The organism is Leifsonia sp. 1010, from assembly GCF_031455295.1.
Classification (GTDB): Bacteria; Actinomycetota; Actinomycetes; order Actinomycetales; family Microbacteriaceae; genus Leifsonia.
The window spans coordinates 1,120,066-1,176,676 of record NZ_JAVDSL010000001.1; the positions used below are offsets into that span (position 1 = coordinate 1,120,066).

The window sequence follows — 56,611 nt, forward strand, 5'->3', positions numbered from 1 at the left end:
CATCACCTTCGTGGAGCGGGAACGCGGCGCGTCGAAGATGGGCGGCGGGATCGTGGTGGAGGCGATGATGAGGGTGACGCTGTGGGGCCTGACCGGTCTGCCCCGACGCTTCCGCAGGCATCCGTCTCCCGCCGAGACGGAACCCGCCGCGCGGGCGTAGCGTGGCGATATGGCCAACGATCCTCTGGAGCGCTTCGGCGCTGTCCCCCTTTTCACCGTGACCAGTGACGATGTCGCCGATGGGCGTCCCCTGTCCCGCGCCCAGTGGGGTGCGGGAGGTGGCGGCGACGACATCTCGCCTCAGCTCTCGTGGAGCGGCTTCCCCGCGGAGACCAAGAGTTTCGCGGTGACCATTCACGACCCGGATGCCCCCACGGGTTCGGGCTTCTGGCACTGGGCCGTCTTCAACATCCCAGGGTCCGTCACCGAGTTGCCCACCGGAGCCGGCGCAGAGGGCGGGGCGAACCTGCCCACGGGCGCGTCGATGCTCTCGAACGAGATGCGGTCGAAGAGCTTCACGGGCGCCGGACCTCCTCCCGGGACGGGAACCCACCGCTACGACATCGTGGTCCACGCCTTGGACGTCGAGCACCTGGATCTGGACCCGGAGTCGACTCCGGCCGTCCTCGGCTTCAACGCCCACTTCCACACGCTCGCTCGGGCGGTGATCGCGCCCATCGCCACCGCGGGCGACATCTGATCGGAGCCCCGGTCGCGCCGGCGCCAGCGGTCGAGCCGGCGCCGGCTCTGCGGTGCCAGTGCCCCTCCGCGGTGTCAGTGCTTCACGCCGGTGAAGGCGAGCACACCGCCGAGCCCGATCATGAGGACGCCTCCGGTCGCGCCGAGTCGTTCCACGCGCTTGGGTGAGCGACCGAACCACTGCCGGGCGGTGCCGGCGGCGAGCGCCCACACGCTGTCGAACATCAGCGCGAGCACGAGGAAGATCACCCCGAGCTCGAACAGCTGGAGGGGGATCGCGCCCGCGTGGTAGTCGACGAACTGCGGGAGCACGGCGACGAAGAAGACGAGCGACTTCGGGTTCGTGAGCCCGACGACGAATCCTTCGCCGAGGATGCGCAGCCAGGACCGCCGGGGCGGAGCGGCCTCGTGGGTCACAGCGGTGTGCCGCCGGTGGCGGATCGCCTGGATGCCCAGGTAGACGAGGTAGGCGGCACCCGCGAACTTGATGATCGTGAACAGCACGAGCGACTGCGCGACGACCGCGCCGATCCCCAGGGCGACGGCGATCACCAGCGGGAGCATTCCCAGAGCGTTCCCCAGGACGCTGAGCAGACCGCCCAGCCTGCCGAGGGCCAGGGAGCGCCCGATCACGAACAGCACGCTCGGCCCGGGGATGACGATCAGCGCGATCGACGCGAGGGCGAACGCGAGCAGCGACGGGCCGGGAACCATGAGCCGAGCGTAGGGGAGGTAGGTTCGTTACGTGAAGCTCCACAACGTTCGTGTGCACAGCAGCGAGGAGAACCTCGCCCGTCAGGACCAGCTCGCATGGAAGATCGCGCAGGTCGCGACCGACCCGGTGGAGGTGGACGCGGACGTCACCGAGATGGTGATCAACCGGGTGATCGACAACGCAGCTGTCGCCGCGGCGTCCTTGACCCGACGACCGGTGGTCTCGGCGCGGTCGCAGGCTCTCGCGCACCCGATCCCGTCCCGCCAGCTGGAGGAACTCACCGATTCTGTGGAGCACCCGCAGGACGGCTCCACCGTCTTCGGCGAGCAGCAGGCGGTCCGCGTTTCGCCGGAGTGGGCGGCGTGGGCCAACGGAGTCGCGGTCCGCGAGCTGGACTACCACGACACGTTCCTCGCGGCCGAGTATTCGCATCCCGGCGACAACATCCCTCCGATCACCGCGGTCGCGCAGCACGCGGCGCGCGCTTACGGGTTGACCGGTCGCGACCTCGTCCGCGGCATCGCGACGGGCTACGAGATCCAGATCGACCTCGCGCGAGCGATCAGCCTGCACCGGCACAAGATCGATCACGTCGCCCACCTCGGACCGTCCGCCGCGGCGGGCATCGGCACTCTTCTCCGGCTGCCGGCCGAGACGATCTATCAGGCGATCGGCCAGGCACTGCACACGACCACGGCGACGCGTCAGTCGCGCAAGGGCGAGATCTCGAGCTGGAAGGCCCATGCTCCCGCGTTCGCCGGCAAGATGGCGGTCGAGGCGATCGACAGGGCGCTGCGCGGCGAGACCAGCCCGACCCCGATCTACGAGGGTGAGGATGGCGTGATCGCCTGGCTGCTCGACGGCCCGGACGCGTCGTACGACGTTCCCCTGCCCGACGCGGGCGAGTCGAAGCGCGCGATCCTCGACTCGTACACGAAGGAGCATTCCGCCGAGTACCAGGCCCAGGCCTGGATCGACCTCGCCAGGAAGCTGCACCGCGAGCACCCGGAGGCGGCTGATCCGTCTCGTGTTGAGAGCATCGTCATCCATACGTCGCATCACACGCATTACGTGATCGGGTCGGGCGCGAACGATCCGCAGAAGTACGATCCGACGGCGTCGCGCGAGACGCTCGACCACAGCATCCCGTACATCTTCACGGTCGCTCTTCAAGACGGCGGCTGGCACCACGTGGAGTCGTACCTGCCGTCGCGTGCCGCTCGGCCGGAGACCGTCGAGCTGTGGGGGAAGGTGACGACATCGGAGGATCCCGAGTGGACCCGCCGCTACCACTCGACCGACCCCGCGGAGAAGGCGTTCGGCGGTCGCGTGGTGATCCGTCTGGCCGACGGCCGTGTCATCGAGGACGAAATCGCCGTGGCCGATGCCCACCCGCTGGGTGCTCGGCCCTTCGTCCGAGAGGACTACGTCGCGAAGTTCCGTACCCTCGCGGCCGACGTTCTCGAGCAGGACGAGATCCAGCGATTCCTTGCGCTGGCCGAACGTCTGCCCGAACTGAGCGCCTCCGAGCTCGCCGGCCTCACCATCACTGCGCGTCCCGGACTCCTGGCCGCGACCCCCTCGCCGAAGGGACTCTTCTAGATGCTGTATTCGTCCGTTCCCGCGCACGAGAAGCGCGCAGCCTTCCGAGCCCGGCTGGCGTCGGGTGAGCTGATCCGCATGCCCGGGGCGTTCAATCCGCTGAGCGCGCGCCTGATCGAGCGCAAGGGATTCGAGGGCGTGTACATCTCGGGCGCCGTTCTCTCCGCAGACCTCGGCCTGCCGGATATCGGCCTGACCACGCAGACAGAGGTCGCCGGCCGATCTGCGCAGATCACGCGCATGACGGACCTGCCTGCGCTCGTCGACGCGGACACCGGCTTCGGCGAGCCGATGAATGTCGCGCGCACGGTCCAGGCATTGGAGGATGCCGGCGTCGCCGGCCTGCACATCGAGGACCAGGTCAACCCCAAGCGGTGCGGTCACCTCGACGGCAAGCAGGTGGTGGATGAGGACACCGCTCTGAAGCGCATCCGGGCTGCCGTGGATGCTCGCCGCGATGGCAACCTCCTCATCATGGCGCGGACGGACATTCGTGCGGTCGAGGGCCTTGCCGCGGCGATCGACCGCGCGAAGGCGTTGGTCGATGCCGGCGCCGACGCTCTGTTCCCCGAGGCGATGGCTGATCTTTCCGAGTTTGAGGCCATCCGCGCCGCCGTGGACGTGCCGGTGCTGGCGAACATGACCGAGTTCGGAAAGAGTGACCTGTTCACCGTCGACCAGCTGCGTGACGTCGGCGTGAACATCGTCATCTGGCCGGTGTCCCTTCTGCGCCTGGCGATGGGCGCCGCCGAGCGCGGCCTCGACCAGTTGGTCGGCGAGGGGACGTTGAAGCCGATGCTGGACGACATGCAGCATCGCGCCGATCTGTACGACCTGATTGACTACGAGGGCTACAACGCCTTCGACACGTCGGTGTACAACTTCGACGTGCGGAAGTAGCGCCCTCTCTCGATGCCGCCCACCGGCGGCCATTCCGTCAGCAGCGAAGGAGCTCACATGACCGACCCCGAGATCCACAAGGGCCTCGCCGGCGTCGTCGTGGACACGACGACCATCTCCTCGGTGAACCCGCAGACGAACTCGCTGTTGTATCGCGGCTACCCGGTCCAGGAGCTGGCAGAGCACTGCTCGTTCGAAGAGGTGGCCTACCTGCTGTGGCACGGCGAACTGCCGACGGCCGACGAGCTGGTCGCCTTCGAGTCTCTGGAACGGTCGCTGCGTCGCCTGGACGACCGCACGCGCCGCGCGCTGGATGACATCCCGGTGTCGGCCCACCCGATGGACGCCCTGCGAACCGCGGTCAGCCAGCTGGGCGGCCTCGACGCCACGCTGCAGCAGCCCGACAGCATTCTCGACCCGGAGCTCAACGAGGGCCGTGCCATCTACCTCTTCGCGCAGCTGCCCGCGATCGTGGCGTACATCCAGCGCCGCCGCCGTGGTCTCGATGTGGTGGAGCCGCGCGACGACCTCGATTACTCGCGCAACTTCCTCTGGATGACGTTCGGCGAGGTGCCGGACGACGTGGTCGTGGACGCGTTCCGCGTCTCTCTCATCCTGTATGCGGAGCACTCGTTCAACGCGTCCACGTTCACCGCTCGGGTGATCGCCTCCACGCTGTCGGATGTCTACTCGGCGGTGACCGGTGCAATCGGGGCGTTGAAGGGCCCGCTCCACGGCGGAGCGAACGAGGCCGTCATGCACGCCTTCGACGAGATCCAGAGCGCCGATCGCGCAGGGGCGTGGCTCGACGCGGCTCTGGCCGAGAAGCGCAAGATCATGGGCTTCGGCCACCGCGTGTACAAGAACGGCGACTCCCGCGTCCCCACGATGCGCGCGTCGCTGGTGGTCCTCGCGGAGCACTACGACCGCCGCGACCTCCTCGACCTGTACGACGCTCTGGAGAGCGCGATGGGCGAGCGCAAGAACATCAAGCCGAATCTGGACTACCCGTCCGGTCCGGCTTACAACCTGATGGGCTTCGACACCGAGACGTTCACGCCGCTTTTCGCAGCGGCCCGCGTCACCGGCTGGACGGCGCACATCTTCGAGCAGTACGCCGCCAACTCGTTGATCCGTCCGTTGTCGCAGTACACCGGCCCGGCGGAGCGTCACCTGGAGCGCTGACCTTCGGGCCGGCGCTCCGGGTGCACAAAGCCCTCGCCAGCATTCGATCAGCGATAGAGCAGCAGCGCGTCTCCCTGCCCACCACCGCCGCACAGCGCGACCGCTGCTCGCCCGGAACCACGTCGAGCCAACTCGTGCGCAGCGTGACCGGCGAGCCGGGCGCCCGACGCGCCGATCGGGTGTCCGAGCGCGATCGCGCCGCCGTGCAGGTTCACACGCTCCGGATCGAGCCCCAGGTCGGACATCGACTGCAGTGCCACGGCCGCGAACGCCTCGTTGATCTCGACCAGGTCTAGCTCCGACACGTCCCAGTTCGCCCGCTTGAGGGCTGCATCGATCGCGCGGGACGGCTGCGAGTGCAGCGAGTTGTCCGGTCCGGCGACCTGCCCGCTCGCTCCCACGAGAGCCAGCCACGGCAGTCCGAGGCGCTCGGCGTTCTCGCGGCTCGTCAACACCAGTGCCGCGGCCCCGTCGCTGAGGGGAGAGGAATTGCCGGCGGTGAGAGTCCCACCCTCGGCGAAGCTCGGTCGCAGCCGCGAGAGCGTCTCGGCCGTCGAGTCGGGTCGAACGCCCTCGTCGGTCCGCACGACGAGCGGCTCGCCTTTGCGCTGCGGGATGGTGACGGGCGCGATCTCGTCGTCGAAGACTCCGGCGTCGGCTGCCGCTCCCGCGCGTTGATGCGATCGTGCTGCGAAGTCGTCCTGCGCCTCCCTCGTCAGCCCGAGCTTCTCCGTGTAGCTCTCTGTCGAGGCGCCCATCGAGATACCGTCGAAGGCATCCGTGAGCCCGTCGTGCGCAGCCGAGTCGAGCGCCTGAATGGACCCGTAGTTCCAGCCGAGCCGCGAGCCGGGCAGGATGTGAGGCGCGTTCGTCATCGACTCCTGCCCTCCGGCCACGACCACCGTCGCCTCCCCGGTGCGGATCAGTCGTGCGGCGTCGATCACGGCCGCGAGGCCCGACAGGCACACCTTGTTGATCGTCGTAGCCGGCACCTCCCAACCGATCCCCGCACCGATTGCCGTCTGCCGGGCGGGGTTCTGTCCGGCACCGGCCTGCAGAACCTGGCCGAAGAGCACCGTGTCGACGGCCTCGGCTCCGATCCCCGACCGCTCGAGGGCTTGCTTCACGGCGATCGTTCCCAGCTGCACCGCGGTCAGCGAGGCGAGCGCCCCCTTGATCTTCCCCAGCGGGGTGCGGGCGGCGGACAGGATGACGACGTCGTCGGTACTCATGGGCTACTCCTTCGTGCCTTGTCCTCCCATTGTCACACCGCGCACGACGGGCGCACCGGTAGGCTTGGGGCTCGTGACTGCACGCGTTTTGATCAAGGACCTGGCCGCTCTTCCCGACGGCCCCGTGAGCGTCGCCGGATGGGTCGAGACCGTCCGCGACCAGAAGAAGGTGCAGTTCGTCGTTCTGCGCGACGAGTCGGGAGCCGTCCAGCTGGTCAACCCGCGCACTGTCGGCGACGACGGCGCGGTAATCGCGGACGAGCCTGCCACCACCATCTCCGGCCTCTCGCAGGGCAGCTTCGTTCGAGCCATCGGGGAGCTGAAGCACGACGAGCGCGTCAAACTCGGGGGCATCGAGATCAGGCTGACCTCCCTCGAGGTGGAGACGGCCGCCATCCCGGAGACGCCGATCGCCGCCGATAGTGGCATCGACAAGCGCATGGACTGGCGCTTCCTCGACCTGCGCGACCCGCGCCACAACCTCATCTTCCGCGTGCAGACCACGTTCGAGCACGCACTCCGCCAGTACTGGGTGGAGAACGGATTCGTCGAGATCCACACGCCCAAACTGATGGCCTCGGCTTCCGAGTCGCGCGCCGAGCTGTTCGAGCTGCCCTACTTCGAGACCACGGCCTACCTGGCGCAGAGCCCTCAGATCTTCAAGCAGATGGCACAGGCGGCCGGATTCGGCCGCGTCTTCGAGATCGGCCCGGCGTTCCGCGCTGACCCCAGCTTCACCAGCCGGCATGCCACCGAGTTCACGAGTGTCGACACGGAGATCAGCTGGATCGACAGCCACGAAGACGTCATGAAGGTGCACGAGGACCTCTTGGTCGCCGGTTTCACCGCGGTCAAGGAGAAGCACGGCGAGGAGATCGAGCGTCTCTTCGGCGTCGAGGTCACCGTGCCGTCGACCCCGTTCCCGCGCATCCCGCTGGCCGAGGCGAAGCGCATCGTTGCCGAGCGCGGCTACGAGGTGCAGCGCGAGGACGACGACATGGACCCCGAGGGCGAGCGTCAGATCTCCGCGTACGTCAAGGAGACGTATGGGCACGAGTTCGTCTTCCTGACGGACTACGCGGCAAGCATCCGCCCGTACTATCACATGCGTCATCCCGAGGACCCGTCGATCACGCGCAGCTACGACCTGATCTTCAACGGCGTCGAGATCTCGACGGGGGCTCAGCGAGAGCACCGCGTCGACATCCTCGAGAAGCAGGCCGTCGAGAAGGGCCTCTCGGTCGAGGAGCTCGAGGACGTCCTGGCGTTCTTCCGGTACGGCATCCCGCCGCACGGCGGTTTCGGGATGGGCCTGGCGCGCGTGCTGATGCTCATGCTGCACCTCTCGAACCTGCGCGAGACGACCTATCTCTTCCGCGGGCCGACCCGCCTGACGCCGTAGCGCCGGAGCCGGCGGTGGGCAGAGCCGTCCAGCTGTCGCCCGCCACCAGGACGTGGCCCAGGAAACGAAGGCCGAGCGTCGCGGCGGATTGGTCAAGTCGCCGGGTGAGCATGAGGTCTGCGACGGAGGCGTCGAGCACGCCGGACGGATGGTTGTGTGCGACCGCGAACGATCGGCCGCCGCGCGTGAGGACCGCCTGAAGCACGTCCGCCGGTTGAACACTGGTCTCATCCACGCCGCCGTCGTGCAGGAGCACCAGTTCGAGCGGACGCGAGGCGCGGTCGGCGACGACCACCACGAAGCGCTCCGAGTCGCGATGCAGAAGCTCCGGACGGACCACATCGGCGACCGCCTTGTGGTCGGTGAGTCGGGTCCAGGCCGATGACGCACCGGCCCGACGCCAGATCTCGATGATCGCCACCAGCCGCCCGGCTGTGGCGGGGCCGACGCCCGGTAATTGCTCGAGCCGCGCGAAATCCATCGTCGCCAGCCCCGCGAATCCCCCTGTCCTGCGGAGCACGGATCGCGCAAGCGCGAGAACGCTGCGTCCGGTCTGCCCGGACCCCAGCACCAGGGCGAGTACCTCGTCGTCGGTGAGGGACCCGACGCCCAGTCGCCGCATCCGCTCACGGGGGCGGTCGTGGTTCGGGATGTTCGCAAGAGCCACTTCCTCTTCTTCGTCGGCCATGAGTCGACGCTACGAAGACGGCCCGCGAACCGGACGCGACGCCGGGAATCTGTGGAGAAGTGCGAGTCCTCTCAGCCTGTGGACGGTTCCTGTCACGCGAGCCCCGCGGGCGCTCAGTGAATTCAAGGGAACCCCCTCCGTAGACTGGAGCGGTGGTAGCGAGCCAGGTTCACCTCGTCCGTCATGGCGAGGTGTTCAATCCCGACGGCATCCTGTACGGCAGGCTGCCGGGATTCGGCCTCTCCAAACTCGGTCACCGCATGGCCCAGGCCGCGGCGGACGACCTGCGCGAGCGGTCCCGTCCGATCAGCGCACTCCGCGTCTCACCGCTCCAGCGCACCCGGGAGTCCGCGGCTCCGGTGGCTGCAGCCTTCGGCCTCGATCCGATCATCGATGAGCGGATCATCGAGCCGACCAACCGCTTCGAGGGAACGCGCATGAAGCGCGCCGTCCGCAACCCTAAGTACTGGCCGTATCTCGTGAACCCGCTTCGCCCGAGCTGGGGCGAGGCCTACACGAGCATCGAGCGCCGGATGCTCGCCGCCATCCACGACGCTTTCGACTCCGTCGAGTCGGGTGATGTCGTCCTGGTCAGCCACCAGCTGCCGATCTGGGTCGCTCACCTCTCCGTCACCGGCGAGCGCTACCCCCACGACCCACGCAAGCGCCGCTGCGCCTTGTCGAGCATCACGACGTTCGAGCGCGTGACCGCCGAGCCGCCGATCGCAACCCCGACGCCCGAAGTCGGCGCGGAGTCCACGACCGAGCAGCCCGCACACCCCATCCACCCGGGCCGCACCCCCGAAGCGCAGCGTCTCGTCGAGGTCGGCTACGTCGAACCCGCCGCAAGCCTCCAGGCCGCCGCCACCGATGTGGGGGCGGTGTGAGCACCGTGTCCCGTCTCCGCTCGCGCATCCTGCTGCCCGCCGCCGCCCTCGCTGCGGCGACCGCGCTCGCACTATCCGGCTGTACGGCCAACGACAGCCTCGCGAACCAGTACCGCTCCGGCAACGGCCAGAACTACATCGCGGGAGATGGCACGGTCAGCGAGTTCGCGGCAGGCAACCGCGGTGACGCGGTCTCCTTCACGGGCAAACTGCAGGACGGCAGCACGGTGTCCTCGGCCGACTACGCAGGCAAGGTCCTCGTCGTGAACTTCTGGTACGCCGGCTGCCCGCCGTGCCGGGTCGAGGCCCCCGATCTCGAATCGCTGAGCAACAAGTACAAGGCGCAGGGCGTCGGCTTCCTCGGCGTCAACCTGTACGACTCGGCGCAGACCGCGGAGAGCTTCGAGAAGGAGAAGGGCGTCACGTACCCGTCCGTGCTCGACCGCGACACCGGCTCCGTCCTCCTCGCGTTCAGCAGGACCGTCCCGCCGAAGGCCACCCCGACGACGCTCGTCGTCGACAAGAAGGGACGCGTCGCCGCGCGCATCCTCGGTGCGATCCCCGGCAAGAGCATCCTCGACTCGCTCATCTCCGACGCAGTGGCCGAGAACTGACGTGGGCGACGTCGGTCAGATCGTCTTCAGCGGTCAGCTTCTGCTGGCGCTGCCGATCGCCCTCCTCGCGGGGCTGGTCTCGTTCGCGTCCCCGTGCGTCCTCCCGCTGGTTCCGGGATATCTGGCCTATGTCGGCGGGATGAGCGATCCAGGAGCGAAGCGCGACCGCTCGCGAGTGCTCACCGGTGTTGCGCTGTTCGTCCTGGGGTTCGCCATCGTGTTCGTCGCCTATGGAGCGGCATTCGGTGCGCTCGGCTACTGGCTCGTGCGCTGGCAGGATGTCGTCGTCCGCGTGCTCGGAGCTCTCGTCATCGTCATGGGGCTGGTGTTCATCGGCCAGTTCTCCTTCCTGCAGCGGACCATCAAGCCGTCGTGGCGCCCGGCGACCGGGCTGATCGGCGCTCCGCTTCTCGGAATCGTCTTCGGTCTGGGATGGACGCCGTGCATCGGACCGACGCTCGCCGCCATCAGCGCATTGAGCGTCGGAAGCGGTTCGCCGTGGCGCGGCGCGCTGCTCGGGCTGTTCTACTGCATCGGCCTCGGCATCCCGTTCCTCCTCGTGGCCCTCGGCTTCGACTGGGTGGCGGGATCCGTCGCGTTCGTCAAGCGGCACATCCGTGTCATCAACATCATCGGCGGCGTCCTGCTCGTGGCCATCGGGGTTCTGATGGTCACGGGTCTGTGGAGCGAGCTCATGTCCCAGTTCTTGGCGGTGATCCAAGGTTTTGAGCCGGCCCTCTGATCACATCGACGCGCCTCCCCAGCGGGAGGACCCGGAGGTCGTCCAGCCGAAGCTGGGACCGCTCGGGTGGATCCGCTGGTTCTGGCGGCAGCTCACGAGCATGCGCACGGCGCTGTTCCTGCTGCTCCTGCTGGCGATCGCGGCCGTGCCCGGGTCTCTCGTCCCGCAGCGGAGCTCCGACCCCAACGGCGTCACCAAGTACTTCAGCGAGAACCCGTCTCTCGCTCCCGTGCTCGACAAGCTGCAGTTCTTCGACGTCTACACGTCCGTGTGGTTCTCGGCGATCTACCTGCTGCTGTTCGCCTCCCTGATCGGCTGCATCATCCCGCGCACGCGCCACCACTTCGAGGCGATGCGCGCGAAGCCGCCGCGGACGCCGGTGCGCCTGACGCGCATGTCGGGCTTCCAAGCGCGCATCCTGCCCGCGGCGCTCCGGCCGGACGCGCCGGATCCGATCCTCACCGCCCGTGATGTGCTGAAGGCGAATCGCTATCGGGTCGCCCTGTATCAGGATGCGCGGTCGACGTCGGTCTCGGCGGAGCGCGGCTATCTGCGCGAAACCGGCAACCTGGTCTTCCACATCGCCCTGCTCGGTGTTCTGCTGGCGATCGGCGTGGGCGGCGGCTTCGGCTACACCGGCCAGAAGATCGTGGTCGAGGGACAGAGCTTCGTGAACAGCCTGCCGTCGTACAACTCGTTCAACCCGGGCCGGTTCTTCAACGACGCGTCGCTGGTCCCGTTCTCGATCGCCGTCGACAAGCTGGATGTGGCGTACGAGACCAAGAACCGGGATGCGATCGGCACGCCGCTCGACTACACCGCGCATGTGAAGACGACGGGACCGGGGGATGCGTCCTCCGACACCACGATCAAGGTGAACGACCCGCTCGCGATCGGCGGGACGAACGTGTACCTCCTGGGCAACGGCTACGCACCGACCATCACGGTGAAGGACCCGGCGGGCAAGGTGGTGTTCAACGACTCGGTCCCGTTCATCCCGCAGGCGGACCCCAACCTGACGTCCCTCGGTTTCGTGAAGGTGCCGGACGGATTGAAGCAGCAGGTCGGGATGATCGGGTTCTTCTATCCGACCGTCACCGAGAGCTCGACCGGGGGAGGCGCGTTGGCGTCGAAGTTCCCCGGACTGAACGATCCCGTCTTGAGCCTCAACGTCTACGCGGGCGATCTCGGCGTCGATGACGGCGTCCCGCAGTCCGTCTACAGCCTCAATACCGACACCCTCGAGCAGCTGGCCGGGCCGCCGACCAAGACGAAGGCGCTGCAGCTGAAGCCGGGGCAGACGGTGGAGCTGCCGAACGGGCTCGGCACGATCTCCCTCGACGGCGTCAAGCGGTTCGCGACCCTGGAGGTGCACCACGATCCGGCCCAGATCTGGGTGCTGGTGTTCGCGATCCTGATCCTCGCCGGGCTGCTCACGTCGCTGTTCGTGCCCCGGCGCCGGCTCTGGGTGAAGGCGGTGGAGAACCCGGACGGTTCTCTGACGCTCGAGTACGCCGGGCTCGCCCGTGGCGAGGACCCCAACCTCCTGGCAGCCGTGACCGCGGTCGCCGATCAGCATTCCCGAGCCCTGGCCGGCTCCCCAAAGACTTAGGCTTGCATTGTGACCGAGACACTCGCTCAGCTGTCGACCGTGTTCTTGTATGCGGCGATGGGACTCTACGCGGCGGCGTTCATCGCCTTCGCGCTCGACCTCGCGCGTCGGGGGGCGCGAGCGACCGCCGTCGAAGCCGCCGTTGTTCCGAGCGCGGTAGCGCGCCGAGCTGAGGTCGCCGCACCGGTGGGGGCATCCACGACGACCGTGATCGGCGGGGTCGCGAGCGACGCGCCGCCGGAGCCGTCCTCAGCGCTCGGCCGTCTGTCGTCTCGCATCAGCAGCCGAGTCGAGGACGACCTGGTGAACGGGTCGGCGAACTCCGTCTCGATGCGGTGGGCGTTCGCCCTGACGATCATCGGTTTCGCGTTCCATCTGGTCGCGGTCGTGCTGAGGGGCATCGCGGCTGCTCGCGTGCCGTGGGCCAACATGTGGGAGTTCTCGATGACGGGCACGCTCGTCATCATCGGAGTGTTCCTTGTGGCCAACCTCAAATGGCAGATCAAGTACGTCGGGACGTTCGTGCTCGGGTTGGTGCTGGTGCTGCAGGGGATCGCGCTGTTGCGGTACTACGTGCCGGTGGTCCCGTTGCAGCCGGCGCTCCAGTCGTACTGGCTCGTCATCCACATCATCGTGGCCGTCTTGGGCACCGCGTTCTTCGCGCTCGGGTTCGCGCTGTCGGGGTTGCAGTTGTTGCAGTACCGCCGCGAACGGCAAGTCGCCGAGTCGCGGCCGCAGCAGTTCCGCTTCCTGGCCACCTTGCCGAGTTCGGTGGCTCTCGAGAACCTGGCCTACCGGATCAACATCGTCGGCTTCATCGCCTGGACCTTCACACTCATCGCCGGTGCCATCTGGGCCGAGAAGGCGTGGGGTCGGTACTGGGGTTGGGACACCAAGGAAGTCTGGACGTTCATCATCTGGGTGATCTACGCCGGCTACATCCACGCGCGCGCTACCCGAGGATGGCGCGGGTCGCGGTCCGCGTGGCTTGCGATCATCGGCTTCGCGGCCGTGCTCTTCAACTTCGGGATCGTGAACGTGTTCTTCCACGGACTGCACGCGTACTCGGGACTGTGAGCCCGAAGATCCCGCCGCCCGGACAGAACCCCCTCGGAGCTTCGACTTCGAGGGGGTTCTCCCGTTTCGGGCCTCGACAGAGACGCCGCCGGGCAGATCCGCGGAATTCCGGGGATGTCAAGCGCGACACGCCCGGGCTGCGGGCGGAATTTGCACGTCCACGGAGGCCTGCGTAAAGTACTTACTTGTCACCCCAAAGGTGCGGGAGAGCGGAAGACCTCCCCGGCCTCAAGCGGGACCAAATCCTTAGCCTAGCGGCAAACCTGAACTTGAATTAGTTCGGTTGCTGCGCTTAGGATTAACACCCACTCACTGAGCAGGTCTAACCGGTTCGGATCGTGTGATCGGTTGTGCCCACCACATATCGGGCCAACGAGGAACACGAAACGCCGACTTGACAAACTGACTGAGAGTGGTAAGGTAGAGAAGTTGCCTCGCAGAGAAAGCCGACAGGCTGGAAGGCGAGAGCGTCCGATCCTTGAGAACTCAACAGCGTGCACAATGTCAAATGCCAAACAACCTCGGCATTGACTGTCTAGACCTAGTCTAGTGGTCGATGCGAGATTCCTTTGGATTAGAAACAGAATGTCAGTAGATATTCGAAACTAGTCAAGACAAACTCGCAGTGCGCGGACTTATTTCCTGTCCAAGCCTGCACTATGTTTCCCGGTCGCTTGCGATCGTGGAGCTAAACATTTTACGGAGAGTTTGATCCTGGCTCAGGACGAACGCTGGCGGCGTGCTTAACACATGCAAGTCGAACGATGAACCCGGAGCTTGCTCTGGGGAATTAGTGGCGAACGGGTGAGTAACACGTGAGTAACCTGCCCTTGACTCTGGGATAACCTCCGGAAACGGAAGCTAATACCGGATACGACGTACGGAGGCATCTCCTGTACGTGGAAAGAACTTCGGTCAAGGATGGACTCGCGGCCTATCAGGTAGTTGGTGAGGTAACGGCCCACCAAGCCTACGACGGGTAGCCGGCCTGAGAGGGTGACCGGCCACACTGGGACTGAGACACGGCCCAGACTCCTACGGGAGGCAGCAGTGGGGAATATTGCACAATGGGCGCAAGCCTGATGCAGCAACGCCGCGTGAGGGATGACGGCCTTCGGGTTGTAAACCTCTTTTAGTAGGGAAGAAGCGAAAGTGACGGTACCTGCAGAAAAAGCACCGGCTAACTACGTGCCAGCAGCCGCGGTAATACGTAGGGTGCGAGCGTTGTCCGGAATTATTGGGCGTAAAGAGCTCGTAGGCGGTCTGTCGCGTCTGCTGTGAAAACCCGAGGCTCAACCTCGGGCCTGCAGTGGGTACGGGCAGACTAGAGTGCGGTAGGGGAGAATGGAATTCCTGGTGTAGCGGTGGAATGCGCAGATATCAGGAGGAACACCGATGGCGAAGGCAGTTCTCTGGGCCGTAACTGACGCTGAGGAGCGAAAGCGTGGGGAGCGAACAGGATTAGATACCCTGGTAGTCCACGCCGTAAACGTTGGGCGCTAGATGTGGGGACCATTCCACGGTTTCCGTGTCGCAGCTAACGCATTAAGCGCCCCGCCTGGGGAGTACGGCCGCAAGGCTAAAACTCAAAGGAATTGACGGGGGCCCGCACAAGCGGCGGAGCATGCGGATTAATTCGATGCAACGCGAAGAACCTTACCAAGGCTTGACATATACGAGAACGGGCCAGAAATGGTCAACTCTTTGGACACTCGTAAACAGGTGGTGCATGGTTGTCGTCAGCTCGTGTCGTGAGATGTTGGGTTAAGTCCCGCAACGAGCGCAACCCTCGTTCTATGTTGCCAGCACGTAATGGTGGGAACTCATAGGAGACTGCCGGGGTCAACTCGGAGGAAGGTGGGGATGACGTCAAATCATCATGCCCCTTATGTCTTGGGCTTCACGCATGCTACAATGGCCGGTACAAAGGGCTGCAATACCGTAAGGTGGAGCGAATCCCAAAAAGCCGGTCTCAGTTCGGATTGAGGTCTGCAACTCGACCTCATGAAGTCGGAGTCGCTAGTAATCGCAGATCAGCAACGCTGCGGTGAATACGTTCCCGGGCCTTGTACACACCGCCCGTCAAGTCATGAAAGTCGGTAACACCCGAAGCCGGTGGCCCAACCCTTGTGGAGGGAGCCGTCGAAGGTGGGATCGGTGATTAGGACTAAGTCGTAACAAGGTAGCCGTACCGGAAGGTGCGGCTGGATCACCTCCTTTCTAAGGAGCAACTGGCACCCTCGGGTGTCCAGGCGCCGGATCTGAGCGAACGTCTCAGCCGGTTAGCTCATGGGTGGAACATTGACATTGGTGCGGAGCCGATCGGCTCGAACTCAGTACATCCTTCGGGATAGGAACCGTTCGGACCAGGAAGTCCTGCACATGCACGCTGTTGGGTCCTGAGGGACCGGACCTCATCGGAAAAGATGAGAACCGAATCCTCTGGACCTTTTCTTGTCGGTCATAACTCGGCCGGCGGAGAAGGTACCGCCCGTACTTTGAGAACTACACAGTGGACGCGAGCATCTTAGATTCGAACCTTCGGGTTCGGATCACAAAAGATGATCACAGTACTTTCGAGTACTGATTAGATCATTGGTCAATCTGCGTCAAAGTCTGCTTCGGCAGATGAGACGCCGATCGATTCAAACTCATGTGATTTCAAGTTTCTAAGAGCAAACGGTGGATGCCTTGGCATCTGGAGCCGAAGAAGGACGTAGCAATCTGCGATAAGCCTCGGGGAGTTGATAAGCGAACTTTGATCCGAGGATTTCCGAATGGGGAAACCCCGCTGGGCCCTTTGGGTGACCCAGTGACTCCCGCCTGAATATATAGGGCGGGTAGAGGGAACGTGGGGAAGTGAAACATCTCAGTACCCACAGGAAGAGAAAGCAAAAGCGATTCCGTTAGTAGTGGCGAGCGAACCCGGAAGAGGCTAAACCGATCATGTGTGATAGCCGGCAGGCGTTGCATGGTCGGGGTTGCGGGACTTTTCAGCAGCTTCTGCCGAACTGCAAGCGTTACAAAGGATCATAGGCGAATGGTATTGAAAGGCCAGTCATAGAGGGTGCCAACCCCGTAGCCGAAATGGTCCAATGGCGCGAAGAGTATCCCAAGTAGCACGGGGCCCGAGAAATCCCGTGTGAATCTGTCAGGACCACCTGATAAGCCTAAATACTCCCAGATGACCGATAGCGGACAAGTACCGTGAGGGAAAGGTGAAAAGTACCCCGGGAGGGGAGTGAAATAGTACCTGAAACCGTTTGCTTACAAACCGTTGGAGCCTCCTTGTAGGGGTGACAGCGTGCCTTTTGAAGAATGAGCCTGCGAGTTAGCGATATGTGGCGAGGTTAACCCGTGAGGGGTAGCCGTAGCGAAAGCGAGTCTGAATAGGGCGATTCAGTCGCATGTCCTAGACCCGAAGCGAAGTGATCTATCCATGGCCAGGTTGAAGCGACGGTAAGACGTCGTGGAGGACCGAACCCACTTAGGTTGAAAACTGAGGGGATGAGCTGTGGATAGGGGTGAAAGGCCAATCAAACTTCGTGATAGCTGGTTCTCTCCGAAATGCATTTAGGTGCAGCGTTGCGTGTTTCTTGCCGGAGGTAGAGCTACTGGATGGCCGATGGGCCCCAAAAGGTTACTGACGTCAGCCAAACTCCGAATGCCGGTAAGTGAGAGCGCAGCAGTGAGACGGTGGGGGATAAGCTTCATCGTCGAGAGGGAAACAACCCAGACCACCAACTAAGGTCCCTAAGCGCGTGCTAAGTGGGAAAGGATGTGGAGTTGCACAGACAACCAGGAGGTTGGCTTAGAAGCAGCCACCCTTGAAAGAGTGCGTAATAGCTCACTGGTCAAGTGATTCCGCGCCGACAATGTAACGGGGCTCAAGCACGCCACCGAAGTTGTGGCATTGACATTATTGGTAGGCCTTCGTGGTCCAGCCGTGTTGATGGGTAGGAGAGCGTCGTGTGGCGAGTGAAGCGGCGGTGTAAACCAGCCGTGGACGCCACACGAGTGAGAATGCAGGCATGAGTAGCGAAAGACGGGTGAGAAACCCGTCCTCCGAAAGACCAAGGGTTCCAGGGCCAGGCTAATCCGCCCTGGGTAAGTCGGGACCTAAGGCGAGGCCGACAGGCGTAGTCGATGGACAACGGGTTGATATTCCCGTACCGGCGAAGAACCGCCCAAGCTAATCCAGTGGTGCTAAGAGTCCTAATCCTGGACACGGATCCCTTCGGGGTGAAGGTCCGGGCCTAACGCTCGACCCCATGCTGGTGCGGCTAGCGTATTAACAGGTGTGACGCAGGAAGGTAGCCCAGCCGGGCGATGGTTGTCCCGGTGTAAGTGTGTAAGCCGAGGGATAGGCAAATCCGTCTCTCATATAGGCCCAGGCACGATGCGTAGTCTTCATTGACGAAATGGGTGATCCTATGCTGCCAAGAAAAGCATCGACGCGAGGTTCCAGCCGCCCGTACCCCAAACCGACTCAGGTGGTCAGGTAGAGAATACCAAGGAGATCGAGAGAATCGTGGTTAAGGAACTCGGCAAAATGCCCCCGTAACTTCGGGAGAAGGGGGGCCTGAGGCGTGAAGGGATTTACTCCTGGAGCGTTTGAAGGCCGCAGAGACCAGTGGGAAGCGACTGTTTACTAAAAACACAGGTCCGTGCCAAGTCGCAAGACGATGTATACGGACTGACGCCTGCCCGGTGCTGGAAGGTTAAGAGGAAGGGTTAGCTTCGGCGAAGCTCAGAATTTAAGCCCAAGTAAACGGCGGTGGTAACTATAACCATCCTAAGGTAGCGAAATTCCTTGTCGGGTAAGTTCCGACCTGCACGAATGGCGTAACGACTTCCCAGCTGTCTCAACCGCGAACTCGGCGAAATTGCACTACGAGTAAAGATGCTCGTTACGCGCAGCAGGACGGAAAGACCCCGTGACCTTTACTACAGCTTGGTATTGGTGTTCGGTGTGGCTTGTGTAGGATAGGTGGGAGACTTTGAAGCCGGCACGCCAGTGTCGGTGGAGTCAATGTTGAAATACCACTCTGGTCACTCTGGATATCTAACTTAGAACCGTAATCCGGTTCAGGGACAGTGCCTGGTGGGTAGTTTAACTGGGGCGGTTGCCTCCCAAAAAGTAACGGAGGCGCCCAAAGGTTCCCTCAACCTGGTTGGCAATCAGGTGTCGAGTGTAAGTGCACAAGGGAGCTTGACTGTGAGACTGACAAGTCGAGCAGGGACGAAAGTCGGGACTAGTGATCCGGCAGTGGCTTGTGGAAGCGCTGTCGCTCAACGGATAAAAGGTACCTCGGGGATAACAGGCTGATCTTGCCCAAGAGTCCATATCGACGGCATGGTTTGGCACCTCGATGTCGGCTCGTCGCATCCTGGGGCTGGAGTAGGTCCCAAGGGTTGGGCTGTTCGCCCATTAAAGCGGTACGCGAGCTGGGTTTAGAACGTCGTGAGACAGTTCGGTCCCTATCCGCTGCGCGCGTAGGAAATTTGAGAGGATCTGACCCTAGTACGAGAGGACCGGGTTGGACGAACCTCTGGTGTGCCAGTTGTTCTGCCAAGAGCACCGCTGGTTAGCTACGTTCGGGATGGATAACCGCTGAAAGCATCTAAGCGGGAAGCCGGCCTCAAGATGAGATTTCCATGCCTTCGGGCGAGAGGCTCCCAGCTAGACTACTGGGTTGATAGGCCGGATGTGGAAGTGGGGACTAAAGACCCATGGAGCTGACCGGTACTAATAAGCCGATAACTTGATAATCACCACTCTCATAAACGTTGTAAGGCAGCTATGAGGGGCCAAGATTGTTCGCGTCCACTATGTGGTTCTCGATGTACGGTCGAGAACTGATTCAAGCTAAAGCTTGATCGTTCACTTTGATACATCAATAGTGTTTCGGCGGCCATAGCGAGAGGGAAACGCCCGGTTACATTCCGAACCCGGAAGCTAAGACTCTCTGCGCCGATGGTACTGCAGGGGGGACCCTGTGGGAGAGTAGGACACCGCCGGACTTCTTTGTGAGATGGCCACCCAGTGATGGGTGGCCATTTCGCGTTAACGGGGTCAGTAGCAGCACGAAGCATAGGCTGGGCTCGACCCGCCGACTCGACAGGAGAAGCCGTGAGCGACACACCGGCAGACGAGAACGCCCGGAACGAGCGACCGCGGCGCCAGCAGCCCGACCGATCGAGTCGCGACGGCGCCGGGTACCGGCCGGATCGCGGCGGCTCGGGCCAGAGCCGGCGCCCGCGCGACGACGGCGGGTACCGCTCCTCCCGCGACGGAGACCAGGGCGGCCGCGCACCGCGGAGAGGTGACGGATATCGTCCGCCACGCAGCGGTGACGGCGATCGTCCCCGCGGCGATCGCGCGGACACTGGTCGCTCGCGGACCGGCGGAGACGGGTATCGCCCCAATCGGAACGATGGGGACAACGGCGGTCGACCCCGCACCGGTGGCGGCGCATCCCGCGACCGTTCCGTATCGGGTGGTGGCAACTGGCGTAACAACCGCGACGGCGGGTCCGGCTCCGACGAGCGTCGTTCCGGCGGCTCTCGCTCCGACCGCGGCGGTGCACCTCAGTACCGCGGCGACCGCACGGAGCGCGGTGGATCCGACCGGGACCGCGGACGTTCCCGCGACGACCGTCAGCCGCGATCCAACGACGGGCGTCCCGCTCGCGAGTGGAAGCCTCGATCCAACGAGGGCCCTGCTCGGGAGTGGAAGCCGCGATCCAACGACGGGCGTCCCGCTCGCGAGTGGAAGCCGCGTGGTGACAATGACGGACGCGCCCGCGAGTGGAAGCCGCGTGGTGACAACGATGGACGCACCCGCGAGTGGAAGCCGCGCGGCGACAACGATCTGCAGTCGCGCGAGTGGAAGCCGCGCGGCGACGGCGGCGAACGCTACCGTGCCGGCGGAGATCGCGGCCGGAGCAACGATCGACCGACCCGATCCGGCGATGCGCCGCGTTCCGGCGGGTTCCGTAACGACCGCCAGGGGCGCCCTCCGCAGAAGGACGGGCTCTGGACCCGCGACGGACGTCCGGCGCGAGGCGATCGGGACGCCCGGGATGAGAGCTGGCGCACGGACGAGGAGGCGCAGCTCGCACGAGAGCTCCAGTCCGTCCGCCCGCGTCATGATGACCCGCTTATCCCCGAGGACATCCAAGCCCGGGATCTCCCCGGCGAAGCTCGCGTCGAACTGAAGACGCTCAGCAAGGACAACGCCGATTGGGTTGCCAAGCACTTGGTGATGGCGAGTCGTCTGATCGAGACGGACCCCGAGCTTGCTCACCAGCACGCTCTCTCGGCGGCACGTCGGGCCGGGCGCGTGGCTGTGGTCCGCGAGACACTCGCGATCACCGCGTACGCGATCGGCGACTTCGCCCTCGCGCTGCGGGAGCTGCGCACGTACCGTCGCATCTCCGGATCCAACGACCAGCTGCCGCTGATGGTGGACAGTGAGCGCGGGGTCGATCGTCCCGACCGCGCTCTCGAACTCGGACGCTCCGTCGACCGGGCCACCCTGCCAGCCGATGTGCAGGTGTCGCTCGCGATCGCCATGTCCGGTGCTCGCCTCGACCTCGAACAGCCGGAAGCGGCGTTGGCCGAGCTGGAGATTCCGCAGCTCGACCCCACCCGCGCATTCTCGTACAGCGCCGACCTCTTCCACGCCTATGCCGAAGTGCTCGAGGAACTCGGGCGCGACGCCGACGCAACGCGGTGGCGCGAACTGGCGCAGCGGGCCGAAGAGGCCTTCGACCAGGCACACGCGACCGATGAGCTCGAGACCATCGACGTCATCGAGGAGGAGGTGCTCCTCGACCCCGAGGAAATCTCCGACGAGGCTCCCCTCAGCGAGGACGAGCTCGAGGTGGAAGCCCTCCTCAGCGAGGACGACGACGTCGAGGACGACAGCGCTGAGGCCGACGACAGCGCCAAGGAAGACGACAGCGCTGAGGACGAGGAGAGTGAGCCGACCGATGGCCCTGTTTCGACGGAGCAGTGAGGGCCGGGCGCCGCTCGACGGCGTCGACCTCGTCCTCGCCGACCTGGACGGCGTCGTCTACAAAGGCCCTGACGCCATCCCGCATGCCGTCGAGAGCCTCAACGCTGTGGCTGAAACCACTCGAGTCGGTTACATCACGAACAACGCCTCGCGAACGGATGCGTCCGTCGCCGAGCACCTGAACCAGCTCGGCCTCCACGTTGAGCCGAGCGACGTCGTCACGTCTCCCCAGGCTGCGGTGCGACTGCTCGCGCAGCACGTCCCCGCCGGCTCCAGCATCCTGGTGGTCGGAGGAGACGGACTGGTCGACGAGGTCGAGAAGGGTGGCTTCACGGTCACCCGCTCGGCCGACGAATCGCCGGCGGCCGTCATCCAGGGCTTCTCGCCCGAAGTGGGCTGGGCAGACCTCGCCGAGGCGGCCTTCGCTCTGCAGGGGCGTACAGACGACGAGCGCCCCTGGATCGCCACCAACACAGACTGGACGATCCCCGTCGCCCGAGGCATCGCGCCGGGAAACGGGACCCTGGTGTCGGCCGTCCACACCGCGGTCGGCCGGCTGCCGCTGGTCGCAGGCAAGCCGGAGCGCGCGATCTTCGACGAGGCGGTCGCACGCTTCCAGGCGCAGAGCCCGCTCTTCATCGGTGATCGCCTCGACACGGACATCCTCGGTGCCAACCGGGCGGGTATCGCCTCCGTTCTCGTCCTCACCGGGATCGACGGCGGAAAGCAGCTGCTGGCAGCCGACGCAGACTCGCGGCCCACGTTCATCGTGCGTGACCTGCGCGGACTCAGCGAGCCCTATCCCGAGGTCAAGACGGCGCGGAACGGCGCGGTCAGTGTGCGCGACGCGACCGTCACGATCGACGGAAACGACGTCCGCATCGTGACTGAGGGAAGCGATGAGCTCGACCTCCTCCGCGCGGCATGTGCCGCGATCTGGAACTCGGGTCGGGCGATCTACGGGCTCGAGGTGACGGAGCGCCTGTACAGCTGACGCCGGATCAGAGTGCGATTCCGCGCTCGAGAAGGCGGTGGCAACGTGCGAGCCGCTCGAGCCACCATTCAGTGCGCTCCGGTTCGGCCTGCAGCCGGTCCAACCGGGCGGACGACACGGTCGGACGAATGACCGGGATGCTCCCGTCCACCGGAAGAAGCGGTTCAGCGGCGACGTCCTGCTCGAAGAGGGCGACCGTTCCGAGCCCGCAGTCGAACTCCAGCTCGGGGAGCGCCGCCGCCAGGTGCGCTCCCATGGCGATTCCCACCGAGGTGTCGAGGGCACTGGAGACCACCGCCGGAAGCCCCGCCTCGGCGACGATGCGCTGCGCCGCATGCACTCCGCCCAGGGGTTGCGCCTTCACGATGACGATGTCGGCTGCTCCTGCCCGGGCGACGGCGAGCGGATCGGCGGCCTTCCGCACACTCTCATCCGCCGCGATCGGAATGCCCATGTAGTGGACGCGGCCCCGCAACTCGACGAGCTCGTCGATGGTCGCGCACGGTTGCTCCACGTATTCGAGATCGAAGGGCGCGAGCGCGTGGATGGCGTGCTCCGCCTCGTCGAGGTTCCAGAGCGCGTTGGCGTCGACGCGCACGCGACCCTCGGGGCCGAGCACTTCGCGGACCGCCCGCACCCGCGCGACATCGTCGGCAAGAGTCTGGCCGCGTTCGGCGACCTTGACCTTCGCGGTCCGGGCGCCGGGGAACCGAGCGAGCACCGCCGGCACCTCGTCGGCTGGGACGGCCGGGACCGTGGCGTTCACCGGGATGCGGTTCCGGAGAGGCGTGAGAGTCGCCCTCCAGCCGAAGTCGATCGCCGCACGCAGCCAGGAAGCCGCCTCCTCGTCGTCGTACTCGACGAACGGCGAGAACTCGGTCCACCCGAAGGGGCCCTCGATGAGTACCGCCTCGCGCACCGTGATCCCGCGGAAGCGGGTGGTCATCGGAAGCGAGACCACGCGTGAAGTTGCCAACAGGTCGGCGAGGTCCGGCACCATTCCACAAGTTTTGCACGAGCCGGTCGGCGCGGGACGGCGAACCGTAGGCTGGATCCATGCAAGCGGACGTCTCAGAACTCTTCGACCCGGAGGTATGGCGCGAGGTCACCGGCTTCGATGGCCTCACCGACATCACCTACCATCACGACGTCAGCGGGAGGATCGCACGGGTGGCGTTCGACCGCCCGGAGGTGCGGAACGCCTTCCGGCCGCGCACGGTCGACGAGCTCTACGCCGTGTTGGAAGACGCCCGCACCAACCCCCGGATCGGTGTGGTGCTCCTGACCGGCAACGGTCCGAGCCCGAAGGACGGCGGCTGGGCGTTCTGCTCGGGCGGCGACCAGCGGATCCGGGGGCGCGACGGCTACAAGTACGCGGAGGGGGAGACGGCGTCCTCCATCGATGCCGCGCGCGGCGGTCGTCTGCACATCCTGGAGGTGCAGCGCCTCATCCGCTTCATGCCGAAGGTCGTCATCGCTGTAGTTCCCGGGTGGGCGGCCGGCGGTGGCCACTCGCTGCATGTCGTGTGCGATCTCACGATCGCGAGCGCGGAGCACGGCCGGTTCAAGCAGACGGATGCCGATGTGGGGTCCTTCGACGCGGGATACGGCTCCGCCTACTTCGCGCGGCAGGTCGGCCAGAAGTTCGGCCGGGAGGTGTTCTTCCTGGCGCGGGAGTACTCGGCGCAACGGGCGTATGAACGCGGTGCCGTCAACGCCGTCGTTCCGCACGAGGAGCTGGAGTCCGTAGCGGTCGAATGGGCGAACGAGATCCTGACGAAGTCGCCCACCGCCATCCGGATGCTCAAGTATGCGTTCAATGCAGTCGACGACGGGCTGGTGGGCCAGCAGCTGTTCGCGGGGGAGGCGACACGGCTCGCGTACGGGACGGACGAGGCGGTCGAAGGCCGCGACGCGTTCCTGGAGAAGCGGGAGCCGGACTGGTCCCCGTTCCCCTGGCAGTACTGAGGCCCTGAGATGACCCGAGAGCTCCGCGTCGTCGATGCGTCGCGGCCGGAAGAGGTGTTGGTCGCGTTGCGGGAGGCGCTGACCGCCGGCGGTGCGGCGGTCGTGCCTCGTAGTGCTCCGTCCGGCCCTCGAGCAGCGCCGGACGCTGGGGCAGCAACGGAGTCTGGAGCAGCACTGGAGCCTGGGGCAGCACTGGAGCCGGGGGCAGTGGCGCAGCCGTGGCCGAGTGCGGGAAAGCGCGTCGCGCAGAACGTGGCGCTCGTGATCGAGACGTCAGGATCGACCGGGGTGCCGAAGCGAGTGGCCCTCTCGGCGGATGCTTTGCTGGCGAGCGCGGCTGCATCCGCGGGTGCTCTCGGCGGGCAGGGTCAGTGGCTGCTGGCGCTCCCCGCGCACTACGTGGCAGGCGCGCAGGTGCTGGTGCGATCGCTCGCCGCCGACACCGAGCCCGTTCTCTACGGCGGAGGGCATTTCGATGCGGAGCGGTTCGCATCCCTCGCCCACGAGCTCGATCACGACCTGCGCTTCACGTCCCTCGTGCCGGTCCAATTGGCGCGGCTGGTGGAAGCGGCGGAGGCCGGTTCCCGCACCGTGGCGGACGCGCTGCGACGGTTCGACGGCATCCTGGTCGGCGGACAGGCGCTCTCGACGCAGCTGAGCGAGCGTGCGGAGACGATCGGAGCGCGCATCGTGAGCACGTACGGTTCGAGCGAGACCGCGGGCGGGTGCGTGTACGACGGGATCCCGATCGGGACGGCGACGGTGCGCGCCGTCGACGGACAGCTGGAGATCTCCGGACCGATGCTCGCGGAAGGGTACCTGGACGATCACGGCCGGACGGCGGCCGCATTCCACGAAGCGGACGATGCTCGCTGGTACCGGACGGGTGACTTCGGCTCCGTGGACGAGGCCGGCCGCGTGACGGTGCTGGGTCGAGTGGACAACGTGATCATCTCGGGCGGTGAGAAGGTGTTGCTCGACGCGGTCGAGCGGGCGGTGCGCGAACATCCCGGGCTGCATGAGGCCGTCGTGGTCGCAGCGGAGGATGCGCGCTGGGGACAGGTGCCGGTGGTGGTCGTCGAGGCGAGCGGCGATGCGACATCCACGGCGACGCTCGAGTCGCTGCGCCGTGCCGTGAGAGAGCGTCTGGGGCGTGCGGCCGCGCCGGCTCGGATCGTCGAAGTCGACCGCCTCCCCCGGTTGGACAGCGGCAAGCCGGATCGGGTCGCCCTCGCGCGGCTGGCCGCTGCGCCGGAGGCATAGCCCGTGTCGTTACAATTCGCTCTGTGATGAGTCAGAACAAGCCCCGCATGGAGCGCATGGCGCCGCAGACCTCCCGTGGGCCGCGCGGCGGCCGGAGTCGACGTCCCGGCGCCGCCTCCGCTCCCGCGAAGCCCGCGACGACCGCCGACTGGATCGCCGGCGCTCGCCTCCGCACCCTTCCCCTCGCCATCGCACCGGTCCTGATCGGTGTCGGCGCCGCGAAGGTCGCCGAGGGTCCGGGCGTCTGGCATCCGGTTCGGGCGCTGCTGTGCCTCGCCGTCGCCGTCCTGCTCCAGATCGGCGTCAACTACGCCAACGACTACTCGGATGGCATCCGGGGAACGGACGAGTTCCGGGTCGGGCCGGGGCGCCTCACCGGCTCCGGCAAGGCGACACCGCGCGCCGTGCTGACCGTCGCGCTCACCTTCTTCGGGCTCGCGGCCGTCGCCGGTCTCATCCTCGTCATCCTGACGCAGTACTGGTGGGTGCTGATCGTCGGCGCCGCCGCCATCGCGGCGGCCTGGTTCTACACCGGCGGCAAGCGACCCTACGGGTATTACGGCCTCGGCGAGGTCTTCGTCTTCGTCTTCTTCGGGCTCGTCGCCACAGCGGGTACCACCTACATGCTCGCCGGCCTCGTCAACCAGGAGGCCTGGTACGGCGGCGTGATCGCCGGTCTCATCGCGTGTGCCGTCCTCATGGTGAACAACATCCGCGACATCGAACCGGACAAGCTGGCGGGCAAGCGGACTCTTGCGGTCCTGCTCGGCCGGGTCGCATCCCGCATCGCGTTCTGCGTGCTGCTGTTGGTGCCCTTCGGCATCCTCGCGGTGCTGGCCGTCTTCTACCCGTTCGCCTGGTACGGGATGTTCGCCCTCCTCGCGGCGCTGCCGGCGTGCGTGATCACGCTGTTCAGTCGCACACCGCGCGAACTCATCACGGCTCTGCAGCTGACCAGTCTCACCGGCCTGCTGGTGGCAATCGCGCTCGGCGCTGCCTACGCCTTCTGACGCGCGGCGTCAGTCTCGCTTGCGCTCCCGCGTGTCGGCGGTCGCGTCGTCGACCGCCGCGTCCTCGACGTCGTCGTCCTCCGACCGCGCCGGCTTCTCACGGTGACGGACCGCGTACAGATCGGACGACACCGCGTTGCGCGGACGGCTCAGGAAGATGTACGAGAGGCACAGGCCGATCAGCGCGGCCGCGATGACGGCGAGCCACCAGACGAGGCCCACCAGAAGCAGGATCACGAGCGGCACCGCGAACACCAGGAGGCGCAGCACGGTGTAGGTGATCCAAGAGGGAATCCGCTTCACCCTCCCAGCTTAGAGAGCGTCTCTGAGAGTTACGATTGACCCATGGTTCGCCTCTGGATAGCCCTCGGCGTCGCAGCCGTGGTGTTCTACATCTATTCGGTGGCAGACTGCGCCCTGTTCGACCGTTCTCGAGTGCGTGGCCTTCCGAAGCCCGTGTGGCTGCTCGTCATCATCCTGTTCCCCGTCATCGGCGGCATCCTCTGGTTCCTGATAGGCCGCGGCCGTCGGAAGGCGGACCTCGCGCGTCGCGTGAGCGCACCGGACGACGACCCCGAATTCCTGGGCAAGCTCCGGATGGACCACGACCAGGAGGAGCGCATCCGGCAGCTCGAGAAGGAGCTCGCCGAGCTGGACGACAACGGTCCCGACAACGATCAGACCGGCCGCCGGGATGGCTGACCGCCCGCACGCGGGCGACGTCACCTCGGTCGGCACGGGTCCGGTCGATCCGGGCGCGAGCGCCGACGTCGGCGGAGGGATCACCGGGAATCCGGCGACGGACTTCTCGCTGGCGCTTCTGAGCGCTCTTGTACGAAACGGTGTACGAGACCTGGTCGTGAGCCCGGGTTCCCGGTCGCAGGCGCTCGCGCTCGCCGCAGCCGAACTGGAACGATCCGGCTCCGCCCGCCTGCACGTGCGCATCGACGAGCGCTCCGGCGGATTCCTCGCTCTGGGGCTCGCCCGCGAAACGGGCGCCCCCGCCGTGGTCGTCACGACGAGCGGCACCGCGACCGCGAACCTGCACCCGGCCGTCCTCGAAGCACACGAGGCGGGCATCCCGCTGATCATCGTCACGGGCGACCGCCCGGAAGAGCTCCGCGGCATCCGCTCGAACCAGACCACGCAACAGGACGGTCTCTACGCATCCGCCGTCCATTGGTCGGACGATGTGGACGCGCCGACGGGCGAGCACGGCGAAGCCGACCGTGCGTCCGCCCTCGGTGCAGCGGCGGTCCGTGCAGCGATCGGCGCCGAGACGGCGGATCCCGGGCCCGTCCACCTGAACGTCGCATTCCGTGAACCGCTCTCCGTTGCCGTCCCGCCACTGCCGGAGCCTCTCCACGGCGCGCTTCCCGCGGTCGCCGGACCGGCGGCGCTCGGGCGCGACATCGTTTCCGTCGACGGCGGCCGGAAGACCGTCGTCGTCGCAGGTGCCGACGCGGGACCGGCGGCCGAAGAGTTCGCCCGCGACGCCGGGTTCCCGCTTCTGGCCGAGGTTTCGAGCGGCGCCCACTTCGGGCCGAACCTCGTGGTGTCGTACCGGGAGTTGCTGCACGACGACGCGTTCGGCGGCGCCGTCGAACGGGCGATCGTGTTCGGGCATCCCACGCTCAGCAGGGAAGTGCCGGCGTTGCTCACGCGGGACGACGTGGAGGTCGTCGTCGTCGCTCCCACCGGGGCGCAGGCGTACAACCCCGGGCACCGGGCGCGCATCGTCGGAGGAGTCCGGGGTGCCGAGACGATCGACGTCCGCTCGCCGGAGGTGCGGGGATGGGTCGGCCGGTGGGTGTTCGCCAGCCGGCGCATCGCCGAGCTCGCGGAGCGCGAAGCCGATCCTGCCGCGGTCGCGCCGGACCTGGAGAAGGCCCGCTCGTTCAACCCGGCCGACGCCCTGGCCTTCGCCTCCGCCGAACTCGCGGCCATCCGGGCCCCGATCACGCGTGCCCTGCTCGCGGAGGCGGTCTGGCGCTACACCTGGCCGCACGACAGGCTCGTGCTCGGTGCCTCCCGCCTCATCCGGGACGTGGACCGCATCGTGCCGGGAAAGAAGATCGCCGTGCACGCCAACCGCGGGCTCGCCGGCATCGACGGAACCATCGCCACGGCGACCGGCATCGCTCTCGCCAGTCAGGCGGCGGCACGCGCTGCCGGGACCCCGAGCGGAGTGACCCGCGTCCTGCTCGGTGACCTGGCGCTTCTGCACGATGTCGGCTCGCTACTGATGGGTGCCGGCGAGGCGCGCCCTCACCTGCAGGTCATCGTGGGCAACGACGGCGGCGGCACGATCTTCGACGGACTGGAGGTCGCCGCCACCGCGAGCTCCGACGCCTTCGACCGCGTCCTCTACACACCCCAGACGGTCGACATCTCGTCGCTCGCCCACGCGTACGGCTGGCACCACACGGTCGTCCGCACCAAGGGCGAGCTGGACCAGGCCCTCTCCGCGCCCCCGGCCGGCACGAGCATCGTCGAGGTTCCGCTGCCGCGCTGAACGTGCTGTGATTCTCCTCGGACGCACTGACGACGACAGGAGACAGCCATGGCGCACGACGGACTGCCCGAACCCATCCAGCGGTTCATCGACACAACCAATCAGGGCGATTCTGCCGGATTCGTCGACACCTTCACCGACGATGCATACCTGAACGACTGGGGTCGCGAGTTTCACGGCCGCGCCGGGGTGCGGAGCTGGGACGGCACAGACAACATCGGCGTGAACTCGCACTTCGACCTCGTCGACGCTCGCGAGAGCTCGCAGCCCGGCACCTGGATCGTCACGCTGACGGTGACGGGCGACGGATTCAACGGGACGGGCCCGATGGAGTTCCAGCTGCGCGACGGTCGCATCGCCAGCCTCCGGATCAGCTGATCTCATCCCGTCGATGTGATGCGGAGCGCACAAGCCGCATCCACCTCGGCCGACCGGTGCTTGGAGACATCGCACAACGGATGCGCCGATGCGGTGGCGGATCACTAACATGATCGCCGTGCACATGATCTTCCGGACGATGCTTCACGCGATCATCTCCCGATTCGGAGCGCGGCTCGGCCACTGGGATGTGGCGCGCACGAAGTTCCGCGTCCTGCCGACGGACCTCGACATCCTGAAGCACATGAACAACGGCGTGTACCTGTCCATCGCCGACATCGGACGCTTCGACCTGTTGATGCGCAACGGCGTCTGGGCCATCTTCAAGAAGCGCGGCTGGTACCCGGTCGTGGCGTCGGAGACGATCTCGTTCCGCAAATCGCTGGAACTGTGGCAGCCGTTCGTCGTCGAATCGCGCATCCTCGGCTTCGACGAGAAGGCCGTCTATGTCGAGCAAAGATTCACCGTGGACGGCGAGATCTACACACAGGCGTTCATCCGCGGGCGCTTCCTCAAGCGCGGGGGCGGCATCGTCACGATCGACGAGCTGCTGGAGGCCGTCGGCCCGTCGCCGACCGATGTCACCGTCCCCGAGTGGCTGCGTGCCTGGGGAGCGGATGCAGCCCTCCCGTCGACACGCGTCGAGGCGCCGAGCATCTGGAGCGAGTGACGCCCGGACCGCCGGTCAGGCCGGTCCGAACGCGAAGACGCGGTCCGGATCCCACTGCCGACGCACCGCCTGGAGCCGCTCCGAAATCGCCGGCGGCCACACCCTCTCGAAGGCGGCGCGGTCGGAGAGATCACCGGCGAAGTTGACGTTGGTGATCGCAGAGACCGTGTCGTGCAACGCCTCGGCGATCGCTCGAGCGCGAGCGGGCGCGGCCTCCGCGAAGGTCGACGGATCGCCCGCGATCAGGCTGAGCGTGAAGCCGCTGTCCCGCCCGCCGACCGAGCTGCCGTCCTCCAGGTCGCGAGCGGTCGCGCCGCCCAGCTGGCGGATCTCGGCCGCAACGAAGGGCGACCCGGACCCCGGTCCCGCGAGTTCGAGGATCACGTCGGCCGAGTCCTGATCGAACGAGTCGAGCATGAACCCGCGGATCCAGGTCGGACCACCCTCCTCCGGATCGCTGTGGATGCTCGCAACAGCGGTCGTCGGCATCTCGGCGACGAAGTCGAGAGAGACCGGAGCTGCCGCCCGGATGGGAGCGAAGAGCTGCTCGCCCTCTGCTGGGTCGCCCGGGTAGGCGAACCGGACGCTGAGCAGGGTGCGGCCGCGCAAGAAGGGCGGCGGTCCCTCCACGTCCGGCACGTTGAGGAGGACCACAGACGTGGTCGCCTCGTCGGGCAGCTCGGCGGACCAGTCGACCCAGGCGCGCAATGCGGGCTCGATCGCTCCGCCCTCGAAGAAGACGCTTCCGCCGTAGAGCGAGCGGAGCTCCACCAGCTCCAGTGTCATCTCCGTGACGACGGCCAGGCCGCCCTTGCCGCCGCGCAGAGCCCAGAAGAGGTCGGGATTCGTCTCGCGGTCGGCGGTGACCAGCTCACCGTCTGCGGTGACGACACGGAACCCGCGCACCCAATCGCTGGTGAAGCCGTAGCGGCGGGCGAGTGGCCCCACTCCGCCGCCCAGGGTGTAGCCGACCGCGCCCACGCCGGTGGACGAGCCGGTGACGGGCGCCAGGCCGTGCTCGGCCGCGGCGACGATGACCGGCGCCCAGCGCAGGCCCGCGCCGATGCGGGCCCGGCGGGAAGCGGCATCGATCGAAAGCCCGTCGAGGCCTCGCGTTGAGACGATCATGCCACCGACGATCGGTGCCTCCGCGCCGTGGCCGGTCGCCTGTACGCGCACCGGGACTCCGGCTTCGCGGGCGAAGCGGATGGCCTCCACGACGTCGTCGTCAGATGCGACGGCGACGACGATGTCCGGATCATGGCGGATCGCCGGGTTGAAGCAGGCGACCTCCGCCGCGAGTCCATCGTCGCCTCTGACGTAGACGGTGCCCGTGACGGCGTCGCGCAGGCGCGAAACAGCGTTCGTGTCGAGTTCGATTCCCATGGGGGAAATGTAGGGGAGGCCACCGACATGAGGGAACCCCATTTTTCGTGACGAGTCGGTGTCAGGTGCGTGACGTAGCATTCGAGCATGTCCGCCGTTCTGCCCTCCGCCCCCGCGCCCGCGACCGGCGCGAGGTCGCACACCTCGGCGGCGGCGCCGGACGCCGAGACGGTGTACCGGCCGGCCGGGACGCTCGATCTCTCGGGGACGCTGGCGCCGCTGGGCCGCGGTCCGTATGACCCGACCACGACGTGGGATCTGCGGGGGATGTGGCGCACCTGGCGCACGCCGATGGGCGCGGCGACTCTGCGCATCCATCGGGCATCCGCCGGTGGTCTCTCGGCCGCCGCATGGGGACCGGGAGCGGAGTGGGCGATCGATGCCGTTCCGAGCCTGCTCGGCCGGGACGACGACTGGTCCGAACTCGACGTCGCACGTCATCCCCTGCTCCGCGACAGCCTGCACCGCAATCCGGGCCTGCGGTTGACGCGGACCGGGCGGATGCTGGAAGCGCTGATCCCCGCCATCATCGAGCAGCGGGTGACCAGCCTCGAGGCGTATCGATCGTGGTCGCGCCTGCTCCGCTGGTACGGCGAGCCCGCACCGGGTCCTGCGCCGGAGGGGATGCGCGTGACGCCGACGCTCGAGCAGTGGCGCGGCATCCCGTCGTGGGAGTGGCACCGCGCCGGAGTCGATCCTCGCCGGGCACGAGCGGTGCAGGCGGTGCTCGCGGTCGCGCCGTCCCTCGAACGTGCGACCGACAGTGCTCCGACCCTCGCCGAAGCGGAGTCCGTGCTGCAGACCATCCCGGGCGTCGGTCTCTGGACGGCCGCGGAGACGCTTCAGCGTTCTCATGGCCACCCCGATCTGGTCAGCGTCGGCGACTACCACCTCGCGCACCAGGTCGGCGAAGCGCTCATCGGCCGTCGGGTCGACGACGACGGGATGCTCGAACTGCTCGAGCCCTGGGCCGGCCACCGGCAACGCGTGGTGCGGCTGATCTTCGCGAGCGGCTTCCGCTTCCAGCGGCGCGGCCCGCGCGTCACGCTGCAGGAGCATCGCTGGCACTGAGCCAGATGACCCCGCTGAAGCGCTGGCTTCAGCCGGCAGTCCCCGACCGCGCGGCGGTGTGCTCGGATCGCAGATCGCGGTCGAGCTCCCGGCACAGGGTCCGGTAGTGCTCGGTCATGGCCGGGCTGTAGCTGCTCCATTCGGGGAGCGGTTTGTGATCGTGCACGGCCACCAGACGGTCGAGGTAGTAGTCCCAGCGGGGTCCGGAGTCCGCTTCCTCCACGAGCGACCGCAACCGCCGGCCCACAGTGACCGTGGTGTGGCCGCTCGCCTCGCGGAGATGCACGAACATCCGGTGGGATGCGCCGGCGCCCCCGACGTCGGCGTGGAGGCGATGCGGCGCGGAGCACTCCATCACGGAGACGTCCTGCCAGTCGCTGTCGTCGCCGTCCACGGTCATGCGGAACTTGACCGCCCCGGTCGACCCGGTGCCCTTGTATTCGCCCAGCCATTCGGCAAGCCGCGGGGAGCGGCTGAAGAAGGTCCACACCTCCTCGATGGGCGCTTTGAACATCCGGTCGAGGACGAGGTAGACCCCGTCGTCCTTGCGGACCAGTCTTCCTGTCGGCTGCGGCATCATGATGACCTCCGTCGGCTCAGCCTCTGGTGATCCACACACTAGTCACGCTCGCCCCGAATCGGCAGAGGGCGGCTTGCGAGTGCTCTCAGCCTTCGAGCACCGCCATCGCCGCGTTGTGTCCGCCGAGTCCGCTCACCGCGCCGCCGCGCCGGGCCCCGGAGCCGCACATCAGGATGCGCGGATGCCGCGTCGCCACGCCCCAGCGTTCGGCCGGGGTGTCGAGGGCGTCGTCGTCCTCCGCGAACGGCCAGGAAAGGGGGCCGTGGAAGATGTTGCCGCCCGGCATGTTGAGCGCCTGCTCGAGGTCGCGCGTGGTCTTCGTCTCGATGCACGGGTTGCCGTCCGCGTCGGTCAGCAGGAGGTCTTCGACCGGCTCGGCCAGGACCGAGTTGAGGGAGGCGAGCACCGCATCCTGAAGCCGCTGACGGGTGGCGTCGTTGTTCTCGTCAGTGAGCCAGCGGTCGGGGGTGTGCAGCCCGAACACGGTGATGGTCTGGGCGCCGGTCTCGGCGAGCTCCGGGTCCAGGATGCTCGGGTCAGCCAGGGTGTGGCAGTAGATCTCGCAGGGGAGGAGCTCGGGCATCACACCGCGGGTCATCCCCGAGTAGGCCTCCTCGAGCTGCGTGTAGGTCTCGTTGATGTGGAACGTCCCGCCGAACGCCGCCTTCGGGTCGATCGCCTCGTCGCGCAGCCGCGGGAGGCGCTTCAGGAGCAGGTTGACCTTCACCTGGGCGCCCTCGGCCTTCGGTGCGGCCGGCTCTGCGGTCTCGCCCAGCAGCCGGTCGAGCACGCCGGGGGCGACGTTGGCGAGCACGTGGCGGCCGACCACTCGTCGTTCGTGGCCGTTCCGCCGGTATTCGACGGTCCCGTCCGGGTCGATCCTCGTCACCTCGGCGCCGGTGACGATGCGGGCGCCGGCCTCACGGGCGACGCGGGCGAGCTCGCCGGTGACGGCGCCCATCCCGCCGACCGGGACATCCCACTCACCCGTCCCCTGGCCGATGACGTGATAGAGGAAGCACCGGTTCTGCGCGAGTTCCGGATCGGCGAGGCTGGCGAAGGTGCCGATGAGGGCGTCGGTCGCGACGACGCCGCGCACCAGGTCGCTCTGCAGACGGGATTCGATGAACTCGCCGATCGGGCGCTCGATCATCGCCTGCCAGAGCTCGTCGTCGCCGACCAGCGCCCGGGCCTCCGTCCGCGTCAGAAGCGGCTCGGTCACCGTCGGCCAAAGTGCGCGCGCGAGTTCGCCGGTGCTCTCGTAGACGCCGTCGAAGGCGTCCGCGTCGTCGGCCGCGCCGATCCGGGCGAAGGACGCCGCGGTCGCCGTCGCGTCGGTGTTGTCGATCAGCAGTCCCGCGCCGTCGGGGTCGCCGGGAACCGGCGTGTACGACGAGTAGCGGCGGCGGGCCAGGCGGATGTCGAGTCCCAGGTCGTCGATGATGCGCTGCGGCAGCAGGCTGACCAGGTAGGAGTAGCGCGAGAGGCGCGCTTCGACACCCGCGAACGCCTGTGCGCTGACCGCGGCGCCGCCCACTTCATCCAGCCGTTCGAGCAGGATGACGGACTTGCCGGCGCGTGCGAGGTACGCCGCGGCGGTGAGGCCGTTGTGCCCTCCTCCGACGATCACGATGTCGTGGGTCGTGGCGGCGAGGGAGGAGGCGCGGTCGGTCATGGAATCGACTCTAGCCGCGGTGGATAACCGTCAGTTCTCCACATCTTCAGGTCGGTTCCGGGGCCGCCCAGCGCCGGGTAATAGTGTCGTCATCATGGTCGACACAACGGATGGCGCCGCGGCGCGCCCGGCGGCGATCGCTCACGAGGCGGTCGAGCTGGTGCAGCGCTGGCTCGCCGAGAGCGCGCGCGAGGACGACGGCTCTGCGCCCCGCCAGGATCCCGCCGCCGAGAGACTCGCGGGGGTGCTCGGCGACCCGCACGGTCTCGACTTCGCCGTGAGCTTCGTCGACGGCGTCGCTCGACCGCAAGACCTGTTCGTCGCCGGGTACAACCTGCAGCGGGTGGCCAAGCGCATCCCCGCCTTCCTGCCGTGGTACATGCGGTTCGCGATCTGGCTGGGCGGGGTGTTCGGGCCGGTCCTCCCGTGGGTGGTGATCCCGATCGCGCGCCGCGTGCTGCGGCGGATGGTGGGGCATCTCGTGGTCGATGCGACACCCGAGAAGCTGGGGCCGGCGATCGCGCGGCTCCGGTCGCCCGACGACCCCGACGGCCATGGCGCCCGCCTCAACCTGAACCTGCTCGGGGAGGCGGTGCTCGGCGAGAAGGAGGCGCTTCGGCGGCTCGAGGGGACCCGGACCCTTCTCGCCAGGGAAGACGTCGACTATGTCTCGATCAAGGTGTCCTCGATCGCGTCGCAGCTGTCGATGTGGGCGTTCGACGAGACGGTCGAGCGCGTCGTGGAACGGCTCACCCCTCTGTACGAGCTCGCCGCGGCGTCGCCGACCCCCAAGTTCATCAACCTCGATATGGAGGAGTACCGCGATCTCGACCTGACGATGGCTGTCTTCACCAGCATCCTCAGCAAGCCGCAGTTGCTGGGGCTCGAGGCGGGCATCGTGCTGCAGGCGTATCTGCCGGACGCTCTGGACGCGCTGCAGACGCTGACCGAGTGGTCGACCCAGCGGCGCGCGCAGGGTGGAGCGCCGATCAAGATCAGGGTCGTCAAGGGCGCGAACCTGGCGATGGAGCGCGTGGATGCGACGATCCACGGCTGGCCGCTCGCCACGTACGGCACGAAGCAGTCGACCGACGCGAACTATAAGCGCGTGCTCGACTGGGCTCTGACTCCGGAACATACGGATGCCGTCAAAATCGGCGTCGCGGGGCACAACCTCTTCGACATCGCGTACGCCTGGCTGCTCGCACAGAAGCGGGGAGTCACCGCGCGGATCGACTTCGAGATGCTGCTCGGCATGGCGACCGCCCAGGCGGAGGCGGTCAAGGGCACGGTGGGTGAGCTCCTGCTGTACACCCCGGTCGTGGACCCCCGTGAATTCGACGTGGCGATCTCGTACCTGATCCGCCGACTCGAAGAGAACGCCAGTCCCGAGAACTTCATGTCGGCCGTGTTCCAGCTCGGCTCCGACCCGGAGCTGTTCGAGCGTGAGAAGCAGCGCTTCCTCGCGTCCGTCGCCGAGTTCGAGAGCGACTCCGGACCGCGCGGCACCGCGCCGGTTCCGAACCGGCAGCAGGATCGCGCGCGGGAGTGGGAAGAAGCCTCGGCGCCGTCCTTCACGCGTCCTCCGGCACCGCCCGCGCCCGCCGCGCCCGCGACGCCCGAAGAGCAGGGGCTCACGAGTGTGGTGCTGGGGCTCACCCGTGGATCGGGGGGCATCGAGCTGACTCCGCCGGACGAGGCGTCGCCCAGCTCCGCCGCCCCGGCGGTCGCGTCGGCTGGGGCCGATGACTTCCGGAATGCTCCGGACACCGATCCGTCCCGTGCGGCGAACCGCGCGTGGGGCCGGCGAATCCTCGTCCGCTCCGCCGCGTCGACTCTGGGCGAGGAGACCATCGCCGGTGCGGCCGTCCAAGACGCCGGACGCCTCGATGCCATCCTCGGGATGGTCGCGGAGGCCGGTCGGGAGTGGGGTGCGCGCTCCGGCCACGACCGCGCGGCGATCCTCGACCGCGCGGGGCATGCGCTGGAGGCCAACCGCGATCGACTGATCGAGGTGATGGCCGCCGAGACGGGCAAGACCATCGCAGAAGCGGACCCGGAGGTCAGCGAGGCGGTCGACTTCGCCCACTACTACGCCAGCCGCGCGCGGGAGCTGGACGCAGTACAGGGCGCGCAGTTCGTCCCGAGCGCGCTGACCGTGGTCGCTCCGCCGTGGAACTTCCCCGTCGCCATCCCTGCCGGCTCGGTTCTTGCTGCGCTCGCCGCGGGCAGCGGCGTGATCATCAAGCCGGCTCCTCAGGCCCGGCGCTCCGCGGCGGTGATGGTGGAGGCGCTGTGGGAGTCCGGCATCCCTCGGCACCTCCTCGCCCTGGTCGATGTCGCCGAGAACGAGCTCGGACAGCAGCTGATCGCCGATCGGCGGGTAGACCGGGTCATCCTCACCGGCTCGTACGAGACAGCGAAGCTGTTCCGCTCCTGGCGTCCGGATCTTCCGCTCCTCGCCGAGACCAGCGGCAAGAACGCCATCATCGTGACTCCGAGCGCCGATTACGACCTCGCTGTCTCCGACATCGTCAAGAGCGCCTTCGGCCATGCCGGTCAGAAGTGCTCCGCCGCGAGCCTCGTCATCCTGGTCGGCTCGGTCGCGAAGTCGGAACGCTTCCGCAATCAGCTCGTGGACGCCGTGACCAGCATGCGGGTCGGTTACCCGCAGGACCCGGCCAGCCAGATGGGGCCGCTCATCGAGCCGGCGTCGGGCAAGCTGCTGCACGCCCTCACGACGCTGGGCGCCGAGGAGGAATGGCTCGTCGAGCCGCGCCGCCTCGACGACTCCGGGCGGCTCTGGAGTCCCGGAGTGCGCACCGGCGTCCAGCCCGGCTCGTACTTCCACCTGACGGAGTTCTTCGGGCCGGTGCTCGGCATCATGACCGCGCGTGACCTGGACGAGGCGATCCGCTACCAGAATGCGGTCGAGTACGGACTCACCGCCGGGCTGCACTCGCTCGACCGTGACGAGCTCGTGCACTGGCTCGACACCGTCGAGGCCGGCAATCTGTACGTCAACCGCGGCATCACCGGCGCCATCGTGCGCCGGCAGCCGTTCGGCGGATGGAAGCGGTCGTCCGTCGGAGCCGGAACCAAGGCCGGAGGGCCGAACTACCTGCTCGGACTCGGAAGCTGGATCCCGGAAGCAGGGCACTCGAGCTCGAGCCTGCACCTCCGCGGTCTGGAGACCCGGGTCTCCGACCTCATCGAGTCCGGGCAGTCGTCGATGGACTACCCGTCCTTCGACCTGGTCCGGCGGTCCGCTCTGAGCGACGCCATCGCCGTCGCGACCGAATACCACCGGGTGAAGGACGTCTCGGGGCTCGGCGTCGAACGCAACCTCTTCCGGTATCGGCCGGTGCCCGTGGCGATCCGACTGTCGGAGGGCAGCTCGCTTCCCGAGCTGCTGCGGGTGATGGCGGCTGGAACGGTGGCACGCTCGCCCTTTTCGGTGAGCACTCCGGTGAAGCTGCCACGCGGGATGCACGCGCTGCTACGCGATCGGGAGATCGAGGTCGTTGTCGAGTCCGACGCGCACTGGCTTTCCCGCATCCGGGCGCACCGCGTCCCGGCTCATCGCATCCGGCTCATCGGAGGGGATCCGGTCGCGCTCGCGACGGCCCTGGGAGGCAGCCCGGACGTCGCGGTCTACAGCGGACCGGTCACGCCGTCCGGGAGGGTGGAGGTGCTCACGTTCCTCCACGAACAGGCGATCTCGATCACGAACCACCGCTTCGGCAACCCGACGCACCTGTCGGACGACATCCTCTGAGCCCATCCCGACCCATCCCGACCGCACCCCCGAGTGGAAGGTAACGCGTACTGTGACCGACATGACCCCTTCGATCCCCTCCCTGCCGCTCGCCGGTGGCGGCAGCATCCCGCAACTCGGTCTGGGCACCTGGCCGCTGGACGACGCCGAGATCGAAAAGGCCATCGTCGCGGCTGCCGAGATCGGCTACCGGCATATCGACACGGCGGTCAAATACGGCAACGAGGTCGGCGTCGGCCGTGGCCTCGCGCGGAGTGGCGTCGAGCGCGAGGACTGGTTCGTCACGACCAAGCTCGACGGCACCTATCAGGGCGATGACCGGGCCGTGGCGGGCCTCGACGACAGCCTGGCTCGACTCGGGCTCGACTACGTCGATCTGCTGCTCATCCACTGGCCGCTGCCGCAGCGCGACCAGTACGTCTCCACGTGGGAGACCTTCATCCGCCTGCGCGACGCCGGCAAGGCGCGCGCCATCGGCGTCTCGAACTTCAAGCCGGCGCACATCGACCGCCTGATCTCCGAGACGGGCGTCACCCCGGCGGTCAACCAGATCCAGCTCAGCCCGGCCATTCCCCGCCGCGAACAGCGCGCGTACGACAGCGAGCACGACATCGTCACCGAATCGTGGAGCCCGATCGGCGGAACGGGTGACCTGCTCGCCGACCCGGTGCTCGCCCGGCTCGCCGAGAAGCACGACAGGGCTCCGAGCCAGATCGTGCTCCGCTGGCATGTGCAGAACGGGCTCGTCGCCATCCCGAAGTCCCGCAACCCCGAGCGCATGGCCGAGAACCTGTCCGTCTTCGACTTCGAGCTCGACGCCGACGACCTGAGCGCGCTCGACACCCTCGACGAAGGTCCCGACGCCGGCGTGGACTCGGACCGGTCCGGCCACTGACGGTGGGGGGCTGACGGTCCGAGGACGAACGGTCAGTCCCGGCGCAGGGGCAGAGTCACCGTCACCGTGAGGCCGTTGGGTTCGGCGTTCGCGAGCCGGACACGCCCGCCCGCTGCATCCGCCAACGCGCCAACGATGGCGAGCCCCAGCCCACCACCCGACTGACCCGTGCGCGAGCCATCGGCGCGCGTGAAGCGATCCAGAGCGACCGGGATGAAGTCCTCCGGCATGCCCGAGCCGGAATCCCGGACCGTCAGCACCACCGACTCGCTGCCGTCAGCGCCGTCCCCGGCCTTGATCAGGGACAGCGAGGCGACGACCGTCGCTTCCGGGAGGTCTTCGCCACAGGACCGGATGGCGATGATCGCGTTCGCAAGCAGGTTGTCGAGGATGCGCCCGAAATCGGTGGGGGACAGCGCGACGCGGGCTTCCGGGTCAGGACGCTGCCGGGGGTCGTACTCGAAGTCGACCGAGATACCGGCGGCCTCATCGTCGCTGCTCACCAGCAGCCGCGCACGGTCGATCGCGTCCGTCAGCTCGTCCACGAGGGTGCGCCAGTCGATCCGCCCGCTCGACGGCCCGGCCTCGATGCGCGACAGCTCCAGCAGGTTGTTCGCGAGGGCCGCCAGTCGGATCGCCGTGGCGTGCGATGCCCGGATGTCGGTCAGCAGGGCGTGCGGATCCCCCGCATCCAGCTCGGCCAGCTCCAGCTGTCCACGAAGCACGGCCAGCGGCGTGCGCAGCTCATGGCTGGCGTCGGACACCATCTGACGTTCCCGCTCGGCCGAGGCCCGCAGGCGCAGGATCAGATCGTTGAGCGTGGTCGCGAGCTCCGACAACTCGTCCTGGGCGGGCCCGACGGTCAAGAGAGCCGCCTCCTGCGGGGTCGAGCCGGCGATACGGTCCGCCTGCTCCCGCATCCGGCTCACCGGCCGGAGCGCCGCCCGCGCGAGCAGCCACGACGCCGCACCGAAGGCGAGGATCAGGACGCCCGCGCCGGCGAGCAACGCCGCGGTCAGCCGGTCGAGGATGAGCGCCGTCGTCTCGTCGTTCCGCGCAGCCACGACGTGCATCACGCCGTCCGATGTCGTGACGCTTCGTGAGAGGACGAGATAGTGGTCGTCGCCCACCTGCACCTCGCGCGGCTCACGGCCCTGATCGATCAGGCGCCCGATGCGGTCCTCGAGCGCCTGCGGCATGGTCGACGCGAGGATGGTGCCGTCCTCGGCGACGATGGCGAGCTCCTGGCCGCCGCCGGGGAGATCGAACGGACCCGTCGGCTTCGACGGCAGCGACTCCACCGGCGCGGCGACGTCATTGCTCAGGAGAGTGACGGTCGCGTTGTGGAGGATGGACGACACCCCGACGCGGATGATGAAGACGGCGACCAGACCGAACAGCGCCGCGACGATCAGACTGCCGATCGTGATGCGCGCCGTGATCGAGAGGCGCCGCAGGCGATTCACGACGTGGATGCGGTGTCGTGGCTACTCGGGATATGGTCGCCGCCCGATGTCGTGCGCTTGGTGTCGACCGCATTGCGGGCATCGAGACGGTAGCCGCGGCCCCGCTCGGTGACGATGTTCAGCCCGGCGCCCGCCGCATCCAGCTTCTTCCGGAGGTACGAGACGTACTGGTCGATGACGTTGGTGCCGATGTTCTCGGTGGTGCCCCACACCGACTCGAGGATGTCGGAGCGTGACAGTGTCTTGTCCGGGTTCGTGGCGAAGAGGCGCAGGAGCGTGAACTCGCGGCGGCTCAACGGCATCTCGTGCCCGGCGACCAGCGCCTGGTGCTCGTGCGAGTCGATCGTCAGCCGTCCGACGCTCACCTGCGGCCGCATCCCTGTGGGCTCGCGGCGCAGCAGCGCGCGGACCCGGGCGGCGAGCTCGGCGAACGCGAACGGCTTCGTCAGGTAGTCGTCCGCCCCCGAGTCGAGGCCGTGGACGCGGTCCTCGATCGCGTCGCGCGCCGTGAGAAGGAGGATCGGCATCGGGTTCGACGCCTCACGGATGTGACGGCACAGCTCGAAGCCGCTCATGCCGGGCAGCATCACGTCGATCGCCGCAGCGGAGAACGTATCGCTGCGCAGGGCGATGAGCGCGTCGACGCCATTGGTGACCAGGGTGACGTCGTAGCCCTCGGCCGCCAGACCGCGCTGGACGAGGCCTCCCATGTCGGGATCGTCTTCGACAACGAGCAGTTTCATGCGCCCATCGTGCCACTGTTCCCCGTGCCGGTGCTCGGATCGTGCCCTCGTGCCGGGCCGGCGCGCTGAACGTTCTCGCAGGAGACGGTCAGCCGTGTTCGACGACCGACTTCATGCTGTCGAGCACCATGCGCCAGTTGCCGCTCGATCGCTCTGCCTCCGCGTCGTCGGCGCAGCCGTCCTGCGTGATCGTCACGAGGGTGCCGTCGCCGTCGTCGGCGAGGAGGTACGAGACGGTCTGATAGCTCTCGGGGACGTCCGGCTTGCCGCTCAGCGGGCTGTAGTAGCTGGTGACGAGGCGCTCGCCGGGGACGATCTCCAGGATGGTTCCCTTGTCTTCGTAGGGCTTACCGTCCCACTCGCCGCGATAGACGATCGGGCTACTGGTCTTCCAATCGGTCGAGACGCGGCTGCCGAAAAGGTAGCGGGCGATCGTGTCCGGGTCGGTCAGGGCGGTCCAGACGCGGTCGCGGGACGAGTCGATGCGGATGTCTGCGCGTGCTGTCGTACTCATGCCGCCAGTCTGATCCACTCGTGCGGCGGGGTCTTGAAGTTTCGCGACGCTCAGGCGTTGCCTCGGTTGATGAGGCGCGACAGCACGATGGCGCTCCGCGTGTGGTCGACGTTCGGGGCGAGCCGCACCTTCTCGAGCGCGGCCTCCAGGCTCGGGATGTCGCGCGAGCGGATGTGGACGATGGCGTCGGCGCTTCCGGTCACGGTGCCGGCGTCGACGACTTCGGGCACGGCGGAGAGGATGCGCAGCAGCTCCTCCGGCGACACGGTGCCCCGACAGAACAGCTCGACGTAGGCCTCCGTGCTCATCCCGTCGATCGCGGGATCGACCTGGATGGTGAACCCGCGGATCACGCCATCGGCCACCAGGCGGTCCACGCGGCGCTTGACCGCCGAGGCCGAGAGCCCGACGACCGAACCGATGTCGCCGTATCCCGCCCGGGCGTTCTGACGGAGCAGGTCGAGGATGCTGCGATCGAGATTATCCACGGGCCGAGCATATGGTGAATCGTTGCGTGAAAGCCAGGGAAGTGACCGTTTTGTGCGTCCGTGTGCACAAACGCGGCGTTGCGGAAGTTATCCACCGGTGCGCGAACGGGCGTTCACCGGCGGGATCGACGGTGGGAGCATGGTCGGCATGAGCAGAACGGACACCGCGCCGGCGCGACGCGACGACGACAGCAGCCACGGCTTCTTCGGTCAGCCGCGCGCGCTCGCCAACATCTTCGGGGTGGAGATGTGGGAGAGGTTCTCCTTCTACGGCATGCAGGGCATCCTGCTCATCTACCTGTACTACTCGGCCGAACGCGGCGGCCTCGGCATCGACGAGGCGACGGCCACCGGTGTGGTCGGCGCCTACGGCGGCGCCGTCTACCTCTCCACGATCCTCGGCGCCTGGCTCGCCGATCGCCTGTTCGGGTCGGAACGCGTGCTGTTCTGGAGCGCCGTCGTCATCATGGCCGGCCACATCTCGCTCGCCGTGATCCCGGGCGTCGCGGGTGTGCTCGTCGGCCTGCTGTTCGTCGCCCTGGGAAGCGGCGGGCTGAAGGCGAACGCCACCCGCATCGTCGGGACGCTGTACTCGGAGAAGGACCCGCGGCGCGACGCCGGATTCTCGCTCTTCTATCTCGGCATCAACCTCGGCGCCTTCTTCGGGCCCCTCCTCACCGGACTGCTGCAGTCGACGTTGGGCTTCCACTGGGGCTTCGCGCTCGCCGCGGTCGGCATGGCGATCGGCCTTATCCAGTACTCCCTCGGTCGCAAGCGCCTCCCCGACCAGGCGCGGCAGGTTCCGCATCCCCTCGAGCGCTCGCGCTACCCGTTGATGATCGGCATCGGCGTCGCGGGTCTCGCTGTCATCGTCGTGCTGGTGCTCACCGGGTTGATCAACGCATCCAATCTCGCGCTCTGGGTGATCGCCGTGACGATCGTGGCCGCGATCGCCTACTTCGCCGTCATCCTGACGTCGAAGCTCCTGAACGCCGACGAGCGCAGCCGGCTCTTCGCCTTCATCCCGCTGTTCATCACCAATGCGGCGTTCTGGACGCTCTACCAGCAGCAGTTCACGGTGGTCACCATCTACTCCGACAAGCGCCTGGACCGGAATCTCTTCGGCTGGGAGTTCCCGGTCTCGTGGGTGCAGTCCATCAATCCGATCTTCATCATCGTGCTCTCGGGCGTCTTCGCCGCGATCTGGACCAAGTGGGGTGAGAAGCAGCCGTCGACGCCGATCAAGTTCGCGGCTGGGACGGTCCTCATGGGTCTTGCCTTCTTCCTGTTCCTGTTCTGGGCGGGAGGAGGGGAGAACAGCACTCCGTTGCTCGCCATGATCGGCATCCTCTTCGTCTTCACGGTCGCTGAGCTGCTGATCTCGCCTCCCGGGCTTTCGGTGACGACGAAGCTGGCGCCGCGGTCGTTCCAGGCGCAGATGGTGGCGCTCTACTTCCTCTCCGTGGCCCTCGGGACGGCCATGGCCGGCCAGCTCGGCAAGCTCTTCACCTCTGTGCCGGAAGGTGTCTACTTCAGCATCATCGGCGGCATCGCCATCGCGATCGGGGTGCTGCTGGCGGTGGTCAGCCCGTGGGTGCTCCGCCTCATGCGCGGAGTGCGCTGAGTCAGGGCACGGCTGCTGGGATACTGGGGCGATGGCAGAGATTCTCGCGGTGTGCCGCGTCGAGCAGCTCCTCCACGACAGCGGCACGATCGGTGTCACGGCCATCGACAAGCGCCCCGTGGAGAAGAGGCTGCGGGTGAGACCTCTCGGGCTGCACGGCGACGTCCAGGCCGACCGGAAGCACCACGGCGGGGCGTCCAAGGCGCTGTACGCCTATGCCGACGAGGATGCTCAGGAGTGGGCGGGCGAGCTCGGCCGTCCCATCCCGCCCGGGCTGTTCGGAGAGAACCTGCGGACGGCGGGGATCGACGTGAACGCCGCCGAGATCGGGGAGCGGTGGCGGATCGGCGACGAGGTCGTGGTCGAGGTCACCTGCCCGCGCGAGCCGTGCGCTGTGTTCCAGCGGCGGATGCGGGAGCCGCAGTGGGTCAAGCGCTTCACGGAGAGAGGCCGGCCCGGTGCCTACCTCTCGGTCGTGAAGTCGGGCAGCGTCGGGGCGGGCGACCGGATCGAGGTCCTGTCGCGTCCCGGGCACGGGGTGACGATCGCCTCGTGGTTCACGGGAGCCGACAGCGCCCAGGCCGACGCGCTGGAAGCGGCTGAGGCGGAGGGGTTGGTCACCCTCGTCGACGAGATCCGGGCGGACATCCCCAAGCTGCGCTCGGGACGTTTACTTGTTCTTGACAAGTGAACTTGCAAAGAGCAAGCTAGTGGCACACCGACGACCGGAGGACACCATGACCACGAACATCTTCGTCAACTTCCCGACGAACGACCTCGAGCGCGCAAAGACCTTCTACGAGGCACTCGGGTACACGATCAACCCCATGTTCACCGACGACAACGCGGCCTGCGTCGTGCTCAGCGACACCATCTACTTCATGGTGCAGACGCGCGAGTTCCTCGCCACGTTCACCGACAAGCAGATCATCGACCCGGCCACTCAGACCGGCGCGACCATCGCGCTCAGCCAGGACTCCCGCGAGGACGTCGACGCCATCGTCGCGCGCGGCCTCGAGGCCGGCGGCACGGAGCCGCGGCCGGCGCAGGACTACGGATTCATGTACTCGCGCGACCTGGAGGACCCGGACGGCAACAACCTGTCCTACCTCTACATGGCACCCGAGGCCGTCGAGAAGGGCCCGGAGGCGTACATGGCGGAGCACGCGGCCGAAGCTCCGGCGCAGGCCTGACACGGCCTCCCGGATGGCGGCACGGGCACCCCGCGGCTTCGGCCAGGCCGGAGGCGTTGCGCGCGCGGTGGAGCGGGTCGGCGAACGGTGGGCACTGCTCATCGTTCGCGACCTGCTCGCCGGCGCGCGCCGATACAGCGACCTCAAGGCCGGTCTGCCGCGCATCCCGACCAACATCCTCAGCGACCGGCTCAAAGAACTGCAGCAGGCGGGCATCGTCCGCCGCGTCCCCACGGTTCGCGGCGGGTACGAGCTGACACCGCTCGGCCGCCAGCTGGAGCCGGTCGTCCTCGCGCTCGAACGCTGGGGCTGGGCGGCGCCAGGCGAACCGGCGGAAGGTGAGGTGCTGACTGCCGATGCGCTGGCCGTGACGCTGCGGGCGGCCTTCCGCGGCGACGTCGCGGCAGGGTTCCCGCCGACCGAGTACCTCATCCACGCGGGCGACACCTCGGTGAGCGCCGTGGTCGACGCCGGAACCCTCGATGTGATGGATGTCGGCCCCGACGCGCTTCCGCAACCGCAGCGCCGGGTCGCGATCGCGCCGCCTGCCGATGTGCTCGAGTTCCGCATCGAACGCGAGCGTCTGGGCGAACTCCTCAGCGGGGATAAGCCGCCGCTGGACGTGGAGACCGGCGACCGCAGTCTCGTGGACCGTTTCCGCCGGACCTTCCGCTTCGACGCTGCGCCCGGCGAGGACGCGAAGGTGCAGGCCTCGGTCGCCTGAGGCATCCATCCCCGACCGAAATCGACGCCGCGTATCAGCGGCCCAGGATTCAGCAGTACGATCGCACAATGGAATTGCGGCAGCTGGAGCACTTCGTCACTGTGGCCGAAGAACGGCACTTCACCCGCGCGGCAGAACTGCTGCGCATCTCGCAGTCCGGGTTGTCCGCGTCCATCCGCTCGCTCGAGCAGGAGCTGGGCACCTCACTCTTCATCCGCAGCACCCGGCGCGTGGAGCTGACCGCTGCCGGACAGGCGCTCCTGGCCGACTCGGTGCGCACCCTGGCGAGCGCCGCCGCGGCGCGCGATGCGGTCGCCGCCGTGCGGGGGCTCCTGCGCGGACGCCTGACCATCGGCGCGGAGCCGTGTCTCGGTTCGGTCGACCTCCCCGCCGAGCTTGCGTCCTTCCGCACGGCGAACCCCGGCGTGGAGGTGCGGTTGCGCTACTCGGGATCCGAGGAGCTGGTGGATGACGTGGCCGGCGGTCGCGCCGACGTCGCGCTAGTGGTCGACACCGGTCACACGCCGGCCGGCGTCCACCTGCGGCCGCTCAGCACCCAGCAGATGCTCGTGCTCTGCCACCCGGACCACCCCTTCGCCGCCGAGCAGAGCATTCCGCTCGAGGCGCTGCGCGGGGAGCCGCTCATCGGATTCCAGGAGGGCTGGGGCGCTCAGGCCCTGAGCCGGCGGGCGTTCGCCGCCGCCGGCTTCGACTACCGGGCGGCGATGGAGGTCAACGACGTGCATCCGCTGCTCGACCTCGTCGGGTACAACCTCGGGGTCGCGGTCGTTCCGGAGAGCTTCGCGCGCAAGCGTCCCGAAGCCCTGCGGGCAGTCCGCCTTCAGGACGCTCCGGTCTGGACCGTCGCCGTGGCGGTCGCCGAGCAGCCGAGCCCCGCAGCCTCCGCGTTCCTCACGCAGCTCGACCCGGTCGCCCTGACCCCGACTCCCGCCACCGCGGCCGCCGGCTCCTGAGTTTTTCCGCCTGAGACGGCGCTCGGGGGCGAAAAACTCAGGAGCCGATGATGGGGGAGCCGACGGTGCGGATGCCGCGGGTCAGGCGGCGTTGAGACGGGAGAGCTCCTCGGGCGTCAGCTCGACGTCGACGGCCGTGACGGAGTCGCGGATCGTCTCGGGACGCGAGGAGCCCGGGATGGGGATGACGTGCGGGCTCTGCGCCAGGTGCCACGCGAGCGCGACCACCTGCGGGCTGATGCCGCGGGCATCCGCGACGTCCTTGAACGGCTCGAAGCGGCTGCCCAGGTCGCCTGCCGAGGTGATGCCGCCGAGCGGGCTCCACGGCAGGAAGGCGATGCCGAGCTCGTCGGCGAGGCGCAACTCGGGTTCGCTCGACCGGAAGGCCGGCGAGAACTGGTTCTGCACCGACACCAGACGGCCGCCCAGGATCTCCTGCGCCTCTCGGATCTGGTCGGGGTTCGCGTTCGAGATGCCCGCCATCCGGATCACGCCCTCGTCGAGCAGGTCGCGGATCGCGCCCACCGACTCCGCGTACGGGACCTCGGGGTCGGGTCGGTGGAACTGGTAGAGCCCGATGGCGTCGCCGCCGAGGCGGCGGAGGGACTCCTTCGCGGCCTGCTTGAGGTAGTCCGGGTGCCCGTTCTGCGTCCACGATCCGTCGCCCGGGCGCAGGTGACCGCCCTTGGTGGCGACCAGCACGGCCGACGCGTCGCCGCCGGTCCAGGTGCGCAGCGCCTCGGCGATGAGCTCCTCGTTGTGGCCCACCTCGTCCGCGTTCAGGTGGTACGCGTCGGCCGTGTCGATGAGGGTGATGCCCTCGTCGAGTGCCGCGTGGATGGTCTTGATCGAACGCTCGCGGTCCGGGCGTCCTTCGATCGACATGGGCATACCGCCCAGGCCGATGGCCGAGACCTGGACGTCGCCGATGGTACGTGTCTTCACTCGTTCTCCTTCGTGGTGGTGTGGCCCGGGGTCACCAGGCGTAGTCCTCGGGGGCCGTCTTGTGGCCCGGGAAGATCTCGTCGAGCCGCGCGAGCGCCGCGTCGTCGAGGTGGATGTCGATGGCGCGCAGGCCGCCGTCGAGCTGTTCCTGCGTGCGCGGGCCGATGATGGGGCCGGTCACGCCCGGGCGGGTCAGCAGCCAGGCCAGCGCGAGGTCGCCCGGCTCGTGGCCCAGTTCGGCCGCGAAGTCCTCATAGGCCTCGATCGCGTCGCGGTGCTTCTCGAGCGTCTCGGCGGCGCGGCCTTCAAGCCGGCGCTTGCCTTCGTTCTGCTTGCGGATGACACCGCCGAGGAGTCCGCCGTGGAGCGGCGACCACGCGATCACGCCCACGCCGTTCGCCTGCGCGGCGGGCAGCACCTCCAGCTCGACCTGCCGGGTGAGGAGGTTGTAGATCGACTGCTCGCTGACGAGCCCGAGCAGATTGCGCTTGCGCGCCTCGGCCTGCGCCGTTGCGATGTGCCAGCCGGCGAAGTTGCTCGATCCGGCGTACAGGATCTTGCCCTGCGCGATCGCGGTCTCGATGCCCTGCCAGATCTCGTCCCACGGAGTGTCCCGGTCGACGTGGTGGAACTGGTAGATGTCGATGTAGTCGGTCTGCAGGCGCTTCAGGCTGGCATCGAGGGCGCGGCGGATGTTCAGCGCCGACAGCCGGTTCTCGTTCGGCCAGTCGCCCATGTCGCCGTACAGCTTGGTCGCGATCACGGTGCGCTCGCGGCGGCCGCCGCCCTGCGCGAACCAGTTGCCGACGATCGTCTCGGTGGCTCCGCGTCCCTTGTGCTGGCCGTAGACGTTGGCGGTGTCGAAGTAGTTGATGCCGGCGTCGTGGGCGGCATCCATGATCTGGTGGGAATCCTCTTCGGTGGTCTGCGGACCGAAGTTCATCGTGCCGAGGACGAGGCGCGAGACTTTCAGGCCGGACCGGCCCAGGTGTGTGTACTCCATATCCGCCACTCAACGCCCCGCCGAGTCAGATGTCCAACAGGTGGTGTGGATGGGATTGCGCGGTCGCGGTGATGAATCGCGTCAGGCTCGCGGCCGTTACGCGTCTCCGTCGAGAATGCGCCGGCCGGCCTCGCGGATCACCGCGTCGGCGGTCTCGATGTCCGGCCCGGCCATGAACCCGTGCGACGCACCGGGAACCTCGCGGAGCAGCGCGGGGACACCGGCCTCCGCGCATCGCGCCACCAGGTGCTCCGCATCCGGGAGGAGCGAGTCCTCCGAGCCGACCGTGACGAACACCGGCGGGAGGCCTGCCGCATCGACGGCGAGGTCCGGCGCGTCTTCGAGGCGGTCGACGCCCGCCCAGGGGAGGAAGGCCCACTCGGAGAGTTCGCGACCGGGGCCACCCGGCGCCGCGTCGTCGTAGCGCGCGAGGCTGAGGTCGACGTTCGGGTTGGACAGCACGAGGCCGTCAGCACGGGCGGCCCGTGCAGCCGCGAGCGCGACGGCGCCGCCGGCGGAGTCGCCCCACAGCACGACCCGACGGTTCCCTTCGCGGCGGAGGGCTTCCGCGACGGCGACCGCATCGGCGGTGGAGTCGGCGAGACGCGCCTCCGGGGCCAGCCGGTAGTCGACCGAGACAACGGAGACACCGAGAATCCCTGCGATCCGACGGCAGTATCCGTCCTGCAGTTCGAGGTCGCCGAGGATCCCGTAGCCGCCGTGCAGGAACACCACCACGGCATCCGGGGGCGTCGCTGCTCTCGGCGTGTACCGGCGTGTGCTCACACCGCCGACGGGCTCGTCGTCGGCGACCCCGTCGAAGGGCACGCGCGGGCGCGCGAGGGCACGCGCGCGGGCGTCGGCACGCAGCCGCGCGACATCGGGATCGACCATGGGTTCAGCATCCCACCCGCAGCGGGATGTGCACCGGTCAGGCGCGGAGGGCGGCCTCGAGCTCGGGGTCGGTCGGCTCCACCAGGTGGCGGCCGTCCGGGAAGACGATGACCGGGATGTTGGTGCGTCCGCTGATCTGCTGAGCGCGGTCGGCCTCTTCGGGGCGCGCGACGAGGTCGATGTACTCGTAGTCGGCGCCGAGTCGGTCGAGGAGGGACTTGGAGCGGATGCAGTCGCGGCACCAGTCGGCGCCGAAGACGGTCACACGGTCGAAGGAGACGGTCGGAGAAGTCATTGCTCCAGGTTAAGCGCCGCTGTCTGAGAGTCCGGTGGTGCCATCCACCAGCAGCGTGGCGCGGGACTTGGACGCCTCGATCAGGACGGCGTTCGCGCCGTCGACATCCCGTGCCCACGCCGTCGCCGCCTCGACCGACCGGCCGTGGCGGGTATGCCGGTCGACCAGCCGCCGCATCCGTTCGTTCTGCGGCGTCTCCACGAACCACGACTCGGCGAGGAGCGCGGGGATCCGCGACCACGGGTCGGCGTCGATGAGGAGGTAGTTGCCCTCGACCACGACGATGCGCGTGGCCGGAGGTACAGCGATGGAGCCGGCGACCGGTTCGTCGACCGTTCGCTCGAACGCCGGCGCGTAGACGGGGTTGCCCGTCTCGGTGAGCACGCGCTGGAGCAGGGCCGCGAATCCCCACCCGTCGAAGGTGTCGATCGCGCCCTTGCGGTCGTGCCGTCCGAGCGCGTCGAGGGTGGCGTTGGCGAGGTGGAAGCCGTCCATCGGGAGGTGGACGGCCGTGCCGGTCCCGGCGAGTTCGTTCACCCGGTGGGCGACGCGGCGTGCGAGCGTCGTCTTGCCCGATCCGGGGCTGCCCGCGACACCGACGATCGCCCGGCCGCCCGTCGGCGCCAGCGCGAGGGCGCGCTCCGCGAGCGCCGTGAGGTCGGAGACGGGCGAAGCGGTGGATTCGGTGGTCACGCGTCCCATTCTGCTGCGATCAGCGCGCGAACCGGCTGATGGCCTCCGCCATGAGCTCCGATGCCTCCGGCCCCCAATGCCCCTCTCCCTCCACGATGGTCAGCCGGCTCGCAGGCCACTGTCGGTGGAGCAGCCAGGCCGTGATGACCGGCCCGCTGACATCGTGACGGCCGTGGATGAGCACCGCCGGGATGTGCGCCAGTTCGCTCACGCGGTTCAGGATGGCGCGCTCGCCGGGCAGGAACGCGTCATTCGCCCAGTAGTGCGTCACCAGGGTCGCGAAGACGAGTCGCTGCGCCGGATCGGTGTGCAGGGGGCCGGGAACGAAGTTCGGGTCGAGGGAGACGTGGGTCGACTCCCAGGCGTCCCACGCGTCGGCCGCGGCGATCCGCTCCTCCAGCGTTCCTGTTGCGAGCACCCGTGCGTATGCGTCGATCACGCGCTCGCCGGGTCGACGGTGCGACGACCGTTCGAGCGACTCCCACGCCTCCGGGAAGACGCGTCCCATCGTCTCCGTGATCCAGTCGACCTCCGCACGGCCGGTCGTGGTGACGGCGGCGAGGACGATGCCGATCACCCGCTCGGGATGCGCGAGCGCATACGCCAGGGAAAGGGTGGACCCCCACGATCCGCCCGTGACGACCCAGCGGTCGATCCCGAGCTCGGCGCGGACCAGCTCGATGTCGGCGATGAGTCCGTCGGTGGTGTTGGCCGGAAGGCGGTCGAGCGCATCCACGACCGACGGCGTGCTGCGGCCGCAGCCCCGCTGGTCGATGCCGACGAGGCGGAATCGCTCGGGGTCGTAGCGCTTGCGGTAGTTTCCGGGCCCCAAGCCGGAACCGGGACCGCCGTGCAGCCACAGGACCGGGACGCCGTCCGGGTTGCCGCTGGTCTCCCAGTAGATGCTGTCTCCGTCGGGGTTCTCCACCCATCCGTGCGCGTACGGCTCGACCACAGGGAACATGTCCGCACCGTACCGCATCCCGCTCAGGAGGTGCGGGTGGCCGTCGCCTCGGTCCCCTCGAGCTCTTCGCGGACCACTTCCCGTGGGGCGAGCACGACGCGCGGGCGGAGACCGGCGAACCGGACGCGCAGCCCGCGGTACTTCACGAGGTAGATCACGCCGACCAGGGCGGCAGCGAAGCCGCTGGCGGCGCCGACGCCCATCGCCCAGCGCGGACCGAAGGTGTCGGCCACCCAGCCGACGATCGGCGCGCCGACCGGTGTGCCTCCCATGAAGATGGCCATGTAGATCGCCATGACGCGCCCGCGCAGCACCGGATCCGTCGTCATCTGCACGGTGCCGTTCGCTGTCGTCATGAGCGTCTGCGACGAGATGCCGATCACGATGAGGGCTGCCGCGAACAGCCAGTACGTCGGCATCACGGCGGCCAGAGCGCAGCCGAGTCCGAACAGCGCCGCGCCGGCGAAGAGCAGCGAGACGCGCGGGCGGTCGCGCCGGGCGGAGAGCAGGGCGCCGACCACCGACCCGACGGCCATGATGGACGAGAGGATGCCGTACTCGCCGGCGCCCTGGTGGAAGACGCTCACCGACATGGTCGAGATGAAGATCGGGAAGTTCAGGCCGAACGTACCGATCAGGAACACCATGATCAGGATGACGAGGATGTCGGGGCGGCGCCGCACGTACCGGAACCCGTCGACGAGGCTGCCGCGCGAGCGCTTCGCGCGTTCCGTGCGGTAGAGCTGCTCGCGGTGGAGCATCGCCAGAGACAGCAGCACCGCCCCGAAGGTCGCTGCGTTGATCAGGAAGACCCAGCCGGCGCCGACAGCCGCGGTCAGGAGGCCCGCCACAGCGGGGCCGAGCAGTCGGGCCGCGTTGAACGAGGCGGAGTTCAGCGCCACGGCGTTCGACAGGTTCGGCCCGGCGACCAGATCGGAGACGAAGGTCTGGCGAGCGGGTGCGTCGAAGGCGGCGACCACGCCGAGCAGCAGCGCGAAGAGGTACACGTGCCACAGCTGGACGACACCGGTCACGGTCAGGATGCCGAGGCCCAGTCCGAGCAACCCCATGGCGCCCTGCGTCGCCATCAGGAGCTTGCGGCGATCGAGGCGATCGGCCGCCCATCCCGTCACGGGCAGGAGGAGAAGCTGCGGACCGAACTGCAGCGCCATGACGATGCCGACCGCCGCCGCATTGTTGTGGGTGAGCTGGGTGAGGACGATCCAGTCCTGGGCCGTCCGCTGCATCCAGGTGCCGACGTTCGACACGATCGCGCCGGCTGCCCAGATGCGGTAGTTGACGCCGGCGAGCGAGCGGAACATGGAACTCACGAGTCGGCGAGCTCCCGCATGATCTCGGCGGCCTCGGCCAGAGTGGCGCGCTGCTCGGCGGTCAGCGTGCGCAAGCGCTGATGCAGCCAGGCGTCGCGGCGTTTGCGTGTCTCGGCGACGAGCCCGATGCCCCGTTCGGTCGGCACGACGACGACCCGGCGTCCGTCCGACTCGTCCGCGGTTCTGGCGACGTAGCCTGCCTGCTCGAGGCGGTTGACGGTGCGGTTCATCGACGGCGGCTTGACCCGCTCGAAGTCGCTCAGCGCACCGATCGTCGCGGCGCCTTCCCGCACCAGGTAGGCGAGCGCGGCCGTCTGGGAATCGGAGAGCTCGTGGTCCTCCTTCTCGGAGCGCAGGCGTCGGGACAGCCGCGCCACCGCGATGCGGAGTGCGCCGCTCAGATCGTGGGTCGACAATCGTGCGCTCATACATAGTTAGCCTAACAAATTAGATTGGCTAACTAAACCCCCTTCGCTGCTGGCGTACGTCAGACTGGGGCCGTGCACACTGAACAGGGCCGGAGTTTCGACGACGAGGACGGCGTCCGCGTCTATTTCGATGTGTACGCGCCGACACCCGAAGGCACAAGGCCGGCGGCCGCCATCCAGCTCGCCCACGGGGTGGGGGAGCACGCGGGACGCTATCGCGAGCTGGCCACGCATCTGGCCGCCGCCGGGTACGCCGTCTACGCGGACGACCACCTCGGTCACGGCCGCACGGGAATGGAGCAGTGGGATGGCGACGCCACACGGCTCGGGAAGCTCGGGCCGGGCGGCCTGCGCGCGGCGATCCGCGACGTCCACGCCTTCAGCGACCTCATCCGGGCCGAGAACCCCGACCTGCCGTTGGTCTACGTCGGCCACAGCTGGGGATCGCTGATCGGCCAGATCGTGCTCAACCGCCACAGCGACGAGTACGACGGGATGGTGCTCTCGGGCACCGCGTACCGAGCGCTCGGGTCGATGAACGGCGGCGACCTCAACAAGCGGCACGCCCACCTCGGGACGACGGGCGCGGAGTGGCTCAGTCGCGATCCCGCGGTGGCGCAGGCATTCGTCGACGACCCGCTCACGACCCTCACGCCGCTTCAGAAGCTGTTCGGCATGGCGGATGCCGCGCGGCTGCTCGGCCGCACCGCTCGCGGGCTGGCTCACGACCTCCCCGTCCTCATCCAGGTGGGCTCGGACGACCCGCTCGGCGGCCCGGTCAGCGCCCGGAAGCTGGAGCGGGCCTACCGCGCCCGATCGCGCCTTTCGGACGTCACCACGATCGTCTACGAGGGCGCCCGGCACGAGATCTTCAACGAGACGAACCGCGCCGAGGTCTTCGCCGACCTCACGGCCTGGCTCACCGAGCGTTTCCCCGCCCGCTCCTAGCCGAGGCTGCGCCCCCCGTCGAGTCCGCACAAACTGCACGCCGGTCGCCTGATCAGCGTGCAGTCTTTGCGGACTCGACGTCGGGACGGAGGGCTGGAGAAAGTGTCTAGCGCGCGGGAGGGGAGTGCGCGGACACTGAGGGTCGGGAGGGCGTCATGGGAGAACACATCCTGAGCGGACTGTCTCGGTTCACGCCGATCGACAACCCTGCGAACTTCAGCGGGCACGACACCGACCTGGCATGGATCCTCGTGATCCTGGGCCTGCTGCTCGTCATCCTGCTCATCGGCCTGGGCGTGACGTTCCTGCGCAGCCCGGAGCGGGAGCTCGATGAGTGGGGCAACCCGAGGAACCCGCCGGGAGGCACACCGCCGCAGGCGTGACCGCCGGACCGTCCGCCCCCGGGCGGACGTAGGGTAAGGGTATGCATGGTGAGTACAAGGTCCCCGGGGGCAAGCTCGTCGTCGTCGACCTGGAGGTGGTGGACGGCAGGATCGCGGATTTCCAGCTCGCCGGCGACTTCTTCCTCGAGCCGGACTCCGCGCTGGAGGCCATCGACGCGGCCGTGAACGGCCTGCCCGCCGAGTCGGACGCGAAGACGATCGCGGCAGCGGTCAAGGATGCGCTGCCCGAGGGCGCCAGCCTGCTCGGGTTCTCCCCGGAGGCTGTCGCCGTGACGGTCCGCCGCGCTCTGGCGAAGGCGACCAGCTGGCGCGATTACGACTGGGAGATCGTGCACGCGAAGGCCGTCTCCCCGCAGATGCACCTCGCCCTGGATGAGGTGCTCGCCAACGAGGTCGGCGAGGGCCGCCGTGGGCCGACCCTGCGCATCTGGGAGTGGGACGAGCCCGCGGTCGTGATCGGCAGCTTCCAGTCGGTGAAGAACGAGGTCGACCCGGAGAACGCGAAGAAGTACGGCATCCAGGTCGTCCGCCGCATCTCCGGCGGCGGTGCGATGTTCATGGAGGCGGGATCGGTCGTCACGTACTCGATCTACGCCCCGGCCGACCTCGTGCAGGGCATGAGCTTCGCCGACAGCTACGCCTTCCTGGACGAGTGGGCGATCATCGCCCTCAAGTCGCTCGGGATCGACGCCGTCTACCAGCCGCTGAACGACATCACGAGCCCGTCCGGCAAGATCGGCGGCGCCGCGCAGAAGCGGCTCGGCTCGGGCGCCGTGCTGCACCACGTCACCATGAGCTACGACATGGACGGCCAGAAGATGACCGAGGTGCTCCGCATCGGCCGCGAGAAGATCAGCGACAAGGGCATCACCAGCGCGGCCAAGCGCGTCGACCCGCTCCGCAGCCAGACCGGCCTCAGTCGCGCCGAGATCATCGAGCAGATGAAGCTGACCTTCAAGAACCTCTACGGGGCGACGGACGGCGATCTCACGGACGCGGAGTACGCGGCTGCCGAGAAGCTCGTCGCCGAGAAGTTCGAGACCGAGGAGTGGCTCTACCGCGTCCCGTAGCGCTTCAGGGCCAGCCGATCCTCAGGGAGCGCACAGGTCCTCCGGTACCCTGGAGGGCGTGAATTGGTGGGTCGTGGGGATCATTGCGGCGTTCGTCGCCCTGATCGTCGTCGCCGTGAAGCTGGGCTGGATCGACCTCTCGAACAAGGCGCAGCGCGGCTCGGGCACCATGACCGGCGCGATCGGCGGCTCGTTCGACGAGATCTTCGCGCCCGCCCGGCACGAGGCGCAGCAGGAGATGGACCGCCAGTCCCTGCTGCCCGCTCCCGCACCGCTTCCCGGCGACAAGGGCGACGGCGCCTGGGAGGGCGGCAAGATCACGCTCGACCTCGGTCCGGCCGGCCACGGC

Annotated in this window: 52 protein-coding genes and 3 rRNA genes (2 of these 55 running past the window's edge); 35 read left to right on the forward strand and 20 right to left on the reverse strand. The window is 67.7% G+C overall.

Annotation, left to right across the window (positions count from 1 at the left end; genetic code table 11):
* Positions 1–160, forward strand: partial view of a polyprenol monophosphomannose synthase gene (locus tag J2Y42_RS05485; protein WP_309858036.1) — the 3' portion only. It extends 617 nt beyond the left edge of the window; the window shows 160 of its 777 coding nt (coding positions 618–777); its start codon lies off the left edge, out of view; it ends in the stop codon at positions 158–160.
* 9 nt (positions 161–169) lie between these two features.
* Positions 170–700: a YbhB/YbcL family Raf kinase inhibitor-like protein gene (locus J2Y42_RS05490; RefSeq protein WP_309855720.1), complete on the forward strand. Its 531-nt coding sequence runs from the start codon at positions 170–172 to the stop codon at positions 698–700.
* A 74-nt stretch (positions 701–774) separates the two neighbouring features.
* On the opposite strand, the gene J2Y42_RS05495 is transcribed toward J2Y42_RS05490, so the two are convergent.
* Complete coding sequence (locus J2Y42_RS05495) at positions 775–1,413, reverse strand: LysE family translocator (RefSeq protein ID WP_309855722.1); 639 nt, start codon at positions 1,411–1,413, stop codon at positions 775–777.
* A gap of 31 nt (positions 1,414–1,444) precedes the next feature.
* Between J2Y42_RS05495 and J2Y42_RS05500 the strand changes: the two genes are divergently transcribed.
* Genes J2Y42_RS05500 through J2Y42_RS05510 form a run of 3 tightly spaced genes read left to right on the forward strand, consistent with a single transcriptional unit; the run spans position 1,445 to position 5,101 of the window.
* Positions 1,445–3,016, forward strand: a complete 1,572-nt coding sequence (locus J2Y42_RS05500; RefSeq protein ID WP_309855723.1) for an MmgE/PrpD family protein — start codon at positions 1,445–1,447, stop codon at positions 3,014–3,016.
* Entirely contained in the window at positions 3,017–3,916 is a 900-nt protein-coding gene (gene prpB, locus J2Y42_RS05505; RefSeq protein WP_309855725.1) for a methylisocitrate lyase, read from the forward strand. It begins immediately after the preceding gene.
* 57 nt (positions 3,917–3,973) lie between these two features.
* Positions 3,974–5,101 (forward strand): bifunctional 2-methylcitrate synthase/citrate synthase, encoded by a 1,128-nt coding sequence (locus J2Y42_RS05510; RefSeq protein ID WP_309855726.1) that lies wholly within the window; start codon positions 3,974–3,976, stop codon positions 5,099–5,101.
* Between the two features lie 47 nt (positions 5,102–5,148).
* Here J2Y42_RS05510 and J2Y42_RS05515 read toward each other — a convergent pair whose 3' ends face one another.
* Positions 5,149–6,333, reverse strand: coding sequence for an acetyl-CoA C-acetyltransferase (locus tag J2Y42_RS05515; protein WP_309855728.1), 1,185 nt, complete (start codon positions 6,331–6,333; stop codon positions 5,149–5,151).
* Positions 6,334–6,406: 73 nt separating this feature from the next.
* Here J2Y42_RS05515 and aspS point away from each other — a divergent pair, with 73 nt between their 5' ends.
* Entirely contained in the window at positions 6,407–7,735 is a 1,329-nt protein-coding gene (gene aspS / locus J2Y42_RS05520) for an aspartate--tRNA(Asn) ligase (protein ID WP_309855730.1), read from the forward strand.
* Here aspS and J2Y42_RS05525 read toward each other — a convergent pair.
* Positions 7,665–8,423 (reverse strand): DNA repair protein RadC, encoded by a 759-nt coding sequence (locus J2Y42_RS05525; RefSeq protein WP_309855732.1) that lies wholly within the window; start codon positions 8,421–8,423, stop codon positions 7,665–7,667. The two genes, aspS and J2Y42_RS05525, sit on opposite strands and share 71 nt — an antisense overlap.
* Positions 8,424–8,575: 152 nt before the next feature.
* Here J2Y42_RS05525 and J2Y42_RS05530 point away from each other — a divergent pair, with 152 nt between their 5' ends.
* The 10 genes from J2Y42_RS05530 to J2Y42_RS05575 all read left to right on the forward strand — a co-directional run bounded on the left by J2Y42_RS05530 (position 8,576) and on the right by J2Y42_RS05575 (position 22,372).
* A complete protein-coding gene (locus J2Y42_RS05530) occupies positions 8,576–9,310 on the forward strand; it encodes a histidine phosphatase family protein (protein WP_309855734.1) in 735 nt (244 codons plus the stop codon).
* Complete coding sequence (locus tag J2Y42_RS05535; protein WP_309855735.1) at positions 9,307–9,924, forward strand: TlpA disulfide reductase family protein; 618 nt, start codon at positions 9,307–9,309, stop codon at positions 9,922–9,924. Before J2Y42_RS05530 ends, J2Y42_RS05535 begins: the two co-directional genes overlap by 4 nt.
* A gap of 1 nt (position 9,925) precedes the next feature.
* Positions 9,926–10,666 (forward strand): cytochrome c biogenesis protein CcdA, encoded by a 741-nt coding sequence (locus J2Y42_RS05540; RefSeq protein WP_309855736.1) that lies wholly within the window; start codon positions 9,926–9,928, stop codon positions 10,664–10,666.
* Positions 10,650–12,278 carry a cytochrome c biogenesis protein ResB gene (locus J2Y42_RS05545; RefSeq protein WP_309855737.1) on the forward strand — a complete coding sequence of 543 codons (1,629 nt, stop codon included), beginning with the start codon at positions 10,650–10,652 and terminating at the stop codon, positions 12,276–12,278. The genes J2Y42_RS05540 and J2Y42_RS05545 overlap by 17 nt, the downstream gene beginning before the upstream one ends.
* Before the next feature lie 9 nt (positions 12,279–12,287).
* Positions 12,288–13,355 carry a c-type cytochrome biogenesis protein CcsB gene (gene ccsB / locus J2Y42_RS05550; protein ID WP_309855738.1) on the forward strand — a complete coding sequence of 356 codons (1,068 nt, stop codon included), beginning with the start codon at positions 12,288–12,290 and terminating at the stop codon, positions 13,353–13,355.
* Positions 13,356–14,051: 696 nt separating this feature from the next.
* Positions 14,052–15,575 (forward strand): 16S ribosomal RNA (locus J2Y42_RS05555).
* Between the two features lie 439 nt (positions 15,576–16,014).
* Positions 16,015–19,128 (forward strand): 23S ribosomal RNA (locus J2Y42_RS05560).
* 134 nt (positions 19,129–19,262) lie between these two features.
* Positions 19,263–19,379, forward strand: a 5S ribosomal RNA gene (rrf, locus tag J2Y42_RS05565).
* The 16S, 23S and 5S rRNA genes sit together here, the layout of an rRNA operon.
* Positions 19,380–20,622: 1,243 nt before the next feature.
* Positions 20,623–21,378: a hypothetical protein gene (locus J2Y42_RS05570; protein WP_309855740.1), complete on the forward strand. Its 756-nt coding sequence runs from the start codon at positions 20,623–20,625 to the stop codon at positions 21,376–21,378.
* Positions 21,353–22,372: an HAD-IIA family hydrolase gene (locus tag J2Y42_RS05575; protein ID WP_309855741.1), complete on the forward strand. Its 1,020-nt coding sequence runs from the start codon at positions 21,353–21,355 to the stop codon at positions 22,370–22,372. Before J2Y42_RS05570 ends, J2Y42_RS05575 begins: the two co-directional genes overlap by 26 nt.
* Positions 22,373–22,379: 7 nt before the next feature.
* Here J2Y42_RS05575 and J2Y42_RS05580 read toward each other — a convergent pair whose 3' ends face one another.
* A complete protein-coding gene (locus J2Y42_RS05580; protein ID WP_309855743.1) occupies positions 22,380–23,372 on the reverse strand; it encodes an o-succinylbenzoate synthase in 993 nt (330 codons plus the stop codon).
* 56 nt (positions 23,373–23,428) lie between these two features.
* On the opposite strand from J2Y42_RS05580, the gene J2Y42_RS05585 reads away from it, so the two are divergent.
* Genes J2Y42_RS05585 through J2Y42_RS05595 form a run of 3 tightly spaced genes read left to right on the forward strand, consistent with a single transcriptional unit; the run spans position 23,429 to position 26,613 of the window.
* Positions 23,429–24,340 carry a 1,4-dihydroxy-2-naphthoyl-CoA synthase gene (locus J2Y42_RS05585; RefSeq protein WP_020076052.1) on the forward strand — a complete coding sequence of 304 codons (912 nt, stop codon included), beginning with the start codon at positions 23,429–23,431 and terminating at the stop codon, positions 24,338–24,340.
* A 9-nt stretch (positions 24,341–24,349) separates the two neighbouring features.
* Positions 24,350–25,603 carry an AMP-binding protein gene (locus J2Y42_RS05590; protein WP_396427134.1) on the forward strand — a complete coding sequence of 418 codons (1,254 nt, stop codon included), beginning with the start codon at positions 24,350–24,352 and terminating at the stop codon, positions 25,601–25,603.
* A 26-nt stretch (positions 25,604–25,629) separates the two neighbouring features.
* The gene (locus J2Y42_RS05595) at positions 25,630–26,613 is read left to right on the forward strand and encodes a 1,4-dihydroxy-2-naphthoate polyprenyltransferase (RefSeq protein WP_309858039.1); all 984 of its coding nucleotides are present in this window, start codon (positions 25,630–25,632) and stop codon (positions 26,611–26,613) included.
* 9 nt (positions 26,614–26,622) lie between these two features.
* Here J2Y42_RS05595 and J2Y42_RS05600 read toward each other — a convergent pair whose 3' ends face one another.
* Positions 26,623–26,916, reverse strand: a complete 294-nt coding sequence (locus J2Y42_RS05600) for a DUF4229 domain-containing protein (protein ID WP_309855747.1) — start codon at positions 26,914–26,916, stop codon at positions 26,623–26,625.
* Positions 26,917–26,958: 42 nt separating this feature from the next.
* On the opposite strand from J2Y42_RS05600, the gene J2Y42_RS05605 reads away from it, so the two are divergent.
* The 4 genes from J2Y42_RS05605 (at position 26,959) to J2Y42_RS05620 (ending at position 30,176) form a co-directional block, all read left to right on the forward strand.
* Positions 26,959–27,315 carry a PLD nuclease N-terminal domain-containing protein gene (locus tag J2Y42_RS05605; RefSeq protein ID WP_020076048.1) on the forward strand — a complete coding sequence of 119 codons (357 nt, stop codon included), beginning with the start codon at positions 26,959–26,961 and terminating at the stop codon, positions 27,313–27,315.
* A complete protein-coding gene (gene menD, locus J2Y42_RS05610; protein ID WP_309855749.1) occupies positions 27,308–29,128 on the forward strand; it encodes a 2-succinyl-5-enolpyruvyl-6-hydroxy-3-cyclohexene-1-carboxylic-acid synthase in 1,821 nt (606 codons plus the stop codon). Before J2Y42_RS05605 ends, menD begins: the two co-directional genes overlap by 8 nt.
* 48 nt (positions 29,129–29,176) lie before the next feature.
* A complete protein-coding gene (locus tag J2Y42_RS05615) occupies positions 29,177–29,506 on the forward strand; it encodes a nuclear transport factor 2 family protein (RefSeq protein ID WP_309855751.1) in 330 nt (109 codons plus the stop codon).
* Positions 29,507–29,615: 109 nt separating this feature from the next.
* Complete coding sequence (locus tag J2Y42_RS05620) at positions 29,616–30,176, forward strand: thioesterase family protein (protein ID WP_018189210.1); 561 nt, start codon at positions 29,616–29,618, stop codon at positions 30,174–30,176.
* A 15-nt stretch (positions 30,177–30,191) separates the two neighbouring features.
* On the opposite strand, the gene J2Y42_RS05625 is transcribed toward J2Y42_RS05620, so the two are convergent.
* Positions 30,192–31,562 (reverse strand): FAD-binding oxidoreductase, encoded by a 1,371-nt coding sequence (locus J2Y42_RS05625; protein WP_309855753.1) that lies wholly within the window; start codon positions 31,560–31,562, stop codon positions 30,192–30,194.
* A gap of 87 nt (positions 31,563–31,649) precedes the next feature.
* On the opposite strand from J2Y42_RS05625, the gene J2Y42_RS05630 reads away from it, so the two are divergent.
* Positions 31,650–32,633, forward strand: coding sequence for a DNA-3-methyladenine glycosylase 2 family protein (locus J2Y42_RS05630; RefSeq protein WP_309855755.1), 984 nt, complete (start codon positions 31,650–31,652; stop codon positions 32,631–32,633).
* Positions 32,634–32,661: 28 nt separating this feature from the next.
* Here the strand turns inward: J2Y42_RS05630 and J2Y42_RS05635 are convergent, their stop codons facing one another.
* On the reverse strand, positions 32,662–33,213 hold the full coding sequence (locus J2Y42_RS05635) for an SRPBCC domain-containing protein (protein ID WP_309855757.1): 552 nt from the start codon (positions 33,211–33,213) through the stop codon (positions 32,662–32,664).
* Between the two features lie 85 nt (positions 33,214–33,298).
* Entirely contained in the window at positions 33,299–34,888 is a 1,590-nt protein-coding gene (locus J2Y42_RS05640) for an NAD(P)/FAD-dependent oxidoreductase (protein ID WP_309855759.1), read from the reverse strand.
* Positions 34,889–34,982: 94 nt separating this feature from the next.
* On the opposite strand from J2Y42_RS05640, the gene J2Y42_RS05645 reads away from it, so the two are divergent.
* On the forward strand, positions 34,983–38,666 hold the full coding sequence (locus tag J2Y42_RS05645; protein WP_309855761.1) for a bifunctional proline dehydrogenase/L-glutamate gamma-semialdehyde dehydrogenase: 3,684 nt from the start codon (positions 34,983–34,985) through the stop codon (positions 38,664–38,666).
* Between the two features lie 61 nt (positions 38,667–38,727).
* Positions 38,728–39,561 (forward strand): aldo/keto reductase, encoded by an 834-nt coding sequence (locus J2Y42_RS05650; protein WP_309855762.1) that lies wholly within the window; start codon positions 38,728–38,730, stop codon positions 39,559–39,561.
* A gap of 32 nt (positions 39,562–39,593) precedes the next feature.
* Here J2Y42_RS05650 and J2Y42_RS05655 read toward each other — a convergent pair whose 3' ends face one another.
* The 4 genes from J2Y42_RS05655 to J2Y42_RS05670 form a co-directional block, all read right to left on the reverse strand.
* Positions 39,594–41,027 carry a HAMP domain-containing sensor histidine kinase gene (locus J2Y42_RS05655; RefSeq protein WP_309855764.1) on the reverse strand — a complete coding sequence of 478 codons (1,434 nt, stop codon included), beginning with the start codon at positions 41,025–41,027 and terminating at the stop codon, positions 39,594–39,596.
* Positions 41,024–41,770 (reverse strand): response regulator transcription factor, encoded by a 747-nt coding sequence (locus tag J2Y42_RS05660; RefSeq protein ID WP_309855766.1) that lies wholly within the window; start codon positions 41,768–41,770, stop codon positions 41,024–41,026. Before J2Y42_RS05660 ends, J2Y42_RS05655 begins: the two co-directional genes overlap by 4 nt.
* A gap of 88 nt (positions 41,771–41,858) precedes the next feature.
* Positions 41,859–42,284, reverse strand: coding sequence for an SRPBCC family protein (locus J2Y42_RS05665; RefSeq protein ID WP_309855768.1), 426 nt, complete (start codon positions 42,282–42,284; stop codon positions 41,859–41,861).
* A 50-nt stretch (positions 42,285–42,334) separates the two neighbouring features.
* On the reverse strand, positions 42,335–42,772 hold the full coding sequence (locus tag J2Y42_RS05670; RefSeq protein ID WP_018189220.1) for an Lrp/AsnC family transcriptional regulator: 438 nt from the start codon (positions 42,770–42,772) through the stop codon (positions 42,335–42,337).
* A gap of 139 nt (positions 42,773–42,911) precedes the next feature.
* Between J2Y42_RS05670 and J2Y42_RS05675 the strand changes: the two genes are divergently transcribed.
* From J2Y42_RS05675 to J2Y42_RS05695, 5 genes are all read left to right on the forward strand, one after another.
* Positions 42,912–44,396, forward strand: a complete 1,485-nt coding sequence (locus tag J2Y42_RS05675) for a peptide MFS transporter (RefSeq protein WP_396427135.1) — start codon at positions 42,912–42,914, stop codon at positions 44,394–44,396.
* Between the two features lie 31 nt (positions 44,397–44,427).
* Positions 44,428–45,087, forward strand: a complete 660-nt coding sequence (locus J2Y42_RS05680) for an MOSC domain-containing protein (RefSeq protein ID WP_309855772.1) — start codon at positions 44,428–44,430, stop codon at positions 45,085–45,087.
* 46 nt (positions 45,088–45,133) lie between these two features.
* Complete coding sequence (locus tag J2Y42_RS05685) at positions 45,134–45,589, forward strand: VOC family protein (RefSeq protein WP_309855774.1); 456 nt, start codon at positions 45,134–45,136, stop codon at positions 45,587–45,589.
* A 13-nt stretch (positions 45,590–45,602) separates the two neighbouring features.
* On the forward strand, positions 45,603–46,313 hold the full coding sequence (locus J2Y42_RS05690; RefSeq protein WP_309855775.1) for a helix-turn-helix domain-containing protein: 711 nt from the start codon (positions 45,603–45,605) through the stop codon (positions 46,311–46,313).
* A gap of 68 nt (positions 46,314–46,381) precedes the next feature.
* Positions 46,382–47,287, forward strand: coding sequence for a LysR family transcriptional regulator (locus J2Y42_RS05695; protein ID WP_309855776.1), 906 nt, complete (start codon positions 46,382–46,384; stop codon positions 47,285–47,287).
* A gap of 81 nt (positions 47,288–47,368) precedes the next feature.
* On the opposite strand, the gene J2Y42_RS05700 is transcribed toward J2Y42_RS05695, so the two are convergent.
* The 8 genes from J2Y42_RS05700 to J2Y42_RS05735 form a co-directional block, all read right to left on the reverse strand.
* On the reverse strand, positions 47,369–48,232 hold the full coding sequence (locus tag J2Y42_RS05700) for an aldo/keto reductase (RefSeq protein WP_309855777.1): 864 nt from the start codon (positions 48,230–48,232) through the stop codon (positions 47,369–47,371).
* 31 nt (positions 48,233–48,263) lie between these two features.
* Positions 48,264–49,235 (reverse strand): aldo/keto reductase, encoded by a 972-nt coding sequence (locus tag J2Y42_RS05705; protein WP_309855779.1) that lies wholly within the window; start codon positions 49,233–49,235, stop codon positions 48,264–48,266.
* 96 nt (positions 49,236–49,331) lie between these two features.
* Complete coding sequence (locus J2Y42_RS05710) at positions 49,332–50,129, reverse strand: alpha/beta hydrolase (RefSeq protein ID WP_309855780.1); 798 nt, start codon at positions 50,127–50,129, stop codon at positions 49,332–49,334.
* 37 nt (positions 50,130–50,166) lie between these two features.
* Positions 50,167–50,424, reverse strand: coding sequence for a glutaredoxin family protein (locus tag J2Y42_RS05715; protein ID WP_309855782.1), 258 nt, complete (start codon positions 50,422–50,424; stop codon positions 50,167–50,169).
* A 9-nt stretch (positions 50,425–50,433) separates the two neighbouring features.
* On the reverse strand, positions 50,434–51,126 hold the full coding sequence (locus J2Y42_RS05720) for a nucleoside/nucleotide kinase family protein (RefSeq protein ID WP_309855783.1): 693 nt from the start codon (positions 51,124–51,126) through the stop codon (positions 50,434–50,436).
* 10 nt (positions 51,127–51,136) lie between these two features.
* The gene (gene pip / locus J2Y42_RS05725) at positions 51,137–52,099 is read right to left on the reverse strand and encodes a prolyl aminopeptidase (protein WP_396427136.1); all 963 of its coding nucleotides are present in this window, start codon (positions 52,097–52,099) and stop codon (positions 51,137–51,139) included.
* 5 nt (positions 52,100–52,104) lie between these two features.
* Positions 52,105–53,403, reverse strand: coding sequence for an MFS transporter (locus J2Y42_RS05730; protein WP_309858042.1), 1,299 nt, complete (start codon positions 53,401–53,403; stop codon positions 52,105–52,107).
* 5 nt (positions 53,404–53,408) lie between these two features.
* Positions 53,409–53,840 (reverse strand): MarR family transcriptional regulator, encoded by a 432-nt coding sequence (locus tag J2Y42_RS05735; protein ID WP_309855786.1) that lies wholly within the window; start codon positions 53,838–53,840, stop codon positions 53,409–53,411.
* A gap of 72 nt (positions 53,841–53,912) precedes the next feature.
* Here J2Y42_RS05735 and J2Y42_RS05740 point away from each other — a divergent pair, with 72 nt between their 5' ends.
* From J2Y42_RS05740 to J2Y42_RS05755, 4 genes are all read left to right on the forward strand, one after another.
* Positions 53,913–54,788: an alpha/beta hydrolase gene (locus J2Y42_RS05740; protein ID WP_309855787.1), complete on the forward strand. Its 876-nt coding sequence runs from the start codon at positions 53,913–53,915 to the stop codon at positions 54,786–54,788.
* A gap of 155 nt (positions 54,789–54,943) precedes the next feature.
* Positions 54,944–55,171: a hypothetical protein gene (locus tag J2Y42_RS05745; RefSeq protein ID WP_309855788.1), complete on the forward strand. Its 228-nt coding sequence runs from the start codon at positions 54,944–54,946 to the stop codon at positions 55,169–55,171.
* 41 nt (positions 55,172–55,212) lie between these two features.
* Entirely contained in the window at positions 55,213–56,262 is a 1,050-nt protein-coding gene (locus tag J2Y42_RS05750) for a biotin/lipoate A/B protein ligase family protein (RefSeq protein WP_309855789.1), read from the forward strand.
* Between the two features lie 73 nt (positions 56,263–56,335).
* Positions 56,336–56,611, forward strand: the 5' portion of a protein-coding gene (locus J2Y42_RS05755) for a hypothetical protein (protein ID WP_309855790.1). 81 nt of this gene lie beyond the right edge of the window; only the first 276 of its 357 coding nucleotides appear in the window; it begins with the start codon at positions 56,336–56,338; the stop codon falls past the right edge of the window.

Bases quoted from the DNA above. Each gene is read 5' to 3' on its own strand.
- J2Y42_RS05680 (WP_309855772.1), top strand. From the start codon at position 44,428: ATGGCAGAGATTCTCGCGGTGTGCCGCGTCGAGCAGCTCCTCCACGAC.
- J2Y42_RS05735 (WP_309855786.1), bottom strand. From the start codon at position 53,840: ATGAGCGCACGATTGTCGACCCACGATCTGAGCGGCGCACTCCGCATC.
- J2Y42_RS05660 (WP_309855766.1), bottom strand. From the start codon at position 41,770: ATGAAACTGCTCGTTGTCGAAGACGATCCCGACATGGGAGGCCTCGTC.
- J2Y42_RS05605 (WP_020076048.1), top strand. From the start codon at position 26,959: ATGGTTCGCCTCTGGATAGCCCTCGGCGTCGCAGCCGTGGTGTTCTAC.
- J2Y42_RS05705 (WP_309855779.1), bottom strand. From the start codon at position 49,235: ATGGAGTACACACACCTGGGCCGGTCCGGCCTGAAAGTCTCGCGCCTC.
- J2Y42_RS05695 (WP_309855776.1), top strand. From the start codon at position 46,382: ATGGAATTGCGGCAGCTGGAGCACTTCGTCACTGTGGCCGAAGAACGG.
- J2Y42_RS05750 (WP_309855789.1), top strand. From the start codon at position 55,213: ATGCATGGTGAGTACAAGGTCCCCGGGGGCAAGCTCGTCGTCGTCGAC.
- J2Y42_RS05640 (WP_309855759.1), bottom strand. From the start codon at position 34,888: ATGACCGACCGCGCCTCCTCCCTCGCCGCCACGACCCACGACATCGTG.
- J2Y42_RS05585 (WP_020076052.1), top strand. From the start codon at position 23,429: ATGCAAGCGGACGTCTCAGAACTCTTCGACCCGGAGGTATGGCGCGAG.
- J2Y42_RS05665 (WP_309855768.1), bottom strand. From the start codon at position 42,284: ATGAGTACGACAGCACGCGCAGACATCCGCATCGACTCGTCCCGCGAC.
- prpB (WP_309855725.1), top strand. From the start codon at position 3,017: ATGCTGTATTCGTCCGTTCCCGCGCACGAGAAGCGCGCAGCCTTCCGA.
- J2Y42_RS05690 (WP_309855775.1), top strand. From the start codon at position 45,603: ATGGCGGCACGGGCACCCCGCGGCTTCGGCCAGGCCGGAGGCGTTGCG.
- pip (WP_396427136.1), bottom strand. From the start codon at position 52,099: ATGCGGTACGGTGCGGACATGTTCCCTGTGGTCGAGCCGTACGCGCAC.
- J2Y42_RS05495 (WP_309855722.1), bottom strand. From the start codon at position 1,413: ATGGTTCCCGGCCCGTCGCTGCTCGCGTTCGCCCTCGCGTCGATCGCG.
- J2Y42_RS05650 (WP_309855762.1), top strand. From the start codon at position 38,728: ATGACCCCTTCGATCCCCTCCCTGCCGCTCGCCGGTGGCGGCAGCATC.
- J2Y42_RS05515 (WP_309855728.1), bottom strand. From the start codon at position 6,333: ATGAGTACCGACGACGTCGTCATCCTGTCCGCCGCCCGCACCCCGCTG.
- J2Y42_RS05675 (WP_396427135.1), top strand. From the start codon at position 42,912: ATGGTCGGCATGAGCAGAACGGACACCGCGCCGGCGCGACGCGACGAC.
- J2Y42_RS05635 (WP_309855757.1), bottom strand. From the start codon at position 33,213: ATGATGCCGCAGCCGACAGGAAGACTGGTCCGCAAGGACGACGGGGTC.
- J2Y42_RS05730 (WP_309858042.1), bottom strand. From the start codon at position 53,403: ATGTTCCGCTCGCTCGCCGGCGTCAACTACCGCATCTGGGCAGCCGGC.
- J2Y42_RS05525 (WP_309855732.1), bottom strand. From the start codon at position 8,423: ATGGCCGACGAAGAAGAGGAAGTGGCTCTTGCGAACATCCCGAACCAC.
- J2Y42_RS05570 (WP_309855740.1), top strand. From the start codon at position 20,623: ATGGCGAGTCGTCTGATCGAGACGGACCCCGAGCTTGCTCACCAGCAC.
- J2Y42_RS05720 (WP_309855783.1), bottom strand. From the start codon at position 51,126: ATGGGACGCGTGACCACCGAATCCACCGCTTCGCCCGTCTCCGACCTC.
- J2Y42_RS05745 (WP_309855788.1), top strand. From the start codon at position 54,944: ATGGGAGAACACATCCTGAGCGGACTGTCTCGGTTCACGCCGATCGAC.
- J2Y42_RS05580 (WP_309855743.1), bottom strand. From the start codon at position 23,372: ATGGTGCCGGACCTCGCCGACCTGTTGGCAACTTCACGCGTGGTCTCG.
- J2Y42_RS05685 (WP_309855774.1), top strand. From the start codon at position 45,134: ATGACCACGAACATCTTCGTCAACTTCCCGACGAACGACCTCGAGCGC.
- J2Y42_RS05645 (WP_309855761.1), top strand. From the start codon at position 34,983: ATGGTCGACACAACGGATGGCGCCGCGGCGCGCCCGGCGGCGATCGCT.
- J2Y42_RS05510 (WP_309855726.1), top strand. From the start codon at position 3,974: ATGACCGACCCCGAGATCCACAAGGGCCTCGCCGGCGTCGTCGTGGAC.
- J2Y42_RS05590 (WP_396427134.1), top strand. From the start codon at position 24,350: ATGACCCGAGAGCTCCGCGTCGTCGATGCGTCGCGGCCGGAAGAGGTG.
- J2Y42_RS05615 (WP_309855751.1), top strand. From the start codon at position 29,177: ATGGCGCACGACGGACTGCCCGAACCCATCCAGCGGTTCATCGACACA.
- J2Y42_RS05620 (WP_018189210.1), top strand. From the start codon at position 29,616: ATGATCGCCGTGCACATGATCTTCCGGACGATGCTTCACGCGATCATC.
- J2Y42_RS05490 (WP_309855720.1), top strand. From the start codon at position 170: ATGGCCAACGATCCTCTGGAGCGCTTCGGCGCTGTCCCCCTTTTCACC.
- J2Y42_RS05630 (WP_309855755.1), top strand. From the start codon at position 31,650: ATGTCCGCCGTTCTGCCCTCCGCCCCCGCGCCCGCGACCGGCGCGAGG.
- menD (WP_309855749.1), top strand. From the start codon at position 27,308: ATGGCTGACCGCCCGCACGCGGGCGACGTCACCTCGGTCGGCACGGGT.
- J2Y42_RS05710 (WP_309855780.1), bottom strand. From the start codon at position 50,129: ATGGTCGATCCCGATGTCGCGCGGCTGCGTGCCGACGCCCGCGCGCGT.
- J2Y42_RS05575 (WP_309855741.1), top strand. From the start codon at position 21,353: ATGGCCCTGTTTCGACGGAGCAGTGAGGGCCGGGCGCCGCTCGACGGC.
- J2Y42_RS05715 (WP_309855782.1), bottom strand. From the start codon at position 50,424: ATGACTTCTCCGACCGTCTCCTTCGACCGTGTGACCGTCTTCGGCGCC.
- J2Y42_RS05595 (WP_309858039.1), top strand. From the start codon at position 25,630: ATGAGTCAGAACAAGCCCCGCATGGAGCGCATGGCGCCGCAGACCTCC.
- J2Y42_RS05625 (WP_309855753.1), bottom strand. From the start codon at position 31,562: ATGGGAATCGAACTCGACACGAACGCTGTTTCGCGCCTGCGCGACGCC.